Source organism: Halorubrum sp. Hd13 (genome assembly GCF_002252755.1).
In the GTDB taxonomy this organism is placed as follows: domain Archaea; phylum Halobacteriota; class Halobacteria; order Halobacteriales; family Haloferacaceae; genus Halorubrum.
The window spans coordinates 1-55,723 of sequence record NZ_NHOY01000115.1 but is presented as its reverse complement, the minus strand read 5'-3'; the positions used below and the strand labels follow the sequence as shown (position 1 = coordinate 55,723).

Genomic DNA, 55,723 nt, shown 5'->3' with positions numbered 1-55,723 from the left:
GGTGCGGCCGTGACGTTCCTCACGGTCGTGACCGCGACGATGCACGACTTCTGGAACGCCGACGAGGACGACAAGAGCGGCGAGCGGCTGGCCTTCTTCGGCAACCTCGCGATGCTGGGCGGGGCCCTAGTGTTCCTGCGCGAGGCGTTCGAGTAGCGCTCCTGCGTCGCCGTCGCGGCCGTGACGAGAGCGCTCCCCCGTCGCCGTCGCGGCCGTGACGAGAGCGCTCCCCCGTCGCCGTCGCGGCCGTGACGAGAGCGCTCCCCCGTCGCCGTCGCGGTCGACGCCGACAGCCTACAGATCGCCCGCGTCGAGCGGGTCCTCGAGCTGTCCCATCACCGCCTCCAGCGCGTCGGTCGCGGTGAGGAGCCCGACGATCTCGCCGTCCTCGATGACGAGCGCGAGCTCCTGTGACTCAGCCTGGAACTGGTCGTATGCGTCGCTGATGCTCGTCTCCGGCGAGACCGTCACCGGCGGGGCGGCGATCTCCTCGAACGTCGTCTCCCCCGCCCGGAGCTCCTCGAAGCGGCTCACGATCGACGGGGCGTACACGATCCCTTCGAAGTCGTTCGGACCGTCGCCCACGAGCGGGAACCGCGTGTGCGGCGTGTCGCGAATCCGGTCGAGGTTCTCCTCGATCGACGCCGACGTCGACAGCGAGACGACCTCGTCGGCCGGCGTCATCAGGTCCGCCACGCCGAGCTCGTCGACGGCGAGCGCGTTGAGGACCTCCTCGCGGCGCTCCTCGGGGAGCTCGACCTCCTCCATCATCGACCCGAGGCGGTTGCGGAGCTCCGCGCGCGTCTCCAACACCTCGCTTTCGGTCTCGGTCCACGACCCGGTCATCTCGACGCCGAACAGCCCGAGGGTGGCCTTCGCGACCCAGTCGCCGAACTTGATCAGCGGCGAGATGAGCCACGCGAACCAGTACAGCGGCCGCGCGCCGTACCCGGCGACCTGCTTCGAGCGCTCGACGCCGAGGTACGTCGGGGTCTGCTCGCCGTGGGTGAGGTGGACCATGTTGATGATGAAAAAGCCCAGCAGCGACCCGGCGCCCGCTGACGCGAACGCCGTGTTCGCGAATATCGGTGCGAACAACGCGGCGAGCCCCGGCTCCGCGACGATACCGAGGGCGATACTCGTCCCGGAGATCCACACCTGACAGGTGGTGAGGTAGAACTCCAGGTCGTCCGTCATCTCCCACGCGCGCCGCAGTCCGGGGGTGTCGATCTCCGACTCCGGATACTGCCGGAGCCGCGTGAGGGCGAACTCGACCGCCACGAAGTACGCGTTGATCAGGATGAGGGCGACGCCGGCCGCCACGCGGAGGGCGACCTCGGTCGGCGGCATCGCTGTCGCGAGCGGGATCATCGTTCCTCCGGTCCCGTCGCGACCCTGAAAAGGATTCAGGACTCCCGCCGTCTCGTCGCGACTCGTCGTCCGCCGCCCGCTACTCGTCGTCCTCGTACGTCGAGAGCCCGTCCTCGGGCGGGAACTCCTCGACCGGCACGGTCGTCTCGTCGCCGCTCGCCATGTCTTTCACCGTGTACTCGCCGTTCCCGAGGTCGCGCTCGCCGACGACCACGACGGTCTCGGCGTTGATCGAGTCGGCGTAGCCGAGTTGGGCGCCGAACGAGCGACCGGAGACGTCGCTCTCGACGACGACGCCGTCGTCGAGCGCGCGGAGGTCGCGGGCGAGCGCGGCCGCCTCGCCCCGCGTGTCGCCCACGCTGAGCACGTAGTAGTCGGTCGAGAGCTCCTCGTCGGGCCAGACGCCGGCGCGCTGACAGAGGAGCTTGAGGGTGGCGTGGCCGGGCGCGACCCCGACCGCGGGGGTCGGCTGGCCGCCGAAGCTCTCGATCAGGTCGTCGTAGCGCCCGCCGCCGAAGACCGAGCGCGACACCTCGCCCGTGGAGTCGAAGCACTCGAAGACGACGCCGGTGTAGTAGTCGAGCCCGCGGGCGGTCGTCAGCGAGACCTCGCAGAACTCGCCCGCGCCGAAGTCGTCGGCCGCGGCGAGCACGTTCCGCAGGTTCTCGACCGCGGCCGCGACCTCCTCGCCGCCGGCCTCGGCCACCGCGTCGAGGTCCTCGGGGGCGTCGACGCCCGAGATGAGGTCGTCGAACTCGCGGGCGGTCGCGCGGTCGAGCCCCGCGTCCGAGAGGAGTCCGAGGTACTCGCCGTCGTCGACCTTCGCGCGCTTGTCGACCGCGCGGATCGCCGCGGCGGTGTCGACCGCGTCGGGATCGGCGGCGAGCGCCCGGACGAGCCCGCCGAGGATGTCGCGGTGCGAGACGCGGAACTCGAAGTCGTCGCCGGTGAGCCCGAGGTCGGTGAGCGCGTCGGCGGCGACCGCGAGCACCTCGGCGTCGGCCTCGGGCGCGGACGAGCCGAACACGTCGATGTTCGTCTGGTAGAACTCGCGGAACCGGCCCTGCTGGACCTGCTCGTAGCGCCAGAACGGGCGGGTTGAGACCCACTTGATCGGCTTCGACAGCTCCTGGCCCTTCGCGACGACCATCCGGGCGACGGTGGGGGTGAGCTCCGGCGTCATGGAGACGCCGCGGCCGCCCTTGTCGTCGAAGGCGTACAGCTCCTCGACGATCTCCTCGCCGGACTTGTCGACGTACATCTCCGTCCGCTCTAGGGCGGGGGTGGCGATCTCGCGGAAGCCGTACCGGCTCGCGGCGTCCTCGATCGCGTCGGTCACTTCCCGGCGTGCGGACTGCTCCCCGGGGTAGAAGTCGCGGAATCCCTTGAGACCGTCGTACATACGCGTCGGTTCGGCGAGCGCCCGCTTGAAAGCATCCTTTCGGGGCCGCGGCGGCTCGCTCGTCGCCGCCTCGCTCGCCGCCGCCTCGCCTCTCCGGCTACTCCCCGCCGTCGCGCGTCGGGAGGTCCGGCTCGAACGCGGCCGCCTCGACGGCCATGTCGAGGACGTCCTCGACGTTCTCGTCCTCGGTCACGCTCATCGTCGCGTCGACGGACTCCGCCCGCACCGCCTCGAAGCGGTCGTGTTTGTTCGCCACGGTGAGGAACGGGACCGCGTCGCCGAACAGCTCGCGGACCTCCTCGCGCAGCTCCAGCTGGACGTCCAGCGGGTAGCCGCAGTCGCCGGAGGGGTCGAGCACGAAGACGACGACGTCGGCGAGGTGTTCGAGTGCGCTGACCGCCTGCCGCTCGATGTCGTTTCGGTCCTCTTCCGGGCGGTCGAGCAGGCCGGGGGTGTCGACGATCTGGTACCGGACGTGGTCCCGCTCGAAGTGACCGATCTGGACGCCGCGGGTCGTGAACGGGTACTCCGCGATCTCGTTGGAGGCGCGGGTGACGCGGTTGACGAACGACGACTTCCCGACGTTCGGATAGCCGGCGATGACGATGGCGGGCTCGTCGGGCCGGATGTCCGGGAGCACCTTCAGCTGGTCGCGCGAGTCGCCGATGTACCGCAGGTCGTCTTCGATCTGGTCCATCACGTCGGCCATGCGCGCGAACGCCTGTTTCCGGTGTTTGCGCGCGGTGTCGACGTCGGAATTCCGGACTTTCGTCGTGTACTCGTCGCGCAGGTCCTCGATCTGACGGCTGGCCCACATCACCTGCGAGAGCGCCTGCCGGAGGCGGTCGACGTCGACGATGGCGTCGGCGAGCTCGTAGTAGAACGGGTCGACGTCGAAGCCGAAGTCCGGCCACGAGACGACGACGTTCTCCAGGTTGTCCGAGAGGACGTTGCCGGCGGTCCGTAACATCGACTCCTGCGCCTCGTGGCCGCGCTTCGCGCGTCCCGCGCGGGCCGCCCGCGAGAACGCCTTGTCGACGAGTTCCTCCGATCGGGGGGTCGTCGGGAGGCCCTCAAATATCATGTTGGCCGTTCTTGTCCACCGACGCGTATAAGACCGTCCGTTCGGGGACCCGCGCGACACGGCGGCACACGGTCGGACGCGGTGGGGTTCGGCGGCGACGGTCACCGGAGGCGACGCTCCCTCGCCGGGAGTCCCCCGTCGCCGCGTCGATGACGATGAACGATCGTTATCTTCGCTACGCATATTCCAAGACATATTTATGCTTCAAAGGAATACGGTCGCTCATGGCACGCTCGTTCACGCCCACGACGTACGAGGACATCGATCCGGACCGCCGTCCGAGCCTGGCGGCGGCGCTGGTCCCGGTCCTCGCGGTCGTGGCGTTCCTCGGTATCGGCTCGGCCGTCCTCGGCCTCGACCCGCACGCGCCGCTCCTCTGGAGCATCGCCTTCGTCGGCGTCTTCGGCCTCTGGCTCGGCTACGACTGGGACGACCTGTTCGACGGCATCGCCAACGGTCTCGTGATGGGGCTGCAGGCGCTGCTGATCATCTTCACCATCTACGGGCTCATCGCGACGTGGGTGAGCGCCGGGACGATTCCGGGGCTCATGTACTTCGGGCTGGAGACGCTCACGCCCGCGACGTTCCTCCCCGCCGCCGCGGTCGTCGCGGCGGTCGTCGCCTTCGCGATCGGCTCGTCGTGGACCACCGTCGGCACGCTCGGCGTCGCCTTCGTCGGCATCGGCGCCGGGCTCGGCGTCCCGGACCCGATGACGGTCGGGGCCGTCCTTTCAGGCGCGTACGCCGGCGACAAGCAGTCGCCGCTCTCGGACACGACGAACCTCGCCGCCGGGGTGGCGAACACGGACCTGTACGCGCACATTCGCCGGATGCGGACCGGCACCCTCGTCGCCTTCGGGCTCGCGGTGCTCGGCTTCCTCGCGCTCGGGCTCCGCGCCAGCGGCGCGATCCCCGCGGGCCGGATCGCCGAGATCCAGGGCGCGCTCGCCGGGACGTACGCGATCACGCTGCTCGCGTTCGTCCCCCTCGCCGTCACCTTCGGGCTGGCGCTGCGCGGGTACGCCCCCCTGCCGACCCTCGTCGCCGGCGTCTTCGCCGGCGTGCTCACGACGGTGTTCGTCCAGGGCGCCGGGTTCGTCGCCGCGTGGGACACGTTCATGTACGGGACCGCGCCCGAGTCCGGCTCCGAACTGGTGAACGAACTGCTCGCGACCGGCGGCCTCACCGGCTCCGCGTGGACGATCACGGTCGTCGTCGCGGCGCTCTCGCTCGGCGGGATCTTGGAGCGGACCGGCGTGTTGGCGGTGATCGCTCACGCCTTCACCTCCGCCGTGCGGAGCCCGGGCGCGCTCGTCGCCGGCACCGGCGTCTCGGCGATCGTCATCAACGCGCTCACCGCGCAGCAGTACATGAGCATCGTGCTCCCGAGCGTCACGCTCCGGAACACCTACGAGGAGTTCGGGATGGACACCGACCAGCTCTCCCGCGCCGTCGAGGCGGCGGGGACGCCGACCGGCGCGCTGTTCCCGTGGCACGCGGGCGCCGTCTACATGGCGGGCGTCACCGGGGTCCCGACGCTGGAGTACGCGCCGTACTACCTGTTCGCGTTCCTCTCGCCGCTCGTGCTGTTCGCCATGGCCGCGACCGGCTACAGCCTGAACGCGACGCCGACCGACGCGGGCGTCGGCTCCGCTGCGACGGCGCCCGCGGCGACCGACGACGACTGACGGGTCGACGGCGGCGGTCGGCCGACGCGTTCCCGCCGGCTCGTCCCCGCCCGTCGAACCCGTCAGCCGGTGAGTTGTCCCGGCGAATTACTCGTCGCCGCTCTCGGCGATGAGTTCGTACGAGGTGTACTCGATCGCGTCGGGATCGTCGGCGAGCAACGGATCCAGCAGTTCGTCCTCCCACGTGAGCCAGTCGTCCGGGTACTCGGTCTTCGCCACCGGGTCACCCGCCGGTCCCCAGACGTCCGCCCACGCCTCTCGGCTCTCGTACACCCAAACGGCCGCGAACTCCCCGGCCCGGTCCCCTCTGATACCGCGGCCGATCCGGTGTTCGACCAGCCCGGGAACGCCCTCGAACAGCCCGCGGTCGACGGCCTCCGCTACCGCGTCGCGGAAATCCGACGGGGACGCCGACTCCGCCAGCTCGTAGTGATGAACGCTTACGACCATGGTGTCTCCCCGTTTCGGGAATCGCGCGCGCCACTGATGAATGCAGCACCCCGCGTTCGGCACGGGGCCTCCCGATCGCGGGGAGTCCCGTCGGAATCGCGGTTCCGAGGCTTTCAGTCCGGGAGACGGAACGCGAGACCGTACATCCGCCCGACCGATTCCGACCCGATCTCGCCCGCGAGCCGACGAGCGGTCGCCGCCAGCGCGTCGCCGGACTCACCGGGGCAGTCCGCGGCCGCGGTCGCGGCCTCGTCGGCGTGGGTGGAGACGTGACTCTCGGTCCAGGGCACCGGCTTCAGCAGCGTCCGCTCCCGTTCGAACTCCCAGCCGTGCCCCGCGAAGAACCGCCGCAGGAACGCCGCCGGGTAGAAGGTGAGCGCCGGGCGGCCGCGGGCCAGCTCCGACGCGGCGTTCTCGACGGCGAACAGCTCGCGGATCGCGGCGTCGTCCGGGAGCGGGTCGTAGTCGTCGACGACGAGGTGCGCGCCCGGGGCCGCGACCCGCGAGAGCTCCGCGGCGACCGCCGACAGCGCCGCGGGGTCGAGGACGTTACAGAGACCGTGCGCGGTGATCAGGTCGACGGAGTCGTCGGGGAGCGGGACCGCCCGGAGGTCCGCCTCCAGCACCGCCAGTCGGTGGTCGACGGTGCCGTCGTCGCCGCCGTTCCCGTCACCGTCGTCGCCGCCGCCGTCACCGACGCGCCGTCGCGTCGTCAGCGCGTGGCCCCGGTCGTTCGTCACGGCGTACACCCGGGCGGCGCCGTTCGCGAGCAGTCCGGCGGTCGCGTTCCCGGCGCCCGCCCCGGCCTCCAGACAGCGCTTCCCGGCCACCGGTCGGTCCTCGAGCGCGGCCGCGACCGTCTTCGGGACGTCCATGCTCCGGGCTCAGTGGTGCAGCTGTTCGGGAACCGGGCTGTCTTCGTGGCGGACCCGCTCGATCAGCGACCGCTGGGCGGTCTCGTCCATCCCGGTGAAGTCGGCGGCGGCCTCGAGGATCATGGTGACGAGCTTCGGGTCGCCGGCGCTGACGACGCTGGTGAGCCCCTGCGCGGCGGCGAAATCGAACCGCTCGCGGACCTCGTCGGGCGCGGTGACCGGGCGGTACCAGTTCGCGAACGGCCGGTCCGCCTCGGGGAGCTGGTCGGTCGGCGGCCACGAGCCGCCGGCGAACGCCTTGATCCCGAGCGTGCCGACGTCCTCCGCCTCGGCCCGGGTGAGGACGGCCTCGTAGTCGTATTCGTCGCCGTCCTTGCCGGCGACGACGGGGTTCAGCGGGAACATCACGGTCTCGAGGTCGTCGATGCGGTCGAGCGCGTCGAGGATGAGGTCGGGGTCGCCGTGGCTCGTCAGCCCGATGTGGTCGATCAGCCCCTGCTCTTTGGCCTCGCGAAACGCCGCGAGCGCGCCGTCGTCGCCCGTGATCGCGTCCAGTTCCTCGTCGTACTCGAGCCCGTGGAGCTGATACAGGTCGATTTTCTCGACGCCGAGTCGGTTCAGCGAGCGGTCGAGCTTGCGCCACGCGCCCTCGTACGTCCGCTCTTGGGTCTTACAGCCCAGGAATATCTCCTCGCGGTGCTGGCGGAGTTTCGGGCCGAGCTTCAGCTCCGCGTCGCCGTACGTCGGCGCCACGTCGAAGTGGTTGACGCCGTAGTCGAGGACGTGCTCGACGAGCTGGTTCGCGCCCTCCTGTTCGAGCCAGTTGAGCGCGATCGCGCCGAACGTCATCACGCTACTGTGGTGACCGGTGTCACCGAGCGGGCGGGTCTCCATACGTGTGCCATCGCGCCGCCGCGGCATAACGGTTGGCGGCGTCTGACCCGGCCGGGCGCCGCGACCGCTCCGAACGCGCCCCGCGGTCCGGTAGGTTTACCGCCGTCGACACCCCGCCGATCGAACATGAGCTTGGAGGTCGCCGTCGCCGTCCCGTTCAAACACCGCGCGAAGGAGCGGCTGGGCGAGGGCGAGTTCGTCGTCGCGCTGTCGCTCGACCGCGACTGGTTCTCGCCGGATCAGGCGAAGCGGCTGGTCGACGTCGCCGTCGGCCGCGGGCTGGTCGCCGAGGAGGACGGCGACCTCGTCGCGCGCTTCGACCCCGACGACGTGTTCGTCCCGGAGGGGTTCGCGCCCGACGAGTCGATCCTCCGGGAGCAGTCCACCTTCGAGACCGCCCTCGACGCCATCGTCGCGGCCGGCGTCGAGAAGCAGCGCGCGGTCGCCGCGATCAACGAGCGACAGCGCGCGCTCGCGGTCACCATCGAGGCGGCCGCGGTCCTCGTCGCGAAGGAGCACGGCGCCGCGGTCGATCACCTCGCGGCCGACGTGCGCGAGGAACTCGCCGCCGCCGGAGAGCCGTCCGGCGACGCCGACGAGGCGGCGACCGACGCCGCGGGTGACGCCTGATGGTCGCGGACCGACTGACCGACGGCGTCCGGATCGGCCAGCTGCTCGCGTCGGAGGTCTCCGGCAACGAGGGGCGCCTGCGGGACCTCGCGCTCGCCGACGCCGACCCCGACGTCGAGCCGACGACCGACGGCGCGCTCGCGTACCGGATCGTTCGCGAGGGCGAGGCCGGCGGCGACGGCGTCGGGCGCGAAGTCGCCGAGGTGTACGTCCACCCCGACCGCGTCCGGGTCGAGTTCGTCGGCGGCGACGCGGACCGTGAGACGGATGCTGTCGACCCGTCCGACGCGCCCGACTCGTCCGACCCGTCCGACGCGCCCGATATCCCCGGACTCGCCGCCGCCGCGGCCGACGAGGCGGGCCTCCGCGTCAGACCGAAGGCGGTCCGCCCGCCGCGGACGCTGGTCTTCGTCGAGGACGGCGCGCAGGTGAAGCGCGCGCTGCCGGTGCTGGAGGCCGTCGTCGACGCGATATAAAAGGGACCGCCGTCGGGCCGTCCGCGGCGGCGTCTCAGTCCGAACGGCCGCCGTCGCCCATCGCGACGTTGCGCGACGCCGACGGGTCGTCGGGCGACTCTCCGCCGACCTCGAACTTCCGGAGCAGCGCGCGGAGCCGCTCGGCCTGATCGGCGAGCGAACCGGCCTCGGCCGTCGCCTGCGACATCGCGGCGAGCTGCTCGTCGGCCGCCTCGCTGACGTCGTCGGCCTCGTCGGCGGTCGACTTGCTGATCCCTGCCACCTCCTCGACCATCGACACCGTCTCCTCGGTGCTCGCGGCCTGGTCGTCGGTCGCCTTGCTGATCTCGCGGATCCCGTCGTCGGTCTCGGCGGCGTTGCCCGCCACCTCGGCGAACGCGTCCGCGGCGTCGCTGACGGCCTCGGCGCTGGCCTCCATATGTTCCTCGGCGGTCCGGACCTCCTCGACGGTCGCCTGCGTCTGCGACTGCGTGCCGGCGATGAGCTCCTCGATCTCCTGGGCCGCCTCCTGGGTCTCCTCGGCGAGCTGTTTCACCTCGTCGGCGACGACGGCGAACCCGTCGCTCCCGCCGCCGCCGCCGCCGGCCCGCGCGGCCTCGATGTTGGCGTTGAGCGCGAGCAGGTTCGTCTGTTCCGCGATGTCGCTTATCAGGTCGACGATCTCGCCGATGTCGTCCATCCGCTCGTCGAGGACCCTGACCTTCTCCGCGGTCGCGCCGATCGATTCGCGGGACTCGCCGACGCTGTCGATCGCCTCGCCGGCGGTGTCCTGTCCCTCGTTTGCGATCGACGCGGTCTGCTGGGCCGCGTCCGCGACGGTCTCCGTCGAGGAAGCGACCTCCTCGATCGTCGCCGAGAGGTTGTTCATCTCGCCTGAGACCTGTTCGAGCATCTCGCGCTGCTCGTCCGCTCCCTCTGCGATCTCCGTGACCGACCGACTCACGTCCTCGCTGCGCGCCTCGGCCGTGTCCACGCCTTCGACCGTCTTCTCGCTGGCCGCGGACACCTCGCCCGCGAACGACTGGACGTCGCGCATCGTCGACTCGATGTCGTCCATCATCTCGTTGAACGCGGCGCCGATCTGCTCCATCGCCTCGCTCTCGCTGCCGGCGTCCAGCCGGACCGTGAGGTCGCCGTCGGCCGCGCGGTCCATCGTCGCGCTGTAGTCGTCGGCCTTCGTCTCGAGGTGGTCGTTCAGCCGCTCGACCTCCTCGCGGCGCTTCTCGACTTCCGCCTTCGCCTCCTCGACGTCTTGGATCTCCGACTTCTGCTCGGCGACGAGGTCGAGCTGGCGCTGCGCCTCCTCGCGCGACTTCTCGATGGAGTACCAGTTGACCATCAGCGCGCCCACGAGCCCGAGGATGAAGAACGCGTGAATTCCGCCCCAGATGATCGGGTTCTCGATCGCCGCGGCGTGGTTGTAGACGAGGCTCGCGTCGATCAGGCTGAACGCGCCGTGGCCGATGGCGACGTACCCGACGCCGACGGCGAACGGGACCCAGTCCTCGTACAGGGCGAGCACCGCCACGAACACGAAGAAGCTGAAGTGCGCCTCGATGTAGCCGCCGGACAGCTTCACCAACGCCATCGAGACGGTCATGAGGCTGAACGCCGCGAGCACCGTCCGCTGGCGTCGACCGAGCCGAGACACGTTCGCCAGCCCCGCCGTGCCGAGGATGATCGCGACGAAGCCGCCGAGCATCCAAAGCGGCGTCGCGGGGATCTCCGCGCCGGTGAACGGCTCGGTCCCGCTGTACAGCCCCAACGCGATCAGAAACGGCACCTGTACCGCGATCGCGATCAGGACGTTCCGGTGCCGGCCGCCCCACATCTCCTTCGGCATGGACGTGCCGTCCGGGACGTATCGGACGATCTCTCGGATCGTGTGCCCCACGCCGGACGGTCCGGACGCGTCCGCCGCTGACCCAGTGGCTGGTTCGGTCATGACCGGAGGTCGACCCCACCGGTTAAAATATCCCCCTTCCCGAATATTACGACTGATACCGTAAATCGTGCGCAGACGCCGGAGAAAGCCGCAATCCGGGATCCGGAGGCCGTTTCGGCCGACACCACCGAAAACCGGTGGACCGGAGACAGGCGGAGGACGGAGACGTTCTCGAAGTCCGTACATTCACACAAAATATACGTTCTTCTTATCATGAAAATAATTTATGTACCGTCCCGGAGTAGCTCTCGTTAAGGTGATGATACCATTCCCATGCGGCCCGAACTGACACGCGAATTCGATAAAGACCTGCTTAACCAGCTCACCGGCCTCACGGGACTCGGATGGACCACGTCGGTACTGGGATACCTGAGCAGCGTGATCGGCTACGGAAACGGCCTGATAAGCCGACTCGTCGCCGAGCCGCAGTCGCTCCTCTACGTCGGCGGGAGCTTCTTCGTTCTCACGCTCGGGCTCGACCGATTACAGAGCAAAATCGCGGCGGAACCGACCGGCGAGGAGAGCCGGGAGAGCGGCGCCCCGCGCGGCGACCCGCACGAAGGGGAGATCAGCGGAGCCGGCGATCCACGCGACGGGGGGACGTGAGGAGTCGGCGGTCCACACGGGGGGACGTGAGGAGTCGGCGGTCCACACCACGGGGAACGCCGTCCGCAACCGGGAGGCCGACCGCGTCGATTTCGTCCCGCTCGCGGTCTCGATCCCCGAGCCGACGCGTTTTATATCCCTCCGAACCGCGGTACGGCCGTGACGCTCGATCCGATCCACGTCGAGAACATCGCGCGGCTCGCGTACGGGATCGCGAGCGACGTGGACACGACCGACCACGACGACCTCGCGGGGCGGGTGTGGCGCGACTGGCTCCCCGAGCTCCGCCGCGACGGCCGCGTCGTGATCGAGCCGGTGGGCGATCACGAGCGCCGGCTGGCCCCCGTCGACGACGCCGCCCTCGCCGAGCGCCCGTTCGAGACGGTCCACGGGCTCGACTCCGGCACGATCAACCCGACGACGTTTAAAAACGGCCTCGTCGTCGACGTGGCCCACGCCGCGATGGCGAGCGACCCGACGGACTTGGACCTCCACCGCGACCGCACGATCGTCGCCACCGTCCACGCCGGCGACTCCACCGCCGACTTCGACGACGACTGGCGGCAGCGCGACGACGGGCACACCCGACAGCGCGTGCTCCACGCGCCGCGGGTGAACCGGTACGCGGAGGGCGTGGTCCACGCGCTCGCGCTGTACCTCGCCGAGGGAACCCACGCGCTCGACCACGCCGACGAGGTCGACGACCTGCTCGTCCTGGACGGCCCGATCTACCCGAAGGAGCTGTTCACGTGGGAGGACCGCAACCCGGAACTGGGCGCGCTCGCCCGCGAGGCGAAGCCCCGCGCGGTCGTCGAGAAGTACGTCCGGCTGGTCGAGCGCTTCGTCGAACGCGACGTGCCGCTCGCCGGCTTCGTGAAGAACCCCTCCAGCGGGACGATCGTCCGGACGCTGGCGCGGAAGGGGGTCGAGCCGCCCTGGCCGGACGACACCGCGCTGTTCACCCGACTGCTGGAGCGGCGGGACGACGCGGGGCAGTCCAGCGGCGGCGGGGCCGGCGACCCGTCCGGAAGCGCCCGCGGCGACCGCCTCGACGACGCGCTCACGTTCACCACCTGGTTTAGAAGCCGCGGGGGCGCCGACGCGACGATGGCGGCCGACGGCGACGCGCTCGGGATCGACCGCGAGCTCGATCCCGAGCTGTACGAGCCCACGTTCATGATCGTGTACGACCCGCGGACCGACGTGACCTACAAGCTGGAGGCGCCGTACGCGTTCACCCGCGACGCCGATACGCGGGACCGGCTCACTCGGCAGGTCCTCGCCGAGGTGGCCACGACCCGCGGTCCGCCCGAGGCGGTGGCGAAGGCCGACGAACTGGCGCGGATCGACGCCACCGAGAAGGCGGCGCTCCGCCGGAAGTTCGAGGAGCGCTTCGACAGCGACCAGCAGGCGACGTACGACGACCTGCGGTGGGGCAAGGCGGACTTCTAACGCTTCTGGCCCCGCCGACGTGGTCGGCGCGTGTCTGCGAGGCCGCATCGCGGCCGAGGAGCACGCGCGAGGTCGCCGGCGCTCCGCGCCGGCTGCCAGAGAATCTCCGATTCTCGCTGGAGTCGCGAACGGAGTGAGCGACGAGGCTGGGGAGGCGTGAGGCGCCGTGTGGAGCGGTGCGGGGCGGGGCGGGACACAAAGGGGCAGCCGTGAGGCGGTCGGAGGGGACGCAAGGACCGCAGCGAGGGAGCGCCAGCGACTGAGCGAGGACCACAGCGAGCGTACGCCGCCCTCGAGGCTGGGGCTTTGGAGATGTCCGTCGATGATCTGCTGTCAACCACATACGACCGAGCGGCTGGGGATTTTGGAGCGTTCCCATCAGCGACGGGGACATATCACAGCGACTGCGCGAGGAGCACGACGTAGATGACGGCGTTGTAGACGCCGTGCGCGAGGCCGGGCACCACCACGTTCTCCGTGCGCTCGTAGAGGACCCCGAGCACCGCGCCGAGCACGACGACGACGGCGACGTACGCCCACCGCTGGCCGGGGCTCCCCGAGACCGAGGGCAGGTGAACCAGCCCGAACGCGAGGCTGGCGAGCAGGATCGCCGGGGCCGCGTCGAACGCGCGCCGGAGCCCGCCCTGGACGACGCCCCGGAACAGGGCCTCCTCGACCGGTCCGACGACGAACAGCGAGACGGCGACCATGACGAGGTAGTACGTCACCGGGTCGCCGTCTGGCACGACCGCCTGGTTCTGTCCGGTCGTGAGCCCGATCTCCCCGAGCACGAACAGCGCGCCGTACTGGAACGCGAACAGGGCGAGCCCGCCGCCGAGGACGAGCCCGGCGTCCCGGAGCGTCGGCCGGGAGACGCCGACGAGCCCCCACTGGTCGGTGATCGCGAGGTAGCCGACGACCGCGACGAGGAACCCGACGAACTGCAGCAGGGTCCGGAACACCTGGAGGCCGGTCGTCCCCTCACCCACCAGCCCGAGCGAGACGGCGAACTCGGAGACGGGCGTCGTCACCGCGCCGGCGACGAGGAGCGCGAGGAGGACCGCGAACGCCGCGCTCGCGAGACGGAGGACGCTGTTCATCGGTTCGGGCGGCGTCTCGCTCATCGGCGGTCGTACGGGTCGGGGGGGTTTATCGGCACCGGAAGGCGAACTGCGTCGCGTCGGCGTCGGTGAGCGACGTGGCGGCCCGCGACGCGCCGGCGCGCGAGTCCCCGCCGCCTCACCGCTCGACGCGCAGTTCCCGCTTGTCGGCCACGGCGTCGGCCTCGGGGAAGTCCCCGCCGCCGAGCAGCCCGCGAGCCGCCTTCTTCCCCCACTCGACCGCGGGCTGGGTGAACGTCGAGACGCTCGCCAGCTCGCCGTACAGCACGCAGGCGGCCTCCATCCCGTAGAGGAGCTCGCCGAGGCTCCGCTCGTCGACGCCGTCGATCTCGACGCGGACGTTCGGCACGTCGGCGGCCGCGAGGCTCGCCTCGGTCGCCTCGAACTCGGCGTCCAACAGCTCCCCGAGCGACGAGCCGCCGAGGTACGCGAGCCCGTCGAGGTCCGTCTCGGGGATCGGCGTCTCCGCGCGTTCAGTCGGGCGGATCAGCGACACGAGCTTGTCCGGCGGGCCGGCGCGGTATAACTGGAGCTGAGAGTGCTGGTCGGTCGCGCCGAGCGCCCGCGCGGGGGTCTGGCCGAGCCCGTCCTTGCCGAGGCTCTCGGCCCACAGCTGCGCGAACCACTCCGCGAACGTCTCCAGCGACTCCGCGTACGGCATCACGGCGTTCGTGAGCGCGCCGCGCTCCGCGAGGGCGTACGTCGCCGCGCCGTAGGCGTACGCGGGCGTCTCGAACAGCGAGCCCGACAGGGCCGCCATCCCGTCGCGCCCGCCCGCCAGCACGGCCTCGACGTCGTGGCCCTGCAGCGCCGGCACCGCGAGCCCGACCGTCGAGAGCGCGGAGAAGCGCCCCGGCACCCCGTCGGGCACGTCGAGCGCGGGGAGGTCGTGGTCGTCGGCGAGCGCCCGGAGGTTCCCCTCTTCGCCCGTCGTCACGAGGGTGCGCTCGGTCCAGTCGACGCCCGCCTCCGTCATCGCCTCGCGGACGACGAGGAAGTTCGCGAGCGTCTCCGCGGTCGTCCCGGACTTCGAGACGACGTTGACGACGGTGTCGGCGAGCGGGAGCCGGTCGAGCAGCGCGTCGACCGCGTCGGGGTCGACGTTGTCGAGGAAGTAGGCGTCCACGTCGCTCTCGAGGGCGTTCGCGATCGTCGCCGCGCCGAGCGCGCTCCCGCCGATCCCGACCGTCAGCACGGCTTCCGGGCGGTCGAACCGGTCGGTCGCCGCCCGGATCGCCTCCGCGTCGGTCGTCTCCGGCAGGGTCAACGCGGCGTAGCCGAACTCGTCTCCGTCCATCCCGGCGTCGATCCGGTCGTGCGCGTCCGCCACGCGCTCGTCGAGGCGCTCCAGCGTCTCGTCGGTGAGTCCGGGCGTCGTCTCCAGTGCGTTGCCGAGGTCGACGTTCATACCTCCCTACGCGGGCGACCGAGGCTTAAAACCGGTCCTCTGCTCGCCGACCGCCCTCTCCCCTCAGTCGGCCGGGATGACCGCCTCGTCGTCGTCGAGCGCCGGACGGCCGAACCAGTGGTCGAACGCGAGCGGCCCGGAGCCGAGCGTGAAGACGGCCGAGGCCATGCCGAACAGCGCGACGTGGGCGAGGACGGGGTCGTCGGGGAGCCCGAACAGCGTCGTCGTGAACAGCACGAACGAGAGCGCGGCCGCGCCGCGGGTGAAGAAGCCCGCGATCAGCGCGACGCCGACCGCGATCTCCGTCACCCCGGCGCCGACGACCCACAGTCCGGCGTCGACGGGGACGACCGACGTGAGGCCGTACTTCTCGACGACGAGCAGCGCGCTCCCGGGGTCGGCGAGCTTCTGAATCAGCCCGAGGTAGACGAACGAGATCCCCATTCCGACCCGGAGCACGGTCGGGACGTACCGCCGTAGCGGGGCGGTCGACTCGTCCAGGAACCCCTTCAGGTGATGGACGGGATCGATCCGACCGTAGTACGACCCCGGCGTGCTCGCGACCTCCAACAGCATGTCGTCGGCGCTCGGCCGGCCGCCGCCGAGGATCGCAAGCGCGACGAACACCGGGACGTACTCCACCGCGAGGACGACGATCGGGTCGACGGCGAGGAACACCCACGCGTAGGTCAACAGCCCAACCGTCGAGACGATCCGGGTCGCGAGCCCGAAGAGGAGACAGAAGCCGAGCCCGATGAACAGCACCCGGAGGAGCGGGCTCGCCCCGGTGTCGAACGAGAGCGTCGGCGCGAACAGGTACCCTTGGAAGCCGGCGCCGACGAGCGGGAGGCCGACGGCGAGTCGCAGCATCCACGCGACGAGGTCGCCGTAGCTGGCGAGCTTCTCGCGGAGGACCACGACGTCGACGATCGTCGGACGCACCCACAGGTACGCCGCGATCCCGGCGGTCACGAGGAGGCCGGACCCAGCGAACAGCGCCGCGTTGAACGGGTCCGAGAGCACCTCGGCGGTGAACGCCACCGCGTCGATGGGATCGCCCGACCCCTCGGTGACGTAGTCGACGTGGGCGGCCGCCGGCCGCGCGGCGAGGGTCGCGACCAGTGCGAGTGCGACGATCGCGACCGAGCGGGAGCGAACGGACATACCTCGTCTAAGGGCCGGACGCACCTAACGGTATTTCTTAACGGACGTTCGCGAGCGACCGCGAGACGGCGATTTCGCGGCCGCGACGGCCGGCGCCTACGGCGCCCGGGCCACGACGCCGAACGTCTCCGTGCGCGTCGATTCGGAGACGACTTCGAACCCGGCCGCCTCCAGCGCCGCCACCGCGTCGGCGGCGGCGAAGCGCTCGTCGGTCGGGGGGCCGCCGTCGCCGTCGCCGTCGGCGCTCCAGTCGAAGGTGACGAGGGACCCGCCGGACCGGATCGTCCGCGCGAGCTCCGCGAGCGCCGCGTCGCTCGCGAACTCGTGGTACGTCATCGTCGAGAAGGCGGCGTCGAGCTCGCCGTCCGCGAACGGGAGGTCCGCCACGTCGCTCACGACGAGTTCGACGTTCTCCGGCACGCCCTTCTCGCGGTACCGGTCGTGCATCTCGGGCTGCACGTCGACGCCGTAAACCGTCTCGGCGTGCGGCGCGACGTCGTCGGTGTAGAACCCGGTGCCGCTGCCGAGGTCGGCGACGACCTCGACGTCGGCGGCCGCGAGCGGACCGACGAGCTCCTCGGCGGACACCCAGCGGTACCGGACTTCCGGACGCTCCAGCTCCGACGCTCGGTCGACGTCGAACGTGTGAAAACCCATGCGAGGCCTTGAGCGTCGAGTGTGAAAACGAGTCCGGTCCGCCGGACCGCGATCGTCTGCGGACCGCGCGACGGCCCGCCGCCGTCACCACTCCGCGGCGAGCGCGTCGACCAGCCGGTCGACCTCGGACTCGGTCGAGACGGCGTGGATCGAGGCGCGGACCGCGTCCGGGTGCGGCAACGAGCGCACGACGATGTCACGCTCCGCGAGCCGCTCGACCGTCGCGTCGGGGTCGTCGACGTCGACCGTGACGAGCCCGCTCTCGAACTCTCGGGGGCTCAGGAGTCGGTCCTCGGGGACGCCCTCCTTGAACCGGTCGGTGAGCGTCTCGATCCGCGACTCGATCGCGTCGAGCCCGACCGCGTCGATCGCGTCGAGCGCCTCGCTGAGGCCGACGTGGGCGGCCGCGGTCGTCGAGCCGACCTCGAACCGCTTCGCGCCCTTCTTGTACTCGATCTCGTCGGCGTTCGGGTCGTCGACGCTGCGGTACCCCACGGTCCGCGGCGCGAGCCCGACGGCGGTCTCGCGGTCGACGTAGAGGAAGCCGGCGCCCCACGGCCCGAGGACCCACTTGTGGCCCGCGGCCGCGACCGCGTCGGCCCCCCACGCCGAGACGTCCAACGGGCCCTGTCCGGGCGACTGGACGGCGTCGACGAGGGTGAACGCGCCGGCCTCGTTCGCGACTTCGACGAGCTCGGTCACGGGGAGCCGCGTCCCGTGGGTCCACGTGATCGCGCTGAAGCAGACGAGGCGCGCGTCGGCGACCGCCTCGGCGTACTCCTCGCGGTCGACTCGGCCGTCTTCGGTCTCGAGGACGCGGACCTCGACGCCCTCGCGTTCGAGCCGCTTCCACGGGAGGACCCCGGCCGGGTGTTCGAGGTCGGTCCGGACGACGACGTCGCCGGGCTCCCAGCCGATCGCGCCGGCGATCCGGTTGATCCCGTCGGTCGTGCTCTCGGTGAGGGCGATCTCCTCGGGCTCGGCGCCCACGAACGCGGCGATCCGCTCGCGAACCGACTCGTACGTCTCGAAGGCGTGGCCGTACGGATCGGTCGTCGCCGAGCCGTACTCGTGGTCGGCGATGAACCCGGCGGCGGCCTCGACGACGTACTCCGGGCTCGGGCCGTGCGCGCCGAAGTTGAAGTACGCCGCCTCACCCAGCGCCGGCACATCGGCGCGCAGCTCTCGGTGCGTCATCGCGTCGTCTCGGGTCAGCACCTCGCCGTCGAGGTCGGCCATTCAGGCTGCGTGCTCCGCGACCGCGTCGGTCAGCACGTCCTCGGTCTGGGCGCCGACCATGCGGTCGGCGAGCTCGCCGTCGGCGAAGACGAGCAGCGTCGGGATACCCTGCACGCCGTACTCGCCCGCGAGCGACTGGTGGACGTCGACGTCGACCTTCAGGACGGCGGCGTCGGTGTCCGCGGCGACCGCCTCCACGGCGGGCTCCATCATCCGGCACGGGCCGCACCAGTCGGCGTAGAAGTCGACGAGGACCACGCCGTGCTCGGCGACGAGGTCGTCGAACTCGTCGGGGTCGGACAGCTGGATCGGCTCCGCGGGAACGGATTCGGTTGAACTCATACCCATAGGTACGCCTCCAGCGGTGATAATAGTTTTGGGTGTTTCGTACAATATCGTGTGGAAGAGTGTCACCGAGCGGACCGGTCGGGAGACGCGACCGCCGACAGCCATTTTGCGCTGACGCGTCCTCGTTGCACTCGATGACCGACGCGAGCCCGACCGACGCGACGTCAACCGACGCCGAGCGCCGGGCGCGGTCGCACCGTGCGCGGCTGCTCGCGACGCTGCGCGTCCAGTACCCGGACGCGCTCGCCGACCGCGGCTACCGGCTTCTCCACCCGGAGACGGGGGATCCCTACACCGGCGACCGGCGACACTTGGTCGCGACCTGCCGGTCGGCCGCCAACTTCGCGCTCGGCGCCCTCGCGGACGGTCCGGACTGGTGCGTCCCGGCGGCCGAACACGGCCTGACGTTCCTGCGCGAGGCCCACCGGAGCGACGACGGCGGCTACCGGCTCGTCGTCACGGCCGACGGCGACCCCGTCGACCGCACCCGATCGGCGTACGGCCACGCGTTCGTCCTGTTGGCGTACGCCCGCGCCGCGGACGCCGGGATCGACGGCGCCCGCGAGGGGGTCGCGGCGACGCACGCGCTGATCGAGGAGCGGTTCCGCGACGACGCCGGGCTGCTCCGGAGCGACTGCGACGCCGAGTGGACCGAGGTAGAGCCGTATCGCGGCCAGAACGCGAACATGCACGCCTGCGAGGCGTACCTCGCCGCCTACGAGGCGACGGGCGAGGACCGGTACCTCGACCGGGCGCGCCGAATCGCCGAGGCGATTACGGTCGATCTGGCCGCCGAGACGGGCGGGCTCGTCTGGGAGCATTACACCCCCGACTGGGAGCACGACTTCGAGTACAACGCGGACGAGCTCCGCCATCAGTTCCGCCCACCGGGGTACCAGCCGGGTCACCACGCGGAGTGGGCGAAGCTCCTCGCGCTCCTCGACCGGTACGACGCCGACGGGCCGGGGGGCGCGGGAGGCGCCGCCGATGCCGACGACACTTCCGGCGACGCCGACGGCGGCACCGACGGCCCTTCCGGCGACGGCTGGGACGAGCGCGCCGCCGAGCTGTTCGACGCCGCCGTCGATCACGGCTGGACGGAGAACGGGTTCGTCTACACCCACGCCGCCGACGGGACTCCGCTCGTCGAGGACCGGTACGGCTGGGCGCTCGCGGAGGCGATCGAGGCGGCCGCGGCGCTCGCGGAGCGGGCGGCGGCGCGCGGCGACGCTGACGCGGCCGACGGGTTCCGCCGCTGGCACCGCCGACTCGCGGTTCGGACGGACCTGTACCGCGGGCCGGCCGGCCTCTGGTACGAGAAGCGGCTCCCGTCGGACGCCGACGGGGACCTCGTCGCGCCGGAGCCGCCGGGCGTCGAGCCCGACTACCACCCCGCCGGCGCGTTCTTCGAGAGCTGGCGGTCGGCCCGGCGAACGCCGTGAGGCGCCGGGCCGGGGCGCTCGCGGGTCGGTCCCGTTACGCCGACGGTGCGGCGTCGCGACCCCCGCGGACCGCGAGCGCGCCGTGGTAGAGGATGACGGCGCAGACCAACAGCGCCGAGCCGATCAGCAGGACGAAGCTGACTCGGTCGAGGACCGGCATCGCCAGCCACGCCGAGACTTCGCCGAGCGCGACGGCGAGACTCGCGACCAGGAGCATGAGCCCGAAGTAGACCGTCACGTCGTCCTCGTCCACGTACGCGGTCGCCCCGGAGCCGATCCGGGCGCCGAGCGCGCTCCCGAGCAGCAGCGCGGTGACGATGCCGAGGTCGATGACCCCCGCCCGCCCGTAGGTGAACGCGCCGACGCCCCCCGACATCAGTCCGCCGAACAGGCTGGTCCCGACCGCCGCCGCCAGCGAGGTGCCGATCAGGTAGTAGATGGCCGGCATCCGGACGAAGCCGCCGCCGACGCCGAGGAACCCGGAGATCAGGCCGACGCCGCCGCCGACTCCGGTGATGGTCCACAGCGACGCCTCGCTCCCGTCCGCGAGCGTCATCATCGGCGGAACGTTGTACGACTTGATCTTCCGGGCGATCTCGGGGACGTCGTCCTCCGGCGTGACGTCGGCCCCGCCCTCGCTCTCCGCCTCCGGCCCGTCTCCCCCCGCGTCCGCCTCGTCGTTCAGCGCGTTCCGCGTGAAGAGGATCCCGATGGCCGCGAGCAAGATGACGTACGCGACGCCGACGACGACGCTCGCGATGCCGAGCACCTCCAGCCCGAACACCAGCCGGCTGCCGAGCTCGATGCCGATCGTGATCCCGACGAACATCAGCGCGCCGAGCCGGTAGTCCACCTGCCCGGCGTCGTGGTGTTTCAACGTCGCGATCACCGCCGTCCCGAACACGAACGCCATCGAGCTCCCGATGGCGACCGGAGCGGAGTATCCCAAGATGAGCAGCGCGGGCGTCACGAGGAACGATCCGCCCATCCCGAAGAACCCGAAGAACACCCCGACCATGAACCCGAAGACGACGAACAGCGCGAAGAGCTCCGCGCTCAGGCCCAGCAGTCCGAGTATCTAAATCCGCTGTATCCGGTTAAATACGGTCGGCGCCAGTTTGTCCTCGAGGATCCCGTAGGCGGCGTACAAAAGCGCCGCCTCGACGAGGACGAGCCCGATCACGACGAGCGCCGCCACGGTCGGGGACGCGCCGGGGAGCAGCTCCGTGCCCGTCATCGGCACTCCCCTCCGCCTCCGGCGTTCGCGCCCGGCGATGGCCTCGGATAGGACTCTGTCATACATCCGTCCGTAGACCGCGTGAGTTGATAATGGTTTTGGGATTAACGTACAATACTATATCCGCATGACGAACGGGACACCTTCTGTAACTTATTGATAAGTTACGCACTCGACGAGCCGGCGCCCTCGGCGGTGGAATCGGCCAGTGATCCCGGCGTTTCGGCAGCGAACCGTCCGCGGACGGGGACGCCCGCCGGAACGGCGGTCCCCGCACGAGCGGAGCGGGTCGAGTCTCTCGTGACGGCTGCGCGCTCAGTTAGCAGTGCGCATTGAACGGCTCGGCAGCCGCGACGAGACGGACGGTGTCGAGGCGGGGCGGGCTACTCGCCCGACTCCGTCTCCGCGTACCGGTCCGGCAGGTACGGGGTCAGCGCCGCCGGCACCAGCGGGATCACGAGCGCGGCGAGCTCCGCGAGATGCCGGCGGAGGACGGTGTAGACGGCGGCGACGAGCAGGGTCCCGGCCACGATCAGCCGGAGCGGCCCGTCGAGCAGGTAGAGGAGCGGGAGCGACAGCCCGACGGAGAGCGCGAGGTCCTCAGCGGCGCCGTCGTACCTGACGCCGGAGCGCGGCGCGACCCAGCGCTTCCGGTAGTGGTCGTACACCGCGCGGTCGGAGTTCCCCTCCCACGGCCGCAGCTCCAGGCCGCCGCCGTACATGTCCGAGACGCTGTGGAGCGCCGCCCCGAGGAAGAACAGTGCCGCCCCGACCGCGGCCGCCGAGGGGGCCGCTAAGGCGACGACGAGGGCGACGACGGCGGCCGCCGAGTAGTAGACCGGGTAGTGGAGGGTCTTCCGGTGGCCGACGTACATGTCGAGGTCGGGGAACAGGCCGCCCAGGAACCCCGCGACCAGCCCCACGGGCGCCAGTTCCGGCGCCACGCGCACGAGGGGCGCGGCGAGCAGCATCCCGGCCAGCACGTGTGTCGGCAGCATCATCGTGGCGGAACGAAAGCGACAGAACGGTATTAACGTGTCGGCGGACCGGAAGTGGCCACCGGGTCGAGTCGATCGATCCGGGAGAAAGCGCTTAACTACCGTATCTCGAGCGTTTCAGATGTCCCTCCGCTCGAACAGCACCTGCGAGAGGATGAGCAGTCCGACGAACGCGACGAGGAGGATGGCCGAGTCGATGGGCTCGAACGACCCGTCGATCAGGATCGGCGTCGGTTCGTAGTAGTGCGTCGGGCTCAGGTACTGTATCCAGTCGTACGCGTCGGCGCCGCCGACGACGGACTCGACGAGGTACAGGACGAAGACGGTGCCGACGGCGGCCCGCTCGGCGACCGCCGCGCGGTCGACGGCGACCGAGAAGACGAGGCCGACCCCCGCACAGACGAGGAGAAACGGGATCGACAGCAGGTGGGCTAACAGCAGGTGGTCGAGCGGGACCGTCTCGCCGACGGCGACGACGAATAGGTAGATGATCGGGCCGCCGCCGGCGTTGACGGCTATCATCGGGACGAGCAGTCCCGCGAACTTCTCGACGAGCAGCCGCGACCGCGTGACGGGAAACGACAGGAGGAGCTCCATCCGCTCCGTCTCGATGTCGCCCGCGACGGTGCCGCCGGCGGCGTACGCGAAGTACAGCCCCAGGCCGAGCAGCCAGACGAAGTTGAACACCTGCGCGCCGAGGAACCCCTCGATGGTCGACAGGCTCTCGATGCCGAACGCCTCCAGCATCGCCGGGGGCAGGTCCCTGAAGACGTCCTCGTAGTTGACGCCCTCCAGAACGGTGAAGTACCAGACGATGAACCCGGCGTACGCCCCGACGCCGGCCGTGAGGATCGCGGCGCCGCGGAGCCGCCGTCGCCCCTCGTACCGAGCCGTCTCAAACATTCGTCGCTCCCGCCCCGTCGCTTTCGTCCGGCGTCTCCACCCCGTCGCCTCCGTTCGGCGTCTCCGCCCCGTCGCCTCCGTTCGGCGTCTCCGCCCCGTCGCCTCCGTTCGGCGTCTCCGCCCCGTCGCCTCCGTTCGGCGTCTCCACCCCGTCGCCTTCGCCTCCCCCGTCCGACGCCTCTCCGGCGTCGTCCCCTCCGTCCGCCGACTCCTCGCTCCCGTAGTAGTGGGCGAACACGTCCTCGATCGGGGGCTCGCCGATCTCCACGTCGCTGACGTCGTGGGTCGCGAGTTCGCCGAGGAGCGCGTTGACGTCGCCGGCGTAGACGAACTGGACGCCTTCGGCGAACCGCTTGGGATCGACGACGCCGTCGAGGCCGGCTATCGCCGCGACCGCCGCGTCGCTCGCGTGCACCCGCACGTGTTTGCCGCTCCGGTGGAGCAGCGCTTCGACGTTCTCGAGCTCGACGAGCCTCCCGGCGCGGAGGATGCCGACGCGGTCGCAGACCCGTCGCACCTCGCTCAACACGTGCGAGGAGAAGAACACGGTCGTGCCGCGGTCGCGCTCCTCCCGGACGAACTCGTTGAACGCCTCCTGTTTGAGCGGGTCGAGCCCGCCGGTGGGCTCGTCCATGATCACGAGGTCCGGGTCGTGCATGAACGCCTGCACCAGTCCGAGCATCCGTTTGTTCCCGGTCGAGTACTCGCGTACCGGTCGGTCGACCGGCGGGGTGAACAGCTCCAGCAACTCCTCGCGGCGGCCGTCGCCCTTCATCTCGCCGTGGTAGTCGAGCACCGCCTCGCCGGTCACCTCCCCGTCGAAGCCGAGGTGAGCGGGGAGGTACCCGATCCGGCGCTTGGCCTCGGTCAGCGCTGTCTCGTCGCGGATGTCGGCGCCGAGCACCCTCGCCGTCCCCGAGGTGGGTTTTAACAGCCCCAGCAGCAGTCGTATCGTCGTCGACTTCCCCGCCCCGTTGGGCCCGAGGAACCCGAACACCTCTCCCCGGTTCACAGTGAACGACACGTCGTCGTTCGCGACCACGCTCCCGAAGTCCTTCGTGAGTCCCTCGACGACGAGCGGGCGGTCGGTCTCACCGGACATAGAACCACCACGCGCCGGTGGCGACGAGGAGCAGGAGGACGGTCAACACGGCGGCCTCGACGGGGACCCCCCCGCCGGACGACTCGACGACCGAGGCGGCGACCGTCGCGGTGTCGCCGGTGACGCGAACCCCGCCGGGGTCGGTGTAGCCGATCTCGACGCTCGCCGGATACCGACTCGGCGGCGCGTCGCCGTCGATCGAGAGGTCGAACGCGACCCGGCCCGTCTCTCCGGGCGCCAGCGACGGGATCACGGTCGTTCGGAACTCGCTCTCTAACGGCTGGTCGACGGCGAGGCGCAGTTCGACGTCGCGCAGTTCGACGTCCCGACGGTTCGTCACGTCGAGGCGCAACACGCCGTCTTCGCCGGCCGCGAATCGCGGGTCGACCGCGGACACCGTCACCGCGTCCCGGCGCTCGGCGACGGGAACGCGTACCGCCTCCCGCGTCGTCCGTTCCGCGTCGGCGGCGCTCCGGTAGCTCGTCGAGAGGACCAACTGCAGCGGCACCGAGTCGGCGTCCGCCGGGATCTCGCCGCGGAACCGGAAGGCGGCGCTCTCGCCGGCCGCGAGGTCGCCGACGGCGTACCGCGGACTGCGGGGGACGAACGCCCCGTCGCCGACCGCGAGGACGACGCTCCGAACGTCGCTCGGCCCGTCGTTGCGGATCGTCCCGCTGACGCTTCCGTTCTCGCCGACGCGGAGCGTGGAGTCGTCGACCGCGACAGAGAAGGACTGCTCAGGCCGCGGTCGGAGCCCGACCGGGATCCCCTCGTGCGCGTCGCGGATGCCGTCGACGTCGGTGTATCGAACGGTGCCGGTGAGGTCGAACGACTCGGCGGCGGCGTCCGCGCGGACGCTCGCCGGGAACCTGACCGTGGCGTTCGCTCCGGGGGCGAGCCGGTCGATCCGCGCGGTGTTCCGGTCCGTCTCGCCGAGCGCGACGTCCGGGCCGTTCGCGGCGAGCTCGACCGAGAGGTCGCGGGCGGGCTCGCCCCCGACGTTGGTCACGTTCACCGCGAGCGTTCCGGAGTCGCCGACCTGGACGTCGGTGTCGACCGTCCGCATCGCGAAGCGGGGCGCGTCGTCGACGGTCACCGATATGGACTCGGTCCGCGTCCGCGTCCGGTCCTGCACGATCCCGCTCCGCGGGGCCGAGAGGAACGTGTGCGAGTACCGGAGCCGCACGTCGAGCGAGTACCGTCCCGGCTCCGCGTCGGCCGGGACCCTCACGGAGACGGGCACCTCCCGGACCGCGCCCTCGGCGATCGACCCGACGGCGAATCGTCCCGTCTCGACGACGAGCGGCGAGCCGTCGTTCCGGACCTCGACCACGACGCCGCGCGCGGTCGTGACCGCGGCCCGTCGGGCGTCCGACCCGGCGTCGACCTCGCCGTCGTTCGCGACCTGCACCGCGAGCTCCGTCGCCGTTCCCGGTGTCACCGTCGAGTCCGGGACGTACACGTCCAACTCGGGTTCGCCGCGGACGAACGGCGGCTCCTCCTGGGCGACGGCGAGTCCGGCGAACGACCCGACGAGGAGCGCGAGGACGGCGACGAGCGCGAGGACCGGGGCGATCCGTCGGGTCATTCACCTCACCGGCCCGACGGCCGCGGGGCGTCCGTCCGCCGATAGAACCGAGCCCGAACGGGAGCGCGGGCGGCGTGTCATACGCCCAACTCCTCCCGCCGGTCATATATGTTTACGCGTGTCGACGGACCGCGCCGACCGCGGCCGGTACGGGGCGCTTATCTCGCTGGAACCGAGTGTCTCGGTATGCTCATGACGCCGGGACCGACCGCGGTCCCCGCCCCCGTCCGCGACGCGATGAGCCGCGAGCTGATCAACCCCGACGTGGACCCGGAGTTTCAGCGGATCTACGACCGGCTCACCGACCGGTTGGCGGCGGCGTACGGGCTCGAGCCGAGGGAGGCCGACCGACCCGCGGGGACGGGCGACGGGCCGGCCCGCGACGTCGTCGTCCCCGGCGGGGAGGGGATCCTCGGTCTGGAGGCCGCGATCGCCTCGCTCGTCGAGCCCGGCACCGAGGTCCTCTGCCTGTCGAACGGGCTCTACGGCGACGGATTCGCCGACTTCGTCGAGTCGTACGGCGGCGAGGCGACGCTGGTCTCGGCCGACTACGACGACCCGCTCCCGCTCGCGGAACTGGAGTCGACCCTCGCCGACGAGGGCACCGACTTCGACGTCGCGACGATGGTCCACTGCGAGACGCCCACGGGGGCGCTCAACGACCTCGGTCCCGCGCTCGACCTGTTGGAGGGGGCCGACGGGGAGGTCCTCACCGTCGTCGACGCGGTCTCCTCGCTCGGCGGGGTGCGGGTGCCGACCGAGCGGATCGACGTCTGTCTGGGGGCCTCCCAGAAGTGCTTCAGCGCGCCGCCGGGGCTCACCACGGCCGCGATCAGCGAGCGCGCGTGGGCCGCGATGGACGAGCGCGACCCGCACTCGCTGTACACGAACTTCCTGCCGTGGCGCGACACCTCCGGGGGGTTCCCGTACACCCACCTGACGACCGAGGTCGTCGCGCTCGACGCGGCGCTCGGGCTGTGGCTGGAGGAGGGCCTCGACGCGGTCCGGGAGCGACACCGCACCGCGGCGGCGCGGTGTCGTGAGCGCGGGGCCGAGTTGGGGGTAGAGCCGTATCCGGTCCCCGAGCGCAGTTCGCCCACGGTGACCGCGTTCGCGGTCCCCGGACGAGCAGCGGAACTGCAGGAGCGCCTTCGCGAGGAGCACGACGTGCTCGTCGCGACGGGACTCGGGGAGTTAGCCGGGGACATCCTGCGCGTCGGCCACATGGGTCACAGCGCGCGGGTCGACCGCGTGGACGAGACGATGGACGCGCTGGCGGACGTGTTGTAACCCCGGACCGACGTCGTCGAGGGGCCGGTGAGCCGGCTCTCGTGGGACCCGCCGGAGGCGAACCGCTCCGACCGGCTCGGGTCTCCACGAGGCGCCGACGGCGCGGTCAGGCCTCCGCGACGTCGATGCGCAGTTCGTACGTCTCCTCGCCGAGCGTGATCGGGTTCCCGGTCTGCCGTATCGAATAGCTCCCCGGAGGGGCGGCGAACTCGTACGTCTCGGACCGGGAGCCTCCGGGGGCGAGCGCGACGCTGATTCCGATGTCGTCCCCGCCGGTTACCCGACGGCCCTCCGTCTCCACGTGCTGACTCTCGACGTACTTTTCAGTCCACAGGATCGCGGCGGGCGCGTCCGGGTCGTAGAGCACTCCGAACGGCTCCGGAGCGCCCGTCACGTACTCGATCTCGCGCTCCGTTTCGTTTCTCGCCGTCAGTTCGACGACCGCCGGGGACCCCTCGCCGATCTCGGAGCGGCGAACGTCGCAACTGAAACCGATGGCTCCGTCGCCGGCCACGCGCGAGAGCGACGCCGTGACCGAACGCCCGTCGCCCGACCCCGGATCCCCGGGCGTGCCGTCCCGACCGACGCTATCCAAACACCCCGAAAGGGGAAGCGCCGACAGTCCGACGACGGAGAGGGCACGTCTCCGCTTCATGGCTCCGACTGGCGTCCAGTTGCGAATAATATTGTCGATGGCACAAACGGTCGTGTGAGACTCCGCTTGCGGGCCGCAGAGACCGGCCGTCTCAGACGGGAGCCCGCCCGGCGAACGGGAGTTCGGCAGAGCCGGCGAGCAGTCCGCGAGTATCGACGACGAGGCGGCGGTGAGCACCGTCTCGGGAGCCTCAGATCTGCCATTTATAACTCACCGGCTCCGTTGAAATCATCACTCCGTGATCGGTCACAGTGGCCGTGCTGAATACAGCGCGCATATTCACGGTCGGCGGAGTCAGTTGTACAGTCGGTTTCGTTCTGGTAGGGCTAGCGTTTAGATGCCCAGCGTCCGAATACTACGTATGCACTGGCGCAGACGGCGCGACTTGGAAGGCGGGAAGGAATTGGGGGTCTGGTTGCTCCTCGACGACGGAACCGTCGAGAAAGAACTGTACGTCGAGTCTCACGAGTACCGAGGCGGCGATTTTGACGTATACACTGCATCTCCCGACGGCGAGTGGGAGCACAACGGTACTTTCGACACGGCTGACGACGCGTTCGACGCGGCTCTCGCACAGATCGAGGAGAGTCAGTTCCCTCTCGAAGGTACGTGAACGGCCACTTCTATTCCGCGGACTTGATCCCAACCGGCGGTGTACACACCCTCTGTATCCAACACGGAGCTTCTATCGACTACAGCTGAGTTCTACAGAGCCAGATCGTCGTCACCGTTGCCGGTCGCCCGGTCGTTCCCCCGCGGTTCCGCCTCCGGAACGCCCTTGCCCGCGCCCGGACCAATTGGGAGTGAACATGAATCACCGCACGCTCGGGGACGTCGGCGCGGTCAGCGAGGTCGGCTACGGCTCGTGGCAGATCGGGAGCGACTGGGGCGACGTGAGCGAGTCCGAGGCCGTGGCGGCCGTCGAGACCGCCCGCGACGCCGGGATCGACTTCTTCGACACCGCCGACGTGTACGGCGACGGGCGCTCGGAGCAGATCCTCGGCGAGGTCCTCGAAGGCGACATCGCGCGCGGCGACGTGACGGTCGCGACGAAGGCCGGCCGACGGCTCGACCCCCACGTCGCCGACGGGTACACCGAGGCGAACCTCCGTCGGTTCGTGAATCGCTCGCGCGAGAACCTCGGGATCGAGACGCTGGACCTGGTCCAACTTCACTGCCCGCCGACCGACGTCTACTACCGACCGGAGACGTTCGAGGCTCTCGCGACGCTCGCTGACGAGGGGCGGATAGCGGAGTACGGCGTCAGCGTCGAGCGCGTCGAGGAGGGGCTCAAGGCGGTCGAGTACCCCGGCGTCGAGTCGGTCCAGATCATCTTCAACCCCTTCCGCCAGCGCCCGGCCGACCTGTTCCTCGACCGGGCCGCCGAGCGCGACGTGGGCGTGATCTGTCGGGTCCCGCTCGCCTCCGGCCTGCTGACCGGCGCGCTTTCGCGGGACGACGTGTTCCCGGAGAACGACCACCGCAACTACAACCGCGACGGCGACGCCTTCGACGTCGGCGAGACGTTCGCCGGCGTCCCCTACGAGGCCGGACTGGACGCGGCCGACGCGCTCGCGGCCCGCGCCGACGCGGTCGCCGCCGACCCGACCGACGCGACCGGCGACGGCCTCTCGCTCGCGCAGTTCTCGCTCCGGTGGATCCTCGATCACGACGCCGTCTCGACCGTGATCCCGGGGTCGACGACGCCCGAGCACGTCCGCGCGAACGCGGCCGTCAGCGACGCTCCGCCCCTCGGCGAGGCCGCCCACGAGACGGTCCGCGAGGCGTACGACGAGCGCGTCCGCGAGCACGTCCACCACCGCTGGTAGCGAAGGGGGTCGGCGACGGAACGAGTCGCTTTTCTCCCGAGACGAGACAGGACGGATGGAACCGATCCGTGGTCGACGGAGCCAGCGCCGAAACCGACGGCAGCCCCCCAGACGAGTCCGCGAGCGGTAGCGACGCCCCGGGCGACGACGCCCCGAGCGACGGCGATACCGATTCGATCCCCGACGACGAGCGCGAGGCGCTCGTGACCATCGCTCACGGCGCCGTGGTCACGTCCGGCGGCGTCTCCGGGCAGCGAGCGCTGACGGCGGCGACCGAGTTCGTCCTCGCGCGGGGGCTCGGCCCGACGGCGTACGGCGTCTACGCGCTGGCGTGGCGGATCGCCCAGCTCCTGTCTCGGCTCGTCACCTTCGGGAGCGTGCCGGCGCTACAGCGGTACCTCCCAGAGTACGCGGACGACCCGCGACGCCGGGGCGTCGTCGCAGGGCTCGCGTACGCGACGACGCTCGGCTTCGGCGCCGCCATCGCCGCGGGCGTCTGGCTGGCCGCGCCGCGGATCAACGACCTCACTGTCGGAGAAGCGGCCTTCCCGGGCGCGATGCGGGCGTTCGGCTTCCTCGTCGGGTTCCTCGGCGTCGTCATGGTCGCGTCGGGGATCTTCCGCGCCGTCGGCTCGGCGCGCGGCGAGATCGCCTTCAACAAGCTGCTCCGCCCGGGAGTCCGCCTCGTCGCCGCGGTCGCGGCGCTGGCGCTGGGCTACTCGATCGGGGGCGTCGCCGTCGGCATCGTCGCCGCGACCGCGCTGCTCGCGGCGGTCGCCGTTCCGCTCGCCGCGCGGGTGACCGGGGTCGTCCCGTCGCTGCGGGGCGCCCGGCTGGAGGCGCGGCGCTTCTACGACCACGCGGCGCCGGTCGCGATGAGCAGCCTCGGGAAGGTGTTCCAGAACCGCGTCGACGTGCTGCTCGTGGGGGCGCTCCTGACCGCAACGGCCGCGGGGGTGTACAACGTCGTGCTCGTGCTGATCGCGATCGCGTGGATCCCGCTCATGTCCTTTAACCAGCTCCTCCCGCCCGTCGCCTCGGAGCTGTACGGGAACGGCCGGACGGCGACGCTGAACGCGGTGTACGCCTCGGTGACTCGGCAGATCGTCACGGCGGTCGTCCCGATACTCGCCGTCCTCGCGGTGTACGGCCGGGAGCTGCTCGGGCTGTTCGGCGACCCGTACGTCGCGGGGTACGTCCCCCTCGTCGTCTACCTCGGCGGGGTGTTCGTCGGCAGCGCCGTCGGCGCGACCGGCTGGCTCCTCATGATGACCGACCACCAGTACGCCCGGATGGCGCTCGACTGGCTGCTCGCGGTCCTCAACGTCGCGTTGACCTACGCGTTCGTCGTGCGCTTCGGGCTCGTCGGCGCCGCGCTCGGCACGTCGCTCGCGATCGCCGCCCAGAACGGGATCCAAGTGCTACTGCTCCGCCGGTTCGAGGGGCTGTGGCCGTTCGACCGGACGTTCCTCACGCCGCTGGCGGCCGGGGGCGTGGCCATCCTCGCGATGCGGGCGGTCCGCGCGGCCGTCCCCGGTCGAGCCGCGGTCGTCGTCGGCGCCGCGATCGGTCTCGCGGCGTACGCGGCGACGCTACGCACCCTCGGCGTCGACCCCCGGGACCGGCTCGTCGCCCGTCGCTTGGCGGAGCGGTACCGGACTGCGCTCCGCCGCCGGTTCCGTCGCTAAGCCGTCGTCGACGGGTCGCGGCCGCGCCGCGCGAGCGAACGGCCACCCTTTATTATTCGACCGGCGCGTACCGTGTTCCATGGAAACGATCGAGCGCGGGTCGGCCGGCTCGGCTCGCGTCGCGATCGTCGGCGGGATCCACGGCGACGAGCCCGCCGGCGAGCGGATCGTCAGACGGCTCGCCGACGAGCTCGACGAGACGGGCGCGGGGAGCGGACGCGTCCGACTGATAATCGCAAACGAGCGGGCGCTGGCGGCCGGAACGCGGTACACGGAGGCCGACCTCAACCGGGTCTTCCCGGGCGACCCCGACAGCGACGAGTACGAGCGGGCGCTCGCGCCGCGGCTCGCGGCCGAGCTGGAGGGGATGGACGCGGTGCTCGCGCTCCACACCTCGCACAGCGCGCCGCCCCCGTTCGCGATCTACAGCGACCCGACCGAGTCGGTGCGCCGGAGCGTGACCGGGATGCCCGTGGAGTACGTCGTCGACTCCGGCGAGCTGCGGTCGACGACGCTCGACTCCGTCGTCCCCCACACCGTCTCGATCGAGGTCGGCAGACAGGGGAGCGAGGAGGCGGTCGAGTTCGGCTACGAGGCCTGTCTCGCCTTCCTCCGGGCGCACGGCGTGCTCGACGACGAGCCGCCCACGTTCACCGAGACGACGGTCGTCGCGGGCGACGAGGAGGTGCCGAAGGGCGGCGGCGAGCCGCACGTCCACTTCGGGAACTTCGAGGAGATTCCGCGCGGCGCGGTGTTCGCCGAGGACGACGTGTACACCCACCGCGTCGACGAGGAGGGAGTCGTCCCGATCCTCGCGAGCGAACGCGGGTACGAGGATATATTCGGGATCTACGGCCGCGTGCAGGGCGTCATGCAGCCGCCGGACGAGCCCGCCGACGGGACGACGGCGCAGGGGACGTCGGCGGAGGAGTTCGTGGAGGAGGAGTCGGGGCGCGAGGGGTCGACGGAAGGAACGGCGGAGTAGCCCGAACTCACTTCGCGGTCGGCGTGACGTCGCCGACGGCGTCCATCACCTGCATCGCGGCGCTGGCGGCCAGCCCGCGGGCGACCTCGTCGGTGTCGGCGTCGGCGATCCCGGCCTCCAGCTCGTCCGGATCCGGCGTGAACCCCGCCGAGACGGGATGTCCGGCCGGCGGGTTGACCGCGACGGTCGCCTGCGGCCCGTTGGCGCCGACCGACAGCTCCGAGCCGACGGCGTAGCTGTTCGGGAGATACGATTCGGTTCGAGAGACGATTCCGGCGACCGCGCGCCGGAGGCGCCGTTCCTGGTCGGGGGAGAGGTTGACGGCCGCGGGCTCGCCCGCGTTCGTCACGCCCGGTGCCCCGGCGTACGGGTTGTTGCCGTTCATCGAAGACACACTGGGTACGCGGAGCCGGTTAAAAAAGGCGTCGGCGCCCGAACCCCGTCAGGGACGGAGGACGCGCCACGCGACGCTCGGTCGCAGCAGCGACGTCGGCTCTCGTTCTAAGCGGAACACGCGGTAGAACGCATCGGTGAGACGGCCGTCCGCGTGGGCCTTCCGAACGAGCCGGTCGACGTACCTGTTGAACAGGTCCGTCCCCGCCGGCTTCGGTCCCGTCGTCTCGGGAAACCGGAAGTCGCCGCCGACCGCGACGTTCCAGACGGCGTCGACGACGTCGGCCGCCTCGTCGAAGAACCGCGGGGCGAGGTCGTCGAGTCCGGTACCGAGCGCGTGGTGGAGCAACAGCGCGTCTAGCGCCGCGACGGACATCCCCTGTCCGTAGATGGGATTGAAGCTGGCGACGGCGTCGCCCGTGACGACCAGTCCGTCGGGGAACGCGTCCAGCCGCTCGTACCGGCGCCGAACGCTCGACGGGAACGGATAGCGGTGGATCTCGTCGGCGGTCCACTCGCGCTCGCGGACCAGCTCGCCGAGCTCGTCGACCGGAAGGCTCTCCGCGAACGCGATCAGTCCCTCCCGATCCCCGGGGGTGTCGTCGCCGTGGACGCCCTGGACGATCACCTCCCATTCGCCGTCCTCGACCGGAATCGCCGCGCCGCCGCGGGTCCGGGGTGGGTCCGGCGGGACGAAGATCGAATGACGGACGTCACGGGGACGGTCGACCCGGACCGTGGAATAGGTCACGTCGATCTCGACGGACTCCTCCGGCGGGGCCTCGTACCCGTGCGCCGAGAGCCACGCCGGAGTCCTGCTCGTTCGACCGGTGGCGTCGACGACGAGGTCGGCGTCTAGCGACGTCTCTGCTCCCCGTTCACCTCGGTAGCTGACGCCGGTCACTCGCCCCTCGCCGTCGGTGTCGTAGCCGACGAAGTTGCGGTTCCCCCGGAGGGCGATCCCGGGTCGCTCGGCGACCGCCTCGCGAACGACGTGTTCGAACAGCGCCCGACTCGCGCAGTACATCGGTAGTCGGTCGGGACCGTCGGCGAAGAAGTCGCCGGCCTCGTAGTAGCGCATCTCGGTCGCGGCGTCGATCATCAGTCCGCCGGCGATCAAGAGGCGCTCGCCGAACCCCGGAAACAGGTCTTCGAGGGTCGCGCGGCCCGCCTCCAGCATGGCGTGCGGATGGCTCGTCTGCGGTGCGCCGTCGCGCGTCTCCGGCCCGTCGGGGAACTCGTCGCGTTCGAGCACTGTCACCGCCGTGAAGGCGTCGTCGAGCACGCGGGCGGCACACAGTCCGGCCATGCTCCCGCCGACCACGACCGCCCGGTCCCCGAGGTCCGACAGCCGGTCGGGATCGTATCGGTCGACGTTATTTAGTACCATGTTATTAGATGACATGGTAGCCGCTACCGCGTGATTAAATTTTGGAGAGCGGCCGGCGTACGTGGACTACAGGATCGGCTCCGACCGGCCGTACGCGGCGATCACGACCGCGGTCGTGTACCGCTCCGGCGCCGAGGCCGCCGTCTCGACGCGGACCTCGCGGTCGGGCAGATCCCAGTCGCGAAGCTCCGCGCCGGCGTCTAACCCGGTCTCGATCCGCTCGCGCACGTCCTCGGCGTCCTCGCCGGTCACCTCGTAGAAGAGGCCCGGGCCGGGGCCGGTCGCCCAGCCGAGTCCGGCGACCACGTCCGGGCGGCGTCGAGGGGCGCGCTTCGACTCGGCGTCCTCCGCGCCGGCGCGGCCACCCTCCCGGAAGTCCACCTCGTCGTCCGGGCCGACGGTGCGACGCGCCTCGACCACGGTGAGCCGGTTGCCGGCGGAGCCGAGGTCGGGCGCCTCCGCGACCGCCTCGACGGTCGCCTCCGCGGGGACCACGGAGGAGACCGCCACGAGGTTGTAGTTGTGGAGGTTCGCGTCCGCGAGCGCCGCGTCGTAGGAGGCCATCGCCGTGTCGGCGACGCCGACGCCGCCGGCGACGTGGATGATGTTCATTACGATCGGATCGACGGTCACCGCGCTAAGGAGTTACGAACCGACCACAGCCGATGTCAAAACGCGGGCCGCTGGCCTCACCGTTCTCGCCGCAGAACTAGTACTGGTAGTTGATGACCTGCTCTTCGGTCTGCTCCGCGTCCTGGAGCTTCTCGCGGGCCGACTCGAAGTCTGCCTGCGTGACTTCGGTGCGACCGTCGCGGATCGCGAACATGCCGGCCTCGGTCGCCAGCGAGGCGATGTCGGCCCCGCTGTACCCCTCCAGATCCGCGGCGACCTCGGAGACGTCCGTCCCCTCGGCGACGTTCATGTGCTGCGTGTGGATCTCGAGGATGCGCGCGCGGCCCTCGGCGTCGGGCTCGGGCACCTCGATGAGGCGGTCGAACCGGCCCGGACGCAGGATCGCCTCATCGAGCATGTCGAAGCGGTTGGTCGCGGCCATGATCCGCACCTCGCCGCGGTCGTCGAAGCCGTCCATCTCGGAGAGCAACTGCATCATCGTCCGCTGGACCTCGGCGTCGCCGGAGGTCTTCGAGTCCGTCCGCTTGGCGGCGACGGCGTCGATCTCGTCGATGAAGATGACGGCGGGCTCGCGCTCGGACGCCAGCTCGAACAGGTCGCGGACGAGCCGCGCGCCCTCGCCGATGAACTTCCGGACCAGCTCGGAGCCGGCCATCTTGATGAACGTCGCGTCGGACTCGTTCGCGACGGCCTTCGCGAGCATCGTCTTCCCCGTGCCCGGCGGGCCGTGGAGCAGGACGCCGCTCGGGGGCTCGACGCCGACGGCCTCGAACTGCTCGGGGTTCTCCAGCGGGTCTTCGACGGCCTCGCGGACCTCCCGGATCTGGTCGTCGATCCCGCCGATGTCGGCGTACTCGACGTCCGGCGACTCGGTGACCTCCATCGCCTGGGCGCGGGAGTCGGTTTCGTCGTCGAGCACCTGCTGGACCGCGAAGGAGTCGTTGATCGCGACGCGGTCGCCGGCGCGGAGGTCCTCGTCGAGTCGGGTCGCCGCCTGCGTCAGCACCTCTTGGTTGTTGCCGTGCTGTTTGATGACGACGCCGTCGTCCGTGATCTCTTCGACCGACGCGATGTACAGCGAGGAGGTTTTCAGCACCTCGTTCTCGCGTTTCAGCTCGTCGACGTCGGTCTTCAGTTCGCCGCGGCGGCCCTGCGCGTCGTCGAGCCGCTGCTCCAGTTCTTCGTTCACCTGCAGGATCCGCCGGTAGTGCTGGCGGATCGCTTCGAGCCGCTCCGTCTCGCTCATCTCCGGATCGAGCTCGAGACGGGGGCGGTCGGGCAGTGAGGGGCTATGAGACATTCGTTGTGTCCCGATACGGAGCGCGCATAAATGTGCCTTTGGGTCACGGTGGTTCCCCGTTCCGACCGCGCGGCGCAACCCTCCATCCCGCACCGGACCGGCGACCGCGCCGCCGCCGAGCCGGATATCAGGATCGATAATTGTGGGTCAACGTTTTAACATGCCGCGTTCGTAGGCGGCATCATGAGCGCAAGAACGGTCGTCGACCGCGCCGCGCCGGCGTCTCCGACAGGCGATACTCGGGGCGAGGTCCACCGACCATGAGCGACGAGACACCGGCGACGGTCCTCGCGGTCGACGACGAGCCCGACCTCGCCGAGCTGTACCGGGTGTACCTCGACTCGGCGTACGACGTCCGGGTCGCGACCGGCGGCGAGGCGGCGCTGGAGCAGATGGACGAGTCGGTCGACGTCGTCCTCCTCGACCGGCGGATGCCCGACATGACCGGCCACGAGGTGCTCTCGTCCATGCGCGAGGCCGGTCACGACGCCCGCGTCGCGATGCTGACCGCGGTCGAGCCCGACGTCGACATCGTCGACATGCCGTTCGACGACTACAAGACGAAACCGGTGACGAAAGAGGACCTGCTGACGCTCGTAGAGGTGCTGCTCTACCGCGCGGAGTTCGACGAGCACAGCCAGGAGTTCTTCGCGCTGGCCTCGAAGAAGGCCACGCTGGAGGCCGCCGGCACGACGGGGACCGACGAGTACGAGGAGCTCATCGAGCGGATGGAGTCGATCCGCGACCGCGTCGACGACACGCTCGACCACCTCTCCGCGCGCGACGCGTTCGTCGAGGTCCCGAGCAGCGTCACGTAGCCCGGCGGCGACCGCCGTTACTCGATCTCCAGTTCCCCGTCGGCGCCGCCGCTCTCGCCGTCCTCGTCCCACTCCAACTCGAACTCGACGCTCAGCTCTCCGGGACCGTCGGCGGGCCCCTCGCGCTCCACTTTCACCTCGAACGTCGGCCGGGCCGGGGGGTCCATCGTCACCGACTCGTCGCCGCGGGTGAACGTGATCCCGCTCCCTGACTCCAGCGACTCGACGACGGTCCGGAGATACGCGGCAATCTCCTCGCGGCTCCGTCGGCTCTCCGACTCGAAGAGTACTTTTTCAGTCATAGGCGAGCGTACGCGTTCCCGGGACATAAATACCGCCGCGGCCCGGTTCCGGCGCGTCGAACACCGCCGCGGCCCGGTTCCGGCGCGTTCCCCGGCCGTTTTGTGGCGCCCCGTCGAAATCATCCCTCGTGTCCGTCCTCGACTGGCTCCGCACGGTCGTCGCCGTCGCCGTCTACTGGACGGCGATCGCGCTCGGCGGGAGCGTCCTGCTCCCCGACCCGACGAGGCCGCTGGTCGCGATTCCGGTCATCGGCGGCGCCGTCGTCGTCGCGCACGCGGTTCGCGCCGACCGGCTCGTCGAGCTCGGGTACGCCGTCGGGACGCTGTGGATCGCCGTGCTGGTGCTGTCGGTCGGAACCGGCGTCGTCGACGTCGTCGCGGCGCCCGAGGGGGAGATCGCGCCGCTCGCGGACTTCCCGGCGATCGCCGCGGTCGGCACGGTCGGCCTGTTCGGTATCCTCGTCGCCGCGTACGCGGCGTTCGTCAGCCGGAGCACGGCGCGCGACGCCGCCGCGTCGGAGTGAGCGTCGCGGTCGGCGCGACCGCCGATCCGGTCACGGCCGTGCTCGGGAGAGCCGGTCCCGGCCGTGCTCGGGCGCTCCGCTCCCCGACCGCTCTCAGAACCCGTCTTCGAACACGAACGTCCCGTCCCGCTGGACGACCTCGCCGTCGACCTCGATGACGGAGTCCTCGCTCATGTCGACGATCATGTCGACGTGCTCGGCGGACTCGTTGATCGCGTTCTCCTCGCCCACCGTCTCCGGGTACGCGGAACCGACCGCCATGTGGACCGTGTCGCCCATCTTCTCGTCGAACAGCATGTTGTAGGTGAACCGGTCGATCTGGCGGTTCATCCCGATACCCAGTTCGCCGAGTCGCCGCGAGCCCTCGTCGGTGTCGAGGATCCCCGTCAGCAGGTCCTCGTTGCGCTCGGCCGAGTGCGAGACGACCTTCCCGTCCTCGAACCGGAGCCTGACCCCGTCGATCTCGCGCCCGTAGCGGTACAGCGGGAGGTCGAAGTGGACCTCGCCGTCGACGCCGTCGCGGACCGGCGCCGTGAACACCTCGCCGCCGGGCAGGTTCGCCTCGCCGTAGTCGTTGAGCGTCGAGTTGCCCGAGACGTCGAGCGTGAGGTCCGTCTCCTCGCCCGAGCGGATCCGGACCTCGTCGGCGTCGTCGAGGATAGCGACCATCTCCTCTTGGAACGCGCGCTGCTCCTCCCAGTCGAGCGAGACGGCGTCCCAGACGAAGTCCTCGTACGCCTCGGTGCTCATCCCGGCGAGCTGGGCGTGGCTCGCGGTCGGGAACTGCGTGAGACACCACGTCTTCGAGAGGCGCGTGCGCTTGACGTCCTCCATCGCGCGGTTGTAGGCCGCGTTCGCCTCGGGGTCGACGTCGGCGTCCTCCGTCGCGTTCGCCCCGCCGCGCGCGATGACGAAGACGTCCGCCTCCTGATAGAGCGCGAGCCGGTGGTCCGGTTCGGTGAAATCCTCCGAGGAGCGCTTGAACGCGCGCTGAGCGCGCTTCGAGTAGTTGAGGTACACCGGGTTGGCCCCGCGGTCCCCGCAGATCTCGTGGAGGGCGACCGCCAGGTCCTCGGCCTCGGCGGGTAGCTGAATGACGACGTCGTCGCCCGACTCGATGCCGGTCGAGTGGTCGGCGATGATCTCGGCGTGTTCGCGGATGCGTGCGTCCATACGACCACCTCTCGCCGCGGGGGATTACCGGTTTTGGAAGCGGCCGGCGGTTCCGCGGCGCGGCCACGTCCGCGGGTCCGCGGCGCCGCTACTCGGTCGCGGTCCCGCGGGGCGCGAGCGCGTCGGCCAGCGCCTCGGTGTCGGGGACGGTGATGTCCGGCCGGTGTGTCCACCCCCCGTACGGGTTCTCGTGCCTGTTGAGGAACGCGCCGCGCATGCCGACCGCCCTCGCGCCGACGAGGTCGAACGTGTGCGCGGTCACGAAGGCGACCTCGTGGGGCGCGACATCGAGCGCCTCGCAGGTCAGGTCGTACGACGCCCGGTGGGGCTTGTAGGCGCCCGCCTCGGCGACCGACACGACGCCGTCCAGTTCCGTCTCGAAGTTGGGCCGGACCGCCTCGAGCATGTCGGGGTCGCCGTTCGAGAGGCCGACCAGTTCGTACTCCTCGCTCAGCCGGTCTAACGCGGCGTCGACGTCCGAATACGGCTCGAGCGTCTTCCACTGCCGGATGACGGCGCGGACCGCCTCGTCGGGAACGTCGAGGCCGATCTGTTCGAGCCGATACGCGAGCGCGCGTCGGCTGATCTCCTTGAACGGTGTGTGGGGTCCCGGGATCAGCGAGTCGATCATCGAGTCCCGGAAGTGCATGGCGAGATACCGCCGGAGCAGGACCTCGGGGTCGTAGTCGCTCCCGTGATCGTCGAGCAGGGCCTGCAGCGCGGGGACGAGGGTCGCTTCGCGGTCGAGCAGCGTGTCCCACAGGTCGAACGCGAGCACCTTCGTCTCCTCCCGGAGCGTCTCCGCGGCGATTTCAGACATATGACGGCTGTCACACCGACGGTATGCGTTATCAAACTACGGTTCGCGGAACGGTCGCGTACCGTCCCGGGACCGCTCACCCCGTCAGCACCCACGCGCCGATCAGGAGCAGGATCCCGCCCGCGACCCGGTCCAGCCAGCGGCCGGTCCGCTCGGACCGGAGCACGTCCGCGGCGCCGTCGGCGATGACCGCCACGCCGCCGAGGTAGAGAGCCGTGAGCGCGGCGTACGTGGCGCCGAGGACCGCGATCGACGTGCCGCCGTCCCCCCCGGCGCCGCCCGCCGCGAACCCGGGAAGGAACGCGAGGAAGAACAGCGCGACCTGCGGGTTGAGGGCGTTGACGAGGAACCCCTCCCGCACGCCGCCCCCCGCCGGCGACGGCCGGTCGCTCTCGGCCGACCGCAGGGCGTCGACGCCGAGGTAGAGGAGGAAGAGCCCGCCGACGAGTTGGACGGCCCGTTCGGCGCCCGGAACGGCCCGATAGATCGCCGCGACGCCGACCGCGACGAGCGCGGTGTGGAACAGGATCCCCGTCGTGACGCCGAGCGCGGCGCGCAGGCCGGCCGTTCGATCCTCGATCCCGCGGGAGAGCACGTACAGCGTGTCGGGTCCCGGCGTCACGACGAGCGTCGCCGCCGCCAGCAGGAACAGGGCGTACGTCGAGGGGTCGACGGCGAGCGCCGTGCCGGTCATTACCTCGGAGAGCGGACTCCGCCGAGAAAAATCGACCGGCCGGGTCGCGGACGACTGACGCCTCGCCGTCGCTCACGGTTGCGGCGTCGACAGAAATGGGTTGGGGCGGATTTGAACCTCGGTCGCTCCGTTCGCTGTCGCTCACTTCGCTCCCTGATTCGAATCCGCGGCACCATTTCGTCGACGCGGACCGCTCCTGCCGCTCGCGGTTGCGACGTCGACAGAAATGGGTTGGGGCGGATTTGAACCGCCGGCCTCCTCCATGTCAAGGAGGTGTCATAACCGGACTAGACTACCAACCCGAGGGGGGCTTACTGACGCGTTTCGTCGTATCCGGGGGACGTAATTGAACCTTTCGTTTCGAACGGCGACGGCGCGGCGCGGTCCCCCGATCGACCGCCGCTCTCCTGCGGCGATCCGAGCCGCGGTAACGGATTCTCTCGACCGCGCCGGCGCCGCCGCGGCCGGCTTTCGACCGCTTTTACTGGATCCGCGAGAGTCGGTCGGTATGGTCGATCTCGACGCCCGCACCGAGAGGCTCGACGCGTATCTCGACGACCGCGGGCTCGAAGCGGTCTGGTTCGCCAAGCCGAACGGGTTCGCGTGGCTCACCGGCGGCGACAACGTCGTCGACGACGACGCCGACGTCGGAGTCGCGGCCGCCGGCTACGACGGCGCGCTTCGCGTGATCACGGACAACGTCGAGGCGGAGCGGCTCGCCGCCGAGGAGCTCCCAGACGCGGTCGCCGTCGAGTCGTTCCCGTGGTACGCCGACTCGCTGGCCGGGGCCGTCGCGGAGCGCTCGCCCGCGCCCGCCGCCGCCGACTTCGACGTCCCGAGGTTCGAGCGCGTCGACGGGAGCCGCCTGCGCCAGCCGCTCACCGACGACGACGTCGAGCGCTACCGCGAGCTGGGCCGCGAGGCGGCCGCCGCCGTCGAGACCGTCTGCCGCAACCTCGAGCCCGAGGACCCGGAGTACGAGGTCGCCGCCGGGATCGACATCGCGCTCGCCTCCCGCGACGTCGACACCCCCGTGGTGCTCGTCGGCGGCGCGGAGCGCGCGCGGCGCTTCCGCCACTACACGCCGAGCGACGCGACGCTCGGCGACTACGCGCTCGTCTCCGTCACGGCCGAGCGTGCGGGGCTCTACGCCTCGCTGACCCGGACAGTCGCCTTCGACGCCCCCGACTGGCTGGAGGCGCGCCACCGCGCCGCGGCCCGCGTCGAGGCGACCGCGCTCGCGGCGACGGAGGCCGCGGCGGACGGCAGTCTCACGGACGGGGACGCCTCCGACACCGCCGGGGACGTCTTCGACGCGATCCGCGAGGCGTACGACGCCGTCGGCTTCGCCGACGAGTGGCGCGAACACCACCAGGGCGGCGCCGCGGGGTTCGCGGGCCGCGAGTGGTTCGCCGCGCCCGGGAGCGACGAACCGGTCCGACGGCCGATGGGCTATGCGTGGAATCCGACCGTGCAGGGAGCGAAGAGCGAGGACACCCACCTCGTCGCGCCCGACTTCACCGAGACGCTGACGAAGACGGGTCAGTGGCCGACTCACGAGGTCGAGCCGGTCGACGTCGAGGGGGTCTCGACCGAGCCGCGAGAGCTGTCGGCGCCGGTGATTCGGTGAGGCTAGCGCCGGTGATCCGGTGAGGGCGGTGCCGGAACCGCCGGACTCAACCGGGGCGGCCTCGCGGACTAGTAGACGTACTCGCTCTCGTCGATGCCGACGTAGTCCTTCTTGACGCGGCGCTTGTTCCACCTGTAGCCGAGCAGGAGCTTCACCGACTCCCAGCCCGAGCGGTACGGCTGCGCGAGGAGGCCGTCGCCGGCCTCGGCCGCCAACATGGCGTCGGCGGCGCCGATGATCCGGTTCCAGTCGTCCGGGTCGTAGTCGGCGACCATGTCGGCCATCGTCACGTTGCGGACGACCTCGTCGCCGATCGCCTCCTTCCAGCGCCTGTTGTACGGCGCCATGTCGCCCGCGGCGGCCAGGTCGCCGGCGATGGCGCCGGTGCGGACCGCCACGTGGTCGCCGCCCTCGTGGAAGGCGGAGGTCGTCCCCATCGCGCCGCCGACCACCGCGACCCCGGCGTCCGTCGGCGAGTCGATCGGACGGGTCGACGAGATCGGATACGTCTCGGTGCCGTTCCGTTTGCCCGCCTCCTCGACGAGCGGGAAGTCCTCCTCGATATCGTACTCGTCGCCGTACTGCCACTCCAGCAGCCGTCGGACGTACTCGCCGCCCTGCGGGATCGACTCGTCGTCGGGCTCCAGCAGGGCGTACGCGTCCCGGTCGAAGGCGTCGACGTCGAGGCCGATCGGCATCGTCAGCCCGACCCGACAGACGCGGTCGTCGTTCGGGAAGATCCACGGATACGCCGTCTCGCCCGGCATCACGCCCCACCAGAAGACGAGCGCGTCTTCGACCTGCTCGTACACCGCCTCCGGGACGCGTCGGTACTCCTGGTAGGCGATGTGGTTCGCCGTCCGGGAGGCCAGCCGCTCGGAGGCGGCCGCGTCCGCGGGGAGGTACTCGTCGAGCACGCGATTCGTCACGGTGCGCTGCGGGCCGTCGGCGAGCACGAGGAAGTCGGCCCCGACCGACTCGCCGGAGGCGAGCTCGACGACGTGACGGGGATCGCCGCTCCCGCCGGTGCCGTCGGTCCCGCCCGACCCGTCGCTCGGGTCCGCCGACAGGTCGGTGTCGACGCCGCGGACGGACACGCCCGCGCGGTACTCGGCCCCGGCGTCCTCGGCGCGGTCGCGGAGCCAGTCGTCGAAGCGCGCGCGCTGGAAGGTGTAGCCGAACTTGTCGTACGACGAGTCGATACCGGTGGAGGTGAGCGTCGCCGCCTCGTCCGGCCCGCGGAACTCGGCGCGGGTCAGCTCCCGTTGGACGACGCCGTCGTCGAACTCGTCGGGGTGGATCCCCATGATGTCGACCCAGTAGTCCAAGATCCCCGCGGCGTCCGTCGAGTCGGGGCCGAGCCCGTCGCGGTCGGCCCGCGGCACCCCCTTCTCGAGGACGAGGGCGTCAGCGCCGCCGGTCGCGGCCGCGTGCGCCGCGGACGCGCCGGCCGGACCGCCTCCCACGATAGCGACGTCTACGCGTTCCATATCCCGTGAGGTCACCCTCCGGCTATTAAATTCACGGTCCCTGACGGGGCGAACCGAACGCCTCGCCCGCGGCGGCGATCCGGACTGCGCGGACACCGGTCGCCGCGGCGGGTCGTTCAGGGACGTTGACATGGGTGTCAGCGGGCGAAAAGACACGTTTTTAGACCGCAACGAGATTTGCTCCGATACCAATGGCACGCGAGACGTGGGCGACGCGGGCGGGGTTCATCCTCGCCGCGGTGGGTAGCGCCGTCGGGCTCGGGAACATCTGGCGGTTCCCGTTCATCACCGGCCAGTACGGCGGATCGTCGTTTCTGATCACCTATCTGGCGTTCGTCGCGCTGATCGGGTTCCCGGCGATTCTCGTCGAGTTCGTGATCGGCCGTCGGACCGACCGGAATCCCGTCGGCGCGCTGCGGGAACTCGGCAGCGGCGCGTGGTCGTACGCCGGCTGGCTGTTCGTCGCCACCGGCTTCATAATCCTGTCGTACTACAGCGTCGTCGCAGGCTGGTTCCTCCGGTACACCCTCATCGGACTCACCGACGGGTTTACGATCACCGACCCGGCCGAGGCGGAGGCGCTGTTCGGAACGGTCTCGACCGGCCTCGACACGCTCCTCTTTCACGCCGCGTTCATGATGCTCGTCATCGGTATCATCGCCGCCGGCGTCAGGCGCGGCATCGAGCTGAGCGTGAAGGTGATGGTGCCCGCCATCCTGGTGTTGCTGCTGGGGCTGGCCGCCTACGGGTTCACCCTCGACGGCGCGAGCGCGGCGTACGGGTACTACCTCTCGCCGGACTTCGGAACGATCGCGGCGAACTGGACCGAGATACTGCCCGCCGCCGCCGGACAGGCCTTCTTCACCCTCTCGCTCGGGATGGGCGTGATGATCACCTACGCCTCCTACCTCGGTGAGGACCGGAATCTGGCGTCGGACGCCGGCGTCATCGCCGCACTCGACACGCTCGTCGCCGTCCTCGTCGGGTTCGTCGTCTTCCCCGTTCTCTTCACCGTCGGCATCGAACCGGGCACGGGCGGTCCCGGGGCGATCTTCGTGAGCCTCACCTCGGCGTTCGCCGGGATCCCCGGCGGACGAGCCATCGGCGTCGTCTTCTTCGGCATGGTCGGGATCGCGGCGCTCTCGTCCGCGATCAGCATCCTCGAAGTGCTCGTCTCGTACCTGATCGACGAGCTCGGCGTCGCTCGCGTCCCCGCCGCGGCGGCCATCGGCGTCGCCGTCTTCCTGCTCGGCGTCCCGGTGACGATCGACCTGATATTCCTCGACCTGTACGACAAGCTGGCGGACGGCATCCTGCTCGTGCTCGGCTCGCTGCTGCTCGCGCTGTTCGTCGGGTGGGTGATCCCCGAGATCGCCCGCGACGAGCTGGAGAGGGGCATCGGCGACATCGGCGGGCTCGGGACCGCCTGGCTCTGGATCGTGCGCGTCCCCATCGTGATCGTCGTGCTCGTCTCGCTGTACCTCGGTATCGTCGACTACGCCGGGTTCCTCACCGGCGGCTTCGCGGACTGGCTGGCGGCGCGCTGAGCGTTCCACGCCCCACCGCGGAACCGAGTTTTCGCGTCGATCGGCCCCCGGCAGAGGGGTCACTCGCGCAGCAGCGTCGAGTAATCGGCGATGACTCCGTCGACGCCGGCCGCGGCGAGCCGGTCGGCCTGATACCACGTCTCGACGGTCCAGACGTTCACGTCGCGCCCCGCCTCGTGCGCGGCCGCGAGGAGGTCCGGTCCGCCCGACTCTCCGCCGCCCCCGAACCGCTCGGCGTCGAAGAACGGCGTTCCGCGAATCGCGTCGATCGGCGGGTGGACCGCGGCCGCGTCGTGCTCGCGGGCGATCGCCAGTCCGTCGGCGATCGACTCGGCCACCAGCGGGGCGACCGGCAGCGACGACCGCTCGCGGACCGCGGCGAGCGCCCCCTCGCAGAACGACGAGAACAGGAGGTCGTTCCCGGACCCCTCGGCGACGCCCAGCACCCGGTCGACGAACGGCCGCCAGACCGCCGTCCGGTCCGCGAGCGCGTCGCCGGCGAGCTTCTCGTCGGGCCGGAGGTCGCCCCGGCCCGGGTTCTTGAGTTCGACGTTCACGCCGACGTCCGGGGGAAGCGCCTCGAGCGTGTCGGCGAGCAGCGGGACGGTCTCCCCGCTGTCGAGCACCTCGGCGCCGGTGACGGTCGCGGTGTCCGTCTCCCAGACGAGACCCGCCGCGTCGGTGAGTCCGCGGTCGACGGCGGTACCGGAATCGCCGCGTCCGCCGCGACCGGAGAGCTCCGCGTCGTGAACGACGACCACGTCGCCGTCGGCGGTGGGCATGACGTCGACTTCGACCCAGTCGGCCTGACGCCCCGCGGGAACGTCGGACTCGGCGGAGCCGTCCGACCTCGCGACCCCCGCGGCCCGCTCGACGGCCGCCACGGTGTTCTCGGGGTTCTCGCCGGCGAACCCGCGGTGTGCGATCAGGGTCGGCGTCGGGCGCGCGGCGTCGGTCATATCGCGTCGAGGACGGCGTCGACGACGAGGCCGACCGCCTCGGTGACGGCCGCCTCAGCCCGCGCGAGCGGGCCGGTCGACTCCGCGTCGTCGTCGCCGTCGCGGTCGCCGGCGAACTCGTCGTCCGCCCGCCGGGCGCCGTTCGCGTCGTCGCTCGTTTCGGTCGCGTCCCTCATCGTCGGACCGCCGGTCAGACGTGCTCCTCGTACGGCTGAACGACGACGAACCCGTCGGGGCCGTCGAAGCGCATCTGGTACCGCTCGCCGGACTCCTGGCCGACCATGTCCGAGAGGCTGCGGTTGACCTCGACGCTCGGGGAGGTGCCGCCCCAGGCGACGGTCGCGCTGGGATCCGTCGCGACCGGCGTCTCCAAGACGATCGGATCGCCGTGCGTGGTGAGCGCGACGTAGCCCGGTCCCTCGAGGTAGACGTTGCTGAACCCACCGGCGAGCGAGCCGGCAAGGCTGTCGATGGTGCTGATCTCGTAGGAGAGCCTCTCCTCGAAGGCGAGGACGTCCTCCCCGTTGACCGTGATCGCCTCGCCGGCGTCGAGCTCGACGACTTGTACCTTCTTCCCGGCGTCGGCGAAGTAGACGTGACCTCGGCCCTCCACGGCCATGATCGGCGTCCCCTCGCCGGTGGCCGCTTCCTTGAGGAAGCCGGTGATCCCGCCCTCGGCGGAGGCCTTCCCCGTGAACGAGACGTCGCCGGTGTACGCGATCATCGATCCGGCCTTCGCCATCACGGTCCCGTCGACGTCGACGTCGAGGGTGTAGCTGTTCTCGCGCTGGAACGGTTCCGCGCTTTCCGTCGGTGCGTTCTCGGCTGTGAACTGATCTAGGTTCATGATGCGGGGACCGAACCATCGTGGACGGCCGCGCGCCGCCCGGTTCGGCTGGATGACACTTCCTCGCTATCGAATATGAATGTTGGTGGTCTCACGCGTGGACGGGTCCGGGTCACCGTCTCGGCGCCCCGACATCGGTCGCCCGTCCGCCGCTGACAACCCGCTCGTCCGTCCGCCGCTGACAACCCGCTCGCCCGTCCGCCGCTGACAACCCGCTCGTGTGCCGCCGGTACTACGGTCGGCGACGGCCTCTCAGTAGACGACCAGCGAGAGGTACAGCTGGCCGATCCCGGCGACGACCATCACGGCCCCGGCGACCCGCTTCAGGGCGCCCGCGTGGGCCATCACGCGGTTGGCGTTGCCGATCAGTCCCACCCCCGTCGCGACGGTCGTCGCGGCCATCAGGACGGCGACCGTGCCGGCGTACACGGAGAGGATCAGGACGGCGGCGTCGCCGGGAAGCGCGATGGCCCGCGCGACCACGCCGAGGAACACGGGCGCGACGCAGCCCGCGCCGGCCAGCGCGTACCCCGCGCCGAACACCCCGAACCCGAAGACGCTCGACCGCCGCTTCGGCAGCGGGAGCGACACCGACGGGGCGCGCCCGGCGACCACGAGCAGCCCGAAGATGACGAGCAGCACGCCGACGAGCGTCTCGAAGACGGTGATGTTCGACAGCGTCGAGTACCCGATCCGCACCGTCGCGCCCGCGAGCAGCGCGAACGTCGCGAGGACGCCGAGCGCGGCCGCGACCCCGCGCAAGCCCGCCCCGGAGACGGAGGCGGCCTCGGCGTCGACGGAGTTCACGTAGAAGCCCACGTACCCCGGCAACAGCGGGTACGCGCACGGAGAAAAGAACGTCGCCACGCCCGCGGTCACGGCGAAAGGGACGTTCGTCGCGAGCGAGACGTCGGTCATCTGTCGGCTCGTCCCCTCATCGGTCCAGCGCCCGCTCGATCCCGTTCACGAACTCCTCCGTGGTGTGGGTCCCTGACGTCGCCCAGCGCACGCGCCCCGTCGCGTCGACGGCGCGCGCGCTCGGATAGCCGCCGACGCCGAGCCGAGCCGCGAGCTCGGCGGTCGTGTCGGCCGCGACCAGCCAGTCGCCGTCGTGCTCGCGCCACCAGTCGGCGACCGTCTCCTCGCTGACCGCGCCGCCGACGTCCTCCGTCGTCACCGAGACGAACAGCACCTCGTCGCCGATCCGGTCGTGGGCCTCGGCGAGGGCCGGCATCTGCTCGGCGCACGGGGGACACCACGTTCCGAAGAAGTCGATGAACGTCGGGCGATCTGGCGCCGGAAGCGTCGCCTCGCCGTCGCGGCTTCCCGGCGCGTCGACCGTCGGCAGCGTCGTCGGCTCGATCGGTTCGTGCGCGTCCCCGCTCCCGAGCACCGCGGGCGCGCTCCCGGACGCGACGACTCCGGCCCCGCCGAGCGCGCCCGCGCTGGCGAGTCCGGCGAGGAGGTGGCGGCGCCTCACGCGGTGACCACCCGCTCAAAGTCGCTCACGAGCCGTTCGATGTCCGTCTGCGGGCCACGCGGGTAGGCGCGCTCGACGATCCCCCGCTTGTTCGCGAGAAGGATCAGCCCGTAGTGGGGGAACTGGTACTCCAGGTTCTCGTACTGGTCGGCGTCCCGCTTCTCGATCACGAGCCCGAAGTTCTCGTCCATCAGCTCCTGCGCGCGCTCGTAGCTCTCGGGTCGCAGGAAGTGCCAGTTGCCGGCGTCGAGGTCGACGCCCTGCTGGCCGGCGTACTCGCGGAGGACCTCGGCGGTGTCGCGCTCGGGGTCGAACGTGAGCGCGAGGAAGGCGGACTCGTCCCCGTACCCCTCCTCGGCGGCGACCGCCTGCGCGCGCCGGAGCCGGAGGATGAGCGCCGGGCAGACGCCGTCCGGGCAGTTCGTGTAAAACGAGGTCCACAGGACGGCGCGCTCGCCCTCGAAGTCGGCGACTGACACCTCGTCGCCCGTGAGCGGGTCAGGAACGGTAAAATTCGGCATCTCGTCGCCGTAGCTCGGGTGGACGGCCTCGCTCAGGTCCCGCTCCGGCGGGCCGAGGACGGTTCCCTCGGCGCCCGAGTCGCCGAGGACGCCGAGACAGCCGGCGGTCCCGACGGTCGCGCCGACGCCGGTCCCGGCCGCGAGCGACCGCAGATAGGTGCGACGATCCATGTGTATACGCCGACCTACGTCCTCGCGCGTAAATGAACCCCGCGACTGGTCGCACCGCGCGGCGACGGCGGCGGAAGCGTCGAAGAACCGGGTCTCGGCGTCTAAGACGACGCCGACGCGACCGACGGGCGCCGAGACGGTCGTGGTACCACGACCCTCGCAAGCGTTATCCCCCAAACGCCCGTCTGTTTGGTTGCAATGGCAAACGGTAAGGTTGACTTCTTCAACGACACTGGCGGCTACGGTTTCATTTCGACTGACGACGGCGATCTCGACGACGACGAGGACGTGTTCTTCCACATGGAAGACGTCGGCGGCCCGGACCTCGAGGAGGGTCAGGAGGTCGAGTTCGACATCGAGTCGTCCCCCAAGGGACCCCGCGCGACGAACCTGACGCGCAACTAACGATTCTACCGCGGACGCCGCGTCCGCACGCACTACCGGACCCCGTCGCCGGTCACCGAGACCGGCGACCGTTCCGTTCTTTCACGCTTATTTTTCCCGACGAGCGACGGTGCTCGACCGTTTACCCACGCTCGACGACGCCGGGATCGACCGTTTAAATACGAGTGCGGGCGAGACGGTTCACAGTGAGCGATCCGATCCCGACCGGCTGTCGGCCGGTCGACGACCTGTTGGGTGGCGGCTTCGAGCGCGGGGTCGTCACGCAGGTGTACGGCCCGCCAGCGGCCGGGAAGACGAACCTCGCGTTGGCCGCGGCGGTCGAGGTCGCCGCCGGCGGCGACCGCGCCCTCTACATCGACACCGAGGGGCTCTCGATCGACCGGTTCGAGCAGCTCGCCGCGGGGCGGGCCGACGACCCCGACGTCGACGACGCGGTCGAGGAGATCGCGTCGCGGCTGGTGATCTCCGAGGCGTACGACTTCGACGACCAGCGGGAGGCGGTCCGCGACGCGGAGGAGCTCGCCGAGGAGGTCGAGCTGATCGTGTTGGACTCCGCGACGGGGTTCTACCGGCTGGAGCGCGCCGGCGACACCGAGGGCGGCCAGTCGCTCCGGAAGGTCGCCAAGCAGGTGACGCACCTCCTCTCGCTGGCGCGCCGCCACGACATCGCCGTCGTGATCACGAACCAGGTGTTCACCGACCCCGACTCCGACCGCGACCGCGCGCTCGGCGGCAACACGCTCAACCACTGGACCGGGGCGATCCTCCGCGTCGACAGGTTCCGCGGCGGGAACCGCCGGGCCACGCTGGAGAAACACCGCTCGAAGCCCGCCGGCGACTCCGTCACCTTCCGGATCGTCGCCGACGGGCTCGCCGAGGGCGCGGACGCCTGAGCGGCGCGCCGGTCGGGGGAATTAAGCCCTTCCTACCGTCCTAATACGTAATGAGTAACGGAGCGGGTCGACCCGGACGAGCGACCGTCCTGCTCGTCGTCGCCTGCGTCCTCGCGGCCGCCCTCGCGCCCGCGGCGGCGGCCGGCGGGCTCGGCGAAGCGGCCGTCGACCGCCCCGCGGTCGGCGTCGACGCGGCCTCCACGTCCCCCGCTCCCTCGCCGTCGACGGCGCCGGCGACGGCAACTCCGCCCGCCACGGCAACTCCGCCCGCGACGCCGACGTCGCTCGGGGCGGCGTCGTCCGACGCCGTGGGTCCCGGACTGCGGTCGGCGAACGGCACCGTTGAGCTCGTGGTGCGCTTCGGAGACGACGCCGGGACCGGAGCGCGCCGCGCCGCCGACGGCGGCCGGATCGGGACTGACGAGCTCAAGACGAACGCCGCGACCGCGCAGGGAAGCTTCGAACGGTTCGCAGAGCGGAAGCCCGGCGTCACGGTCGAGCGGAGCTTCTGGCTCGCGAACGCGATGCTCGTCACGGTCGACACCGAGAGCGTCGCGGTCGAGCGCCTCCTCGACGTGCGCGGCGTCGAGCGCGTTCACGAGAATTTCCGGATGGAACTCGACTCGGCGGCGACCGCGGACGGCGGAGCCGGAGCCGGCGCCCTCGATTCTCCCGCGGGCCCCACGGCCGGTACCGTCTCTGCCGGTTCGACGGCGACGAACGCGACGTACGGCGTCGAGATGGTACGTGCCCCCGAGGTCTGGGAGACGTTCGGAACCCGTGGCGAGGGCGCGACCGTTGCCGTGATCGACACGGGAATTGACCCGAACCACCCGGACCTGACAGTGAGCGGGTGGGCGGAGTACGACACGGACGGGAATCTCGTGAGTGACAACGTCAGCGACGCGTCAGATGGTAACGGTCACGGTACCCACGTCGCCGGAACGGTCGCCGGTGGTAACGAGAGCGGGACGGCGATCGGCGTGGCGCCGGCGGCGACGCTCCACGGTGTCAAAGTGTTCGACGACGACGGCGGAAACGCGACGTTCACACGGGTCGTTGCCGGCATGGAACACGCGTCAGAGGACCCCGAAGTCGACGTTTTGCAAATGAGTCTGGGTGCAGACGGGTACGCCGCCGACATGATCGAGCCGGTCCGAAACGCGCGGGACGCCGGGAAGGTCGTCGTCGCATCGTCCGGGAATCGCGACTTAGAGCCGTCGAGCTCTCCGGGTAACATATACGACACCCTCGGCGTCGGGGCTGTCGACTCCGACCGCGAGGTCCCTTCCTTTTCGGGCGGCGAAAACGTATCTACCGACAGTGCGTGGGGAAACGATGCTCCGTCTGACTGGCCCGATCAGTACGTCGTCCCGGACGTCTCTGCTCCGGGCGTGTCGGTGAACTCGACAGCAGCGGGCGGTGGATACCGAAATCTCACGGGCACCTCAATGGCTGCACCCCACGTTTCCGGCGTCGCGGCGCTGATGATCTCGGTGACGTCGCGGAACGTCACCGACGAGGAGCTCTCCGACACGCTTCGAGACACCGCGAATCACCCGGACGACGCGACGGGCCCCGACACACGATACGGCGCGGGGATCGTCGACGGGTTCGCGGCCGTCTCGTCGGTCACGGAGAACCGGTCGACGCTCGCGGTGAGCGAGTTCGACGCGCCGACTGAGGTCGCACCCGGAGAGACGCTGGAACCGACGGCGACGGTCGAAAACACCGGCTCGGACCCCGGAGTCGGTGCCGTCGAGTATCGGTTCGACGGCGCCGTCGGCGACGAGGCGAACGTCTCGCTCGCTCCGGGCGAGAGCGCGACCGTCTCGTTCTCGTACGTCGTCCCGAGCGACACGCCGACGAACGCGACCGACGAGCACGGCGTCTACACGAGAGACTCGAACCGGACCGCGGCGGTCGACGTCCTCGACCCGCCCTCCTACGAGGTGTCGGCCCTCCGAGCGCCCGCGTTCATCGAGCGAAATGGGAGCCTCGACGCGACGGCGACCGTGGCGAACGTCGGCGGACTCGGCGGCGAGAACCGCACCGTCGAACTCCGGCTGACCGACCCCGCGAACGCGAGCGACGTGCGGGTGCTCGACGCCGCGAACGTCTCGATCGGAGCCGGGAACGCCACGGCGGTCGCGCTGAACGGGACCGTCCCGAGCGGTTTCGCGACGGGCGAGACGACGGTCGCGGTGGCGTCGTCCGAGGACGCGGCCGACGCGACCGTCGGCGTCGCCGACGCGGTCGGCACCGTGAACGGCACCGTCACCGACGCGGAGACGGACGCGACGCTCCCCGGGATATCGGTAGTCGTCGACGACGGGAGCGCGGCGATCGGTGAGACGACGACCGACGCGGACGGAACGTACGCAATGAGCGCGCCGGCGACCGGTCTGAACGTCACCGCGGGCAACGCGACGTACGCGCCGGCGAATCGGACGGTGACTCTGAACGAGTCCGGAGACGCGGCGGTCGCGGACTTCGCTTTGACGCTCCGCAACGGCACGCTTTCGGGCGACGTGAACGCGACGGACGGACTCGACCGTCCCGCCACTGCGACCGTGACCGTCACCGACGCGGAGACGGACGCAACCGTCGCCTCGCTCGACGTCGGCGAGGGCGGCACCTACGCCGTCGACCTCCGCCCGAACGCCTACGACGTCGCCGTCGACGCGCCGGACTTCGAGCCGATGACGCGGACGTCTATCCGCGTCAGGCCGAACGCGACGACGGACCCGTCCCTCGCGCTCGATCCGAAGCCAGCGTCGCTGATCGGAACGGTGACGAACGCGAGCGACGGCGGGCCCGTCGCGGGGGCGACGGCAACCGCGGACGGGAGAGCGGCCACGGCCGACTCGAACGGCAGCTATTCGCTCGCGGTGGCGCGCGGCGAGCGGACCGTGACCGTCTCCGCGGACGGCTACGCGGACGTGACGGAGACGGCGACGCTCGCCGCGAACGAGACCCGAGAGGTAAACGCCTCGCTGGCTCCCCGAGGCGTGTTCACCCTCACCGGGTTGTCGGGGCCCGCCGAGATCGAACGGGGATCGAGCGGTGAGTTCGACGTCGCCGTGCTGAACGAGGGGCGCGCCGCCGACGACGCCGCCGTGAGCGTCGCCGTTGACCCGAGCGGGTCGGTGAGCCCGAACTCGGTCTCGATCGCCGGAGTCGCGGTCGACGACACCGGTTCTGGGACGTTCACCGTCTCGACCGCGTCGAGCGCGTCGACGGGGACGTACGAGGTCACCGCCTCGACGGCCGACGACTCTCGAACGGCCTCTTTCGAGGTGGTACACAGCGAGGACGGCGGAAGCGACGGAGGGAGTGACGGCGGCACGTCCGGCGGCGGCGGATCCGGCGGGGGTGGTGGCGGGACCGGGGATTCCACCGGCGGTGACGGGGCCACGGTGCCGGACGACGGAGAGGCGGGAGACTCCCTGAATGAAACGACGGAAGCCACCAACGAAACGAACGACCTGACCGACGAACCGACGGAACCCACCAACGAAACGACGGAACTGACCAACGAGACGGATCCCCCCGCGAACGAGACGGGGTCCCCGACCGAGGAGCGTGAGCCCGTTGACGGCGAGTCGGCGGGCGACGGCGACGGCGGATCAGACGCGAGCGACGGGTCGACCGAGTCCGGCGGTGACGACGAGGCGGGGACCGACGAGCCCGGCGCGCCGGACGACACCTCGGACGACGAGGCACCAGGATTCGGGCCGATCGCCGGGGTGATCGCGCTCCTCGCGGCGACCCTGCTCGGAAGGCTACGCGCCGGGAACGCCTGATACCGACGCCGGGAACACCGTTATCGGCCGGGCATCACGAGACGTCGCGAAAAACCGCCGGGACCGCCGAGCGTCGCCGAACGCCTTATCTGCTCACAGTTCGCCGAGCTTGCGGAGCAGCTGGCCGCGGTACTCCTCGTCGGCGTTGACGCCCTTGATCTCCAAGACGTTGCGCTCCAGCTTGTCGAGCGCCACGTGGAAGGCGTGCTCGGCGCCGTACCCCTCGCCGGAGCCGCCGACCTGGCCCTCGTTGGTCCGGAGGCGGATCTGACACTGGATCAGGGGCGTGCCGCGGAGCTTCTCCTTGTGGGCGTGGAGACGGACGTGCGCGTGGATGACGTGCATCGCGGCGTACTTGTCGGCGACCTGCTCGATCGACTCGACGATGTGCCCGCGGGTGGTCGTGTCCAGCAGGTCGACGTTCGTGATCTGCACGTCCATCGAGTCCTGCTCGGTGAACGTGAGCGCCCGGAGCACGTCGGTCTTCGTCACCATCCCGGCGACCGTGTCGGCGCCGTCCGGCGTGACGACGAGCCCGGAGACCCTGTTGTCGAACATCCGCTCGACGACCGCCTGGGCGGTCTCGTCGGCGGTCGCGGTGACGACGGGGCTCGACATGATGTCGTAGACGGGGATGTCGAGCATGCGGTCGATGTCGCCGGCGCGGTCGCCGCTGCCCTGTCGCTCCTGGTCGCGGACGACGAACTCGACGATGTCGTTGGTGGTGACGACGCCGACCAGTTGGCCGTCCTCGTCGAGGGCGGGGAGCCGGGAGATCCCGTTCTCGCGGAGGCGGTTGATCGCGCGGCCGACGCTGTCTTTCTCGCTGATCCCGATGACGTCCTCGGTGGCGACCTGCGCGACGGTGATCGCGTCGAGGCTGTCGAGGACGGCCTCGAGGATCTGGTCGACCGTGACGATCCCGTAGAGCTTCTCCCCCTCGTAGACGGGCGCGATCTTCACGTCCCCCTCGACGAGGAGGCGGGCCGTCTCCCGCACGTCCTCGTGGCGGTCGACGGAGGGCGCGGGCTTCATGACGGCCGACACCTTCGTGTCGTCCTCCATGCGCGAGCGCATGAGCTGCTTCTCGCCGACCACGCCGGCGTACTCGCCGTCGTCGGTGACGACGATCCCCTTCGGGTTCTCGCGCTCGAAGATGGACCGGACCTTGGCGAGTCGCGTGTCGACGTCGACCTCGACGTATTCCGGCACCGCGATATCAACGATATTCATGTGCAAGTCGGGGATTCGTCGCGCCGGGTATTGAAAGTGCGGGAGGCGTGTTCGACGGTGAGATCGCTCCCGCCTCGGTGGTGTCAATTCGCATTCATTTCCGCTCGAACGGCGAGGGAAAATATCGGCGGTCCACGGCGACCGGAACGGTCGTGTTAACTTAAGCA

General features: G+C 70.7%; 54 protein-coding genes, 1 tRNA gene and 1 pseudogene (1 of these 56 cut by a window edge). 19 read left to right on the top strand and 37 right to left on the bottom strand.

The window, feature by feature from the left end:
• Positions 1–156 carry the end of a DoxX family protein gene (locus tag DJ81_RS15710; protein ID WP_094590498.1) on the top strand. It extends 294 nt beyond the left edge of the window, so the window shows 156 of its 450 coding nt (coding positions 295–450); the start codon falls outside the window, past its left edge; its stop codon occupies positions 154–156.
• 138 nt (positions 157–294) lie between these two features.
• On the opposite strand, the gene DJ81_RS15705 is transcribed toward DJ81_RS15710, so the two are convergent.
• The 3 genes from DJ81_RS15705 to DJ81_RS15695 all read right to left on the bottom strand — a co-directional run bounded on the left by DJ81_RS15705 (position 295) and on the right by DJ81_RS15695 (position 3,857).
• Positions 295–1,371, bottom strand: a complete 1,077-nt coding sequence (locus DJ81_RS15705) for a CNNM domain-containing protein (RefSeq protein WP_094525849.1) — start codon at positions 1,369–1,371, stop codon at positions 295–297.
• A gap of 79 nt (positions 1,372–1,450) precedes the next feature.
• The gene (hisS, locus tag DJ81_RS15700; protein ID WP_094525848.1) at positions 1,451–2,773 is read right to left on the bottom strand and encodes a histidine--tRNA ligase; all 1,323 of its coding nucleotides are present in this window, start codon (positions 2,771–2,773) and stop codon (positions 1,451–1,453) included.
• A 97-nt stretch (positions 2,774–2,870) separates the two neighbouring features.
• Complete coding sequence (locus DJ81_RS15695) at positions 2,871–3,857, bottom strand: GTPase (protein ID WP_094590496.1); 987 nt, start codon at positions 3,855–3,857, stop codon at positions 2,871–2,873.
• A 224-nt stretch (positions 3,858–4,081) separates the two neighbouring features.
• Between DJ81_RS15695 and DJ81_RS15690 the strand changes: the two genes are divergently transcribed.
• Entirely contained in the window at positions 4,082–5,545 is a 1,464-nt protein-coding gene (locus DJ81_RS15690) for a Na+/H+ antiporter NhaC family protein (protein WP_094590493.1), read from the top strand.
• 87 nt (positions 5,546–5,632) lie between these two features.
• Here DJ81_RS15690 and DJ81_RS15685 read toward each other — a convergent pair whose 3' ends face one another.
• From DJ81_RS15685 to DJ81_RS15675, 3 genes are all read right to left on the bottom strand, one after another.
• Positions 5,633–5,995, bottom strand: a complete 363-nt coding sequence (locus DJ81_RS15685; RefSeq protein ID WP_094527259.1) for a hypothetical protein — start codon at positions 5,993–5,995, stop codon at positions 5,633–5,635.
• Between the two features lie 113 nt (positions 5,996–6,108).
• On the bottom strand, positions 6,109–6,870 hold the full coding sequence (locus tag DJ81_RS15680; RefSeq protein ID WP_094590491.1) for a class I SAM-dependent methyltransferase: 762 nt from the start codon (positions 6,868–6,870) through the stop codon (positions 6,109–6,111).
• 9 nt (positions 6,871–6,879) lie between these two features.
• Entirely contained in the window at positions 6,880–7,764 is an 885-nt protein-coding gene (locus tag DJ81_RS15675) for an aldo/keto reductase (RefSeq protein WP_094590489.1), read from the bottom strand.
• A 126-nt stretch (positions 7,765–7,890) separates the two neighbouring features.
• Between DJ81_RS15675 and DJ81_RS15670 the strand changes: the two genes are divergently transcribed.
• Both DJ81_RS15670 and DJ81_RS15665 read left to right on the top strand, forming a co-directional pair.
• Positions 7,891–8,394 carry a DUF2240 family protein gene (locus tag DJ81_RS15670; protein ID WP_170938348.1) on the top strand — a complete coding sequence of 168 codons (504 nt, stop codon included), beginning with the start codon at positions 7,891–7,893 and terminating at the stop codon, positions 8,392–8,394.
• Complete coding sequence (locus DJ81_RS15665; RefSeq protein WP_094590487.1) at positions 8,394–8,870, top strand: hypothetical protein; 477 nt, start codon at positions 8,394–8,396, stop codon at positions 8,868–8,870. The genes DJ81_RS15670 and DJ81_RS15665 overlap by 1 nt, the downstream gene beginning before the upstream one ends.
• Positions 8,871–8,904: 34 nt before the next feature.
• On the opposite strand, the gene DJ81_RS15660 is transcribed toward DJ81_RS15665, so the two are convergent.
• The gene (locus DJ81_RS15660) at positions 8,905–10,815 is read right to left on the bottom strand and encodes a methyl-accepting chemotaxis protein (RefSeq protein WP_094527263.1); all 1,911 of its coding nucleotides are present in this window, start codon (positions 10,813–10,815) and stop codon (positions 8,905–8,907) included.
• Positions 10,816–11,088: 273 nt separating this feature from the next.
• Here DJ81_RS15660 and DJ81_RS15655 point away from each other — a divergent pair, with 273 nt between their 5' ends.
• A complete protein-coding gene (locus tag DJ81_RS15655; RefSeq protein WP_241881523.1) occupies positions 11,089–11,421 on the top strand; it encodes a hypothetical protein in 333 nt (110 codons plus the stop codon).
• A 159-nt stretch (positions 11,422–11,580) separates the two neighbouring features.
• Positions 11,581–12,873, top strand: coding sequence for a DNA double-strand break repair nuclease NurA (locus tag DJ81_RS15650; protein ID WP_094527264.1), 1,293 nt, complete (start codon positions 11,581–11,583; stop codon positions 12,871–12,873).
• A gap of 395 nt (positions 12,874–13,268) precedes the next feature.
• On the opposite strand, the gene DJ81_RS15645 is transcribed toward DJ81_RS15650, so the two are convergent.
• The 6 genes from DJ81_RS15645 to trxA all read right to left on the bottom strand — a co-directional run bounded on the left by DJ81_RS15645 (position 13,269) and on the right by trxA (position 18,804).
• The gene (locus DJ81_RS15645; protein ID WP_094525232.1) at positions 13,269–13,997 is read right to left on the bottom strand and encodes a CPBP family intramembrane glutamic endopeptidase; all 729 of its coding nucleotides are present in this window, start codon (positions 13,995–13,997) and stop codon (positions 13,269–13,271) included.
• A gap of 115 nt (positions 13,998–14,112) precedes the next feature.
• Positions 14,113–15,402 (bottom strand): glucose-6-phosphate isomerase, encoded by a 1,290-nt coding sequence (locus DJ81_RS15640; protein ID WP_094558425.1) that lies wholly within the window; start codon positions 15,400–15,402, stop codon positions 14,113–14,115.
• A 63-nt stretch (positions 15,403–15,465) separates the two neighbouring features.
• On the bottom strand, positions 15,466–16,566 hold the full coding sequence (locus DJ81_RS15635; RefSeq protein ID WP_094525230.1) for a DoxX family protein: 1,101 nt from the start codon (positions 16,564–16,566) through the stop codon (positions 15,466–15,468).
• Between the two features lie 96 nt (positions 16,567–16,662).
• Positions 16,663–17,223: a class I SAM-dependent methyltransferase gene (locus DJ81_RS15630; protein WP_094525229.1), complete on the bottom strand. Its 561-nt coding sequence runs from the start codon at positions 17,221–17,223 to the stop codon at positions 16,663–16,665.
• An 84-nt stretch (positions 17,224–17,307) separates the two neighbouring features.
• Positions 17,308–18,462 carry an aminotransferase class V-fold PLP-dependent enzyme gene (locus DJ81_RS15625; RefSeq protein ID WP_249269142.1) on the bottom strand — a complete coding sequence of 385 codons (1,155 nt, stop codon included), beginning with the start codon at positions 18,460–18,462 and terminating at the stop codon, positions 17,308–17,310.
• Positions 18,463–18,804, bottom strand: a complete 342-nt coding sequence (gene trxA / locus DJ81_RS15620) for a thioredoxin (RefSeq protein ID WP_094525228.1) — start codon at positions 18,802–18,804, stop codon at positions 18,463–18,465. It lies immediately after the preceding gene.
• A 140-nt stretch (positions 18,805–18,944) separates the two neighbouring features.
• On the opposite strand from trxA, the gene DJ81_RS15615 reads away from it, so the two are divergent.
• Positions 18,945–20,252: an AGE family epimerase/isomerase gene (locus DJ81_RS15615; RefSeq protein ID WP_094590485.1), complete on the top strand. Its 1,308-nt coding sequence runs from the start codon at positions 18,945–18,947 to the stop codon at positions 20,250–20,252.
• Positions 20,253–20,286: 34 nt separating this feature from the next.
• Here the strand turns inward: DJ81_RS15615 and DJ81_RS15610 are convergent, their stop codons facing one another.
• The 6 genes and pseudogenes from DJ81_RS15610 to DJ81_RS15585 form a co-directional block, all read right to left on the bottom strand.
• Entirely contained in the window at positions 20,287–21,330 is a 1,044-nt protein-coding gene (locus DJ81_RS15610; protein ID WP_094590483.1) for a sulfite exporter TauE/SafE family protein, read from the bottom strand.
• Positions 21,331–21,489: a hypothetical protein gene (locus DJ81_RS19365; RefSeq protein WP_170938347.1), complete on the bottom strand. Its 159-nt coding sequence runs from the start codon at positions 21,487–21,489 to the stop codon at positions 21,331–21,333.
• A 383-nt stretch (positions 21,490–21,872) separates the two neighbouring features.
• Positions 21,873–22,490, bottom strand: a complete 618-nt coding sequence (locus DJ81_RS15600) for a hypothetical protein (protein WP_094522716.1) — start codon at positions 22,488–22,490, stop codon at positions 21,873–21,875.
• A gap of 114 nt (positions 22,491–22,604) precedes the next feature.
• Positions 22,605–23,390, bottom strand: coding sequence for an ABC transporter permease subunit (locus tag DJ81_RS15595; protein WP_094527948.1), 786 nt, complete (start codon positions 23,388–23,390; stop codon positions 22,605–22,607).
• Positions 23,391–23,583: 193 nt separating this feature from the next.
• Positions 23,584–24,492, bottom strand: a pseudogene (locus tag DJ81_RS15590) (ABC transporter ATP-binding protein); the annotation flags it as partial.
• Positions 24,482–26,080 (bottom strand): COG1361 S-layer family protein, encoded by a 1,599-nt coding sequence (locus tag DJ81_RS15585; RefSeq protein WP_094590479.1) that lies wholly within the window; start codon positions 26,078–26,080, stop codon positions 24,482–24,484. The gene DJ81_RS15585 and the pseudogene DJ81_RS15590, both read right to left, overlap by 11 nt.
• A 186-nt stretch (positions 26,081–26,266) precedes the next feature.
• Here DJ81_RS15585 and DJ81_RS15580 point away from each other — a divergent pair, with 186 nt between their 5' ends.
• Positions 26,267–27,370: an alanine--glyoxylate aminotransferase family protein gene (locus tag DJ81_RS15580; protein WP_094590477.1), complete on the top strand. Its 1,104-nt coding sequence runs from the start codon at positions 26,267–26,269 to the stop codon at positions 27,368–27,370.
• A gap of 106 nt (positions 27,371–27,476) precedes the next feature.
• Here the strand turns inward: DJ81_RS15580 and DJ81_RS15575 are convergent, their stop codons facing one another.
• Positions 27,477–28,025 (bottom strand): hypothetical protein, encoded by a 549-nt coding sequence (locus tag DJ81_RS15575; RefSeq protein ID WP_094522706.1) that lies wholly within the window; start codon positions 28,023–28,025, stop codon positions 27,477–27,479.
• A 361-nt stretch (positions 28,026–28,386) separates the two neighbouring features.
• Between DJ81_RS15575 and DJ81_RS15570 the strand changes: the two genes are divergently transcribed.
• From DJ81_RS15570 to DJ81_RS15555, 4 genes are all read left to right on the top strand, one after another.
• Positions 28,387–28,638, top strand: coding sequence for a hypothetical protein (locus DJ81_RS15570; protein WP_094522704.1), 252 nt, complete (start codon positions 28,387–28,389; stop codon positions 28,636–28,638).
• Positions 28,639–28,834: 196 nt separating this feature from the next.
• A complete protein-coding gene (locus DJ81_RS15565) occupies positions 28,835–29,854 on the top strand; it encodes an aldo/keto reductase (RefSeq protein WP_094590475.1) in 1,020 nt (339 codons plus the stop codon).
• 176 nt (positions 29,855–30,030) lie between these two features.
• Positions 30,031–31,542 carry a lipopolysaccharide biosynthesis protein gene (locus DJ81_RS15560; protein WP_249269143.1) on the top strand — a complete coding sequence of 504 codons (1,512 nt, stop codon included), beginning with the start codon at positions 30,031–30,033 and terminating at the stop codon, positions 31,540–31,542.
• A gap of 79 nt (positions 31,543–31,621) precedes the next feature.
• A complete protein-coding gene (locus DJ81_RS15555) occupies positions 31,622–32,527 on the top strand; it encodes a M14 family metallopeptidase (RefSeq protein ID WP_094522698.1) in 906 nt (301 codons plus the stop codon).
• A gap of 7 nt (positions 32,528–32,534) precedes the next feature.
• Here the strand turns inward: DJ81_RS15555 and DJ81_RS15550 are convergent, their stop codons facing one another.
• The 4 genes from DJ81_RS15550 to DJ81_RS15535 all read right to left on the bottom strand — a co-directional run bounded on the left by DJ81_RS15550 (position 32,535) and on the right by DJ81_RS15535 (position 36,243).
• Complete coding sequence (locus DJ81_RS15550) at positions 32,535–32,912, bottom strand: DUF5811 family protein (RefSeq protein ID WP_094522696.1); 378 nt, start codon at positions 32,910–32,912, stop codon at positions 32,535–32,537.
• Between the two features lie 57 nt (positions 32,913–32,969).
• Positions 32,970–34,310, bottom strand: a complete 1,341-nt coding sequence (locus tag DJ81_RS15545; RefSeq protein ID WP_094527940.1) for an NAD(P)/FAD-dependent oxidoreductase — start codon at positions 34,308–34,310, stop codon at positions 32,970–32,972.
• Positions 34,311–34,376: 66 nt separating this feature from the next.
• Positions 34,377–34,922 carry a pyruvoyl-dependent arginine decarboxylase gene (locus DJ81_RS15540; protein WP_094522720.1) on the bottom strand — a complete coding sequence of 182 codons (546 nt, stop codon included), beginning with the start codon at positions 34,920–34,922 and terminating at the stop codon, positions 34,377–34,379.
• A gap of 97 nt (positions 34,923–35,019) precedes the next feature.
• Positions 35,020–36,243 carry a proteasome-activating nucleotidase gene (locus DJ81_RS15535; RefSeq protein ID WP_094522692.1) on the bottom strand — a complete coding sequence of 408 codons (1,224 nt, stop codon included), beginning with the start codon at positions 36,241–36,243 and terminating at the stop codon, positions 35,020–35,022.
• 260 nt (positions 36,244–36,503) lie between these two features.
• Here DJ81_RS15535 and DJ81_RS15530 point away from each other — a divergent pair, with 260 nt between their 5' ends.
• On the top strand, positions 36,504–37,061 hold the full coding sequence (locus DJ81_RS15530; RefSeq protein WP_094590473.1) for a response regulator: 558 nt from the start codon (positions 36,504–36,506) through the stop codon (positions 37,059–37,061).
• Positions 37,062–37,078: 17 nt separating this feature from the next.
• On the opposite strand, the gene DJ81_RS15525 is transcribed toward DJ81_RS15530, so the two are convergent.
• Positions 37,079–37,363: an amphi-Trp domain-containing protein gene (locus tag DJ81_RS15525; RefSeq protein WP_094522688.1), complete on the bottom strand. Its 285-nt coding sequence runs from the start codon at positions 37,361–37,363 to the stop codon at positions 37,079–37,081.
• 128 nt (positions 37,364–37,491) lie between these two features.
• Between DJ81_RS15525 and DJ81_RS15520 the strand changes: the two genes are divergently transcribed.
• Positions 37,492–37,887: a hypothetical protein gene (locus tag DJ81_RS15520; protein WP_094522686.1), complete on the top strand. Its 396-nt coding sequence runs from the start codon at positions 37,492–37,494 to the stop codon at positions 37,885–37,887.
• Positions 37,888–37,980: 93 nt separating this feature from the next.
• Here DJ81_RS15520 and DJ81_RS15515 read toward each other — a convergent pair whose 3' ends face one another.
• From DJ81_RS15515 to DJ81_RS15500, 4 genes are all read right to left on the bottom strand, one after another.
• Positions 37,981–39,060 carry an aminopeptidase gene (locus DJ81_RS15515; RefSeq protein WP_094522684.1) on the bottom strand — a complete coding sequence of 360 codons (1,080 nt, stop codon included), beginning with the start codon at positions 39,058–39,060 and terminating at the stop codon, positions 37,981–37,983.
• An 88-nt stretch (positions 39,061–39,148) separates the two neighbouring features.
• Positions 39,149–39,880 (bottom strand): haloacid dehalogenase type II, encoded by a 732-nt coding sequence (locus tag DJ81_RS15510; RefSeq protein ID WP_094590471.1) that lies wholly within the window; start codon positions 39,878–39,880, stop codon positions 39,149–39,151.
• A gap of 76 nt (positions 39,881–39,956) precedes the next feature.
• Positions 39,957–40,574, bottom strand: a complete 618-nt coding sequence (locus tag DJ81_RS15505; RefSeq protein ID WP_094590469.1) for a LysE family translocator — start codon at positions 40,572–40,574, stop codon at positions 39,957–39,959.
• A gap of 227 nt (positions 40,575–40,801) precedes the next feature.
• Positions 40,802–40,876: transfer RNA gene (locus DJ81_RS15500), tRNA-Val, on the bottom strand.
• 206 nt (positions 40,877–41,082) lie between these two features.
• Here DJ81_RS15500 and DJ81_RS15495 point away from each other — a divergent pair.
• Positions 41,083–42,204, top strand: coding sequence for a Xaa-Pro peptidase family protein (locus DJ81_RS15495; protein WP_094590467.1), 1,122 nt, complete (start codon positions 41,083–41,085; stop codon positions 42,202–42,204).
• Positions 42,205–42,272: 68 nt separating this feature from the next.
• Here the strand turns inward: DJ81_RS15495 and DJ81_RS15490 are convergent, their stop codons facing one another.
• Positions 42,273–43,694: an NAD(P)/FAD-dependent oxidoreductase gene (locus DJ81_RS15490; RefSeq protein ID WP_094590465.1), complete on the bottom strand. Its 1,422-nt coding sequence runs from the start codon at positions 43,692–43,694 to the stop codon at positions 42,273–42,275.
• Positions 43,695–43,885: 191 nt separating this feature from the next.
• Here DJ81_RS15490 and DJ81_RS15485 point away from each other — a divergent pair, with 191 nt between their 5' ends.
• Positions 43,886–45,241, top strand: coding sequence for a sodium-dependent transporter (locus DJ81_RS15485; RefSeq protein ID WP_094527451.1), 1,356 nt, complete (start codon positions 43,886–43,888; stop codon positions 45,239–45,241).
• Between the two features lie 59 nt (positions 45,242–45,300).
• On the opposite strand, the gene DJ81_RS15480 is transcribed toward DJ81_RS15485, so the two are convergent.
• The 6 genes from DJ81_RS15480 to DJ81_RS15455 all read right to left on the bottom strand — a co-directional run bounded on the left by DJ81_RS15480 (position 45,301) and on the right by DJ81_RS15455 (position 49,219).
• On the bottom strand, positions 45,301–46,200 hold the full coding sequence (locus DJ81_RS15480; RefSeq protein ID WP_094590463.1) for a glycerophosphodiester phosphodiesterase: 900 nt from the start codon (positions 46,198–46,200) through the stop codon (positions 45,301–45,303).
• Positions 46,197–46,376, bottom strand: coding sequence for a hypothetical protein (locus tag DJ81_RS15475; RefSeq protein WP_094527449.1), 180 nt, complete (start codon positions 46,374–46,376; stop codon positions 46,197–46,199). The genes DJ81_RS15480 and DJ81_RS15475 overlap by 4 nt, the downstream gene beginning before the upstream one ends.
• A 14-nt stretch (positions 46,377–46,390) precedes the next feature.
• Complete coding sequence (locus DJ81_RS15470; RefSeq protein WP_094527448.1) at positions 46,391–47,047, bottom strand: AIM24 family protein; 657 nt, start codon at positions 47,045–47,047, stop codon at positions 46,391–46,393.
• Positions 47,048–47,299: 252 nt separating this feature from the next.
• Positions 47,300–47,965: a cytochrome c biogenesis protein CcdA gene (locus DJ81_RS15465; protein ID WP_094522314.1), complete on the bottom strand. Its 666-nt coding sequence runs from the start codon at positions 47,963–47,965 to the stop codon at positions 47,300–47,302.
• Positions 47,966–47,981: 16 nt separating this feature from the next.
• Positions 47,982–48,527, bottom strand: a complete 546-nt coding sequence (locus DJ81_RS15460; protein ID WP_094522313.1) for a TlpA disulfide reductase family protein — start codon at positions 48,525–48,527, stop codon at positions 47,982–47,984.
• A complete protein-coding gene (locus tag DJ81_RS15455) occupies positions 48,524–49,219 on the bottom strand; it encodes an SCO family protein (RefSeq protein ID WP_094527446.1) in 696 nt (231 codons plus the stop codon). The genes DJ81_RS15460 and DJ81_RS15455 overlap by 4 nt, the downstream gene beginning before the upstream one ends.
• 198 nt (positions 49,220–49,417) lie before the next feature.
• Here DJ81_RS15455 and DJ81_RS15450 point away from each other — a divergent pair, with 198 nt between their 5' ends.
• The 3 genes from DJ81_RS15450 (at position 49,418) to DJ81_RS15440 (ending at position 54,323) form a co-directional block, all read left to right on the top strand.
• Positions 49,418–49,624, top strand: a complete 207-nt coding sequence (locus DJ81_RS15450) for a cold-shock protein (protein ID WP_004046191.1) — start codon at positions 49,418–49,420, stop codon at positions 49,622–49,624.
• A gap of 185 nt (positions 49,625–49,809) precedes the next feature.
• Entirely contained in the window at positions 49,810–50,517 is a 708-nt protein-coding gene (gene radB / locus DJ81_RS15445) for a DNA repair and recombination protein RadB (protein ID WP_094522311.1), read from the top strand.
• Between the two features lie 50 nt (positions 50,518–50,567).
• A complete protein-coding gene (locus DJ81_RS15440; RefSeq protein WP_094590461.1) occupies positions 50,568–54,323 on the top strand; it encodes a S8 family serine peptidase in 3,756 nt (1,251 codons plus the stop codon).
• A gap of 93 nt (positions 54,324–54,416) precedes the next feature.
• Here the strand turns inward: DJ81_RS15440 and DJ81_RS15435 are convergent, their stop codons facing one another.
• Positions 54,417–55,556: a CBS domain-containing protein gene (locus tag DJ81_RS15435; RefSeq protein ID WP_094590459.1), complete on the bottom strand. Its 1,140-nt coding sequence runs from the start codon at positions 55,554–55,556 to the stop codon at positions 54,417–54,419.
• Positions 55,557–55,723: the final 167 nt, after the last annotated feature.

Coding starts and splice junctions, on each gene's coding strand:
- DJ81_RS15600 (WP_094522716.1), bottom strand. CDS start 22,490: ATGATGCTGCCGACACACGTGCTGGCCGGGATGCTGCTCGCCGCGCCC.
- DJ81_RS15625 (WP_249269142.1), bottom strand. CDS start 18,462: ATGGCCGACCTCGACGGCGAGGTGCTGACCCGAGACGACGCGATGACG.
- DJ81_RS15670 (WP_170938348.1), top strand. CDS start 7,891: ATGAGCTTGGAGGTCGCCGTCGCCGTCCCGTTCAAACACCGCGCGAAG.
- DJ81_RS15685 (WP_094527259.1), bottom strand. CDS start 5,995: ATGGTCGTAAGCGTTCATCACTACGAGCTGGCGGAGTCGGCGTCCCCG.
- DJ81_RS15435 (WP_094590459.1), bottom strand. CDS start 55,556: ATGAATATCGTTGATATCGCGGTGCCGGAATACGTCGAGGTCGACGTC.
- trxA (WP_094525228.1), bottom strand. CDS start 18,804: ATGAGTTCAACCGAATCCGTTCCCGCGGAGCCGATCCAGCTGTCCGAC.
- DJ81_RS15580 (WP_094590477.1), top strand. CDS start 26,267: ATGCTCATGACGCCGGGACCGACCGCGGTCCCCGCCCCCGTCCGCGAC.
- DJ81_RS15480 (WP_094590463.1), bottom strand. CDS start 46,200: ATGACCGACGCCGCGCGCCCGACGCCGACCCTGATCGCACACCGCGGG.
- DJ81_RS15565 (WP_094590475.1), top strand. CDS start 28,835: ATGAATCACCGCACGCTCGGGGACGTCGGCGCGGTCAGCGAGGTCGGC.
- DJ81_RS15680 (WP_094590491.1), bottom strand. CDS start 6,870: ATGGACGTCCCGAAGACGGTCGCGGCCGCGCTCGAGGACCGACCGGTG.
- DJ81_RS15550 (WP_094522696.1), bottom strand. CDS start 32,912: ATGAACGGCAACAACCCGTACGCCGGGGCACCGGGCGTGACGAACGCG.
- DJ81_RS15450 (WP_004046191.1), top strand. CDS start 49,418: ATGGCAAACGGTAAGGTTGACTTCTTCAACGACACTGGCGGCTACGGT.
- DJ81_RS15615 (WP_094590485.1), top strand. CDS start 18,945: ATGACCGACGCGAGCCCGACCGACGCGACGTCAACCGACGCCGAGCGC.
- DJ81_RS15690 (WP_094590493.1), top strand. CDS start 4,082: ATGGCACGCTCGTTCACGCCCACGACGTACGAGGACATCGATCCGGAC.
- DJ81_RS15510 (WP_094590471.1), bottom strand. CDS start 39,880: ATGTCTGAAATCGCCGCGGAGACGCTCCGGGAGGAGACGAAGGTGCTC.
- DJ81_RS15675 (WP_094590489.1), bottom strand. CDS start 7,764: ATGGAGACCCGCCCGCTCGGTGACACCGGTCACCACAGTAGCGTGATG.
- DJ81_RS15660 (WP_094527263.1), bottom strand. CDS start 10,815: ATGACCGAACCAGCCACTGGGTCAGCGGCGGACGCGTCCGGACCGTCC.
- DJ81_RS15440 (WP_094590461.1), top strand. CDS start 50,568: ATGAGTAACGGAGCGGGTCGACCCGGACGAGCGACCGTCCTGCTCGTC.
- DJ81_RS15485 (WP_094527451.1), top strand. CDS start 43,886: ATGGCACGCGAGACGTGGGCGACGCGGGCGGGGTTCATCCTCGCCGCG.
- DJ81_RS15585 (WP_094590479.1), bottom strand. CDS start 26,080: ATGACCCGACGGATCGCCCCGGTCCTCGCGCTCGTCGCCGTCCTCGCG.
- DJ81_RS15530 (WP_094590473.1), top strand. CDS start 36,504: ATGAGCGACGAGACACCGGCGACGGTCCTCGCGGTCGACGACGAGCCC.
- DJ81_RS19365 (WP_170938347.1), bottom strand. CDS start 21,489: ATGACGGGCACGGAGCTGCTCCCCGGCGCGTCCCCGACCGTGGCGGCG.
- DJ81_RS15705 (WP_094525849.1), bottom strand. CDS start 1,371: ATGATCCCGCTCGCGACAGCGATGCCGCCGACCGAGGTCGCCCTCCGC.
- DJ81_RS15475 (WP_094527449.1), bottom strand. CDS start 46,376: ATGAGGGACGCGACCGAAACGAGCGACGACGCGAACGGCGCCCGGCGG.
- DJ81_RS15695 (WP_094590496.1), bottom strand. CDS start 3,857: ATGATATTTGAGGGCCTCCCGACGACCCCCCGATCGGAGGAACTCGTC.
- DJ81_RS15455 (WP_094527446.1), bottom strand. CDS start 49,219: ATGGATCGTCGCACCTATCTGCGGTCGCTCGCGGCCGGGACCGGCGTC.
- DJ81_RS15545 (WP_094527940.1), bottom strand. CDS start 34,310: ATGGTACTAAATAACGTCGACCGATACGATCCCGACCGGCTGTCGGAC.
- DJ81_RS15645 (WP_094525232.1), bottom strand. CDS start 13,997: ATGAGCGAGACGCCGCCCGAACCGATGAACAGCGTCCTCCGTCTCGCG.
- DJ81_RS15640 (WP_094558425.1), bottom strand. CDS start 15,402: ATGAACGTCGACCTCGGCAACGCACTGGAGACGACGCCCGGACTCACC.
- DJ81_RS15570 (WP_094522704.1), top strand. CDS start 28,387: ATGCACTGGCGCAGACGGCGCGACTTGGAAGGCGGGAAGGAATTGGGG.
- DJ81_RS15665 (WP_094590487.1), top strand. CDS start 8,394: ATGGTCGCGGACCGACTGACCGACGGCGTCCGGATCGGCCAGCTGCTC.
- DJ81_RS15490 (WP_094590465.1), bottom strand. CDS start 43,694: ATGGAACGCGTAGACGTCGCTATCGTGGGAGGCGGTCCGGCCGGCGCG.
- DJ81_RS15655 (WP_241881523.1), top strand. CDS start 11,089: ATGCGGCCCGAACTGACACGCGAATTCGATAAAGACCTGCTTAACCAG.
- DJ81_RS15535 (WP_094522692.1), bottom strand. CDS start 36,243: ATGTCTCATAGCCCCTCACTGCCCGACCGCCCCCGTCTCGAGCTCGAT.
- DJ81_RS15465 (WP_094522314.1), bottom strand. CDS start 47,965: ATGACCGACGTCTCGCTCGCGACGAACGTCCCTTTCGCCGTGACCGCG.
- DJ81_RS15595 (WP_094527948.1), bottom strand. CDS start 23,390: ATGTTTGAGACGGCTCGGTACGAGGGGCGACGGCGGCTCCGCGGCGCC.
- DJ81_RS15470 (WP_094527448.1), bottom strand. CDS start 47,047: ATGAACCTAGATCAGTTCACAGCCGAGAACGCACCGACGGAAAGCGCG.
- DJ81_RS15505 (WP_094590469.1), bottom strand. CDS start 40,574: ATGACCGGCACGGCGCTCGCCGTCGACCCCTCGACGTACGCCCTGTTC.
- DJ81_RS15630 (WP_094525229.1), bottom strand. CDS start 17,223: ATGGGTTTTCACACGTTCGACGTCGACCGAGCGTCGGAGCTGGAGCGT.
- DJ81_RS15515 (WP_094522684.1), bottom strand. CDS start 39,060: ATGGACGCACGCATCCGCGAACACGCCGAGATCATCGCCGACCACTCG.
- hisS (WP_094525848.1), bottom strand. CDS start 2,773: ATGTACGACGGTCTCAAGGGATTCCGCGACTTCTACCCCGGGGAGCAG.
- DJ81_RS15495 (WP_094590467.1), top strand. CDS start 41,083: ATGGTCGATCTCGACGCCCGCACCGAGAGGCTCGACGCGTATCTCGAC.
- DJ81_RS15555 (WP_094522698.1), top strand. CDS start 31,622: ATGGAAACGATCGAGCGCGGGTCGGCCGGCTCGGCTCGCGTCGCGATC.
- DJ81_RS15635 (WP_094525230.1), bottom strand. CDS start 16,566: ATGTCCGTTCGCTCCCGCTCGGTCGCGATCGTCGCACTCGCACTGGTC.
- DJ81_RS15540 (WP_094522720.1), bottom strand. CDS start 34,922: ATGAACATCATCCACGTCGCCGGCGGCGTCGGCGTCGCCGACACGGCG.
- DJ81_RS15575 (WP_094522706.1), bottom strand. CDS start 28,025: ATGAAGCGGAGACGTGCCCTCTCCGTCGTCGGACTGTCGGCGCTTCCC.
- DJ81_RS15525 (WP_094522688.1), bottom strand. CDS start 37,363: ATGACTGAAAAAGTACTCTTCGAGTCGGAGAGCCGACGGAGCCGCGAG.